A 57671-nucleotide genomic window follows, 5' to 3' on the forward strand; every position below is an offset into this window, starting at 1 on the left:
GGGGGTCCAGCACGATGCGAAGGAGGAAGGCGCCGCTGGCCCGCGGCCCCTCAAGCAACCCTGCGAGTGCGTCCACCCGCCCAAGAGCAGACGCGGATATGCAGTCCCAGTGATCTCCAACCCCGTCTCCAGTGCCGGTCCCTAGCCTCGTTCTTGGTCCCGGTGCCCGATACGACGGAGGTAAGGGGCACATATACGAGCGGCGACGAGGAGCGAGATTTTGACGGCGTCCAAAAACGGTCAGGCGATCGCCGAGGCGCGGATCGACGAGTGCCTGCGCGACACGTCGGGCACGATCAACCTGGTTGGGCTCGACCTGAACGGACTCGACCTGAAGACGGTGCCCGAGTCGCTGAACAACCTCACCAGCTTGACCAGGCTCTACCTGAGCCGCAACCGGCTGACCGCCCTGCCAGAGTGGTTGAGCGACCTTACCCGCCTGACCAGGCTCTACCTGGACGACAACCGATTGACCGCTGTGCCGGAGTCCTTGGGCAACCTCCCCGCCCTCGCCGAGCTCGGCCTGTACGGCAACCAACTGACCGCTGTGCCCGAGTCGCTGAAACACCTCGATATGGACGGTATGCAAAAACAGGTTGGGCGATCTTCTGAGTCCTGAGCGGCCGCGAGCCCTGGCGTGTCCACCGAACCGGGGCACTCCACATCACCGATCCGGCCGCGTCCCTCCGCCCGAGAACGACGACCCGATCAGGAGACCCATGTCCGAGATCCACTCCTGCGCCGCCGGCCGCCGCCTCGGCGTCTCCTCCCCGGACGGCCTGGCACCCCCTCCCGGTCAGATCACGGTGGAGAACCCACCCAGCCGGGACGTCGCCCCCTGGGATCCGGAGACCCTGCTTGGCGCGGACCCATGGTCCCTGCTCGCCCGGCTGGACCTGACGGACCCGTCCGAGGCCGGGCCGCAGGCCAGGCTGGCGATGGCGGTATACCGCACCTCCTTCGATGCCCACGCCGCCCGTCCGCAGGAGCGTCGCTGGCTGCTCAGCCTGGACGCCGCCCGCTGGGGCGCGACGGACCTCCTCGGCGCCCTGGCGGATGTCCCGGCGGAGGAGTGTCCGGCGTGGCGTCCGCTCTGGGCGACCGGGGCCCAGACCGACGAGCGGCTGCGGCTTCCATGGCGGGAGGCCACCTTTAGAGGTGTGAACGTTCACGGAGTGATTCAGGTCGACGGCAGGCCAACCGCCGTGTTCACCAGCGAGAGCTGGGGAGGACTGCGCGACCTGGAGACCGGCGAGCAGACCAGCTCGCTGCTCATGCCGCGGGAGTCTTCGGTGCTGCTGAACTCGGCGGCGATCGCGGAGGTCGACGGCCGCCCGATGGTCGTCGCCGACGGCTACGACCCCGCCGGGAAGCTGCCCACGGTGGAGGTGTGGGACGCCATCACAGGAGAGCATCTCGGGACGATCCCAACAGGCCACGTCGGCATGGTGAAGGTGCTGGCCACCGCCGTCGTGAACGGGCGGGCGACGGTCGTCAGCGCCAACTGGGACGGCGACCTGGAGGTCCGCGACCTGCTCACCGGCGACGAGGTGTGCCCGCCGCTGCCCGGCGCGGACGTGAGGCTCCTCGAGACGGCCGTGCTCGACGGTCCTTCGGCCGTCTTCGATGAAATGATGGTCCCCACCGGTGATCGCCCCCTCGCGGGCGGAGAGGGGGCGACCACCGGTGGGGACGGCTTCGTCGTCGTCACCACCGGCAGGACCAAGACCCCCCGGCTCTGGCGGCTACGCGCGGGGCACCCGCCACAGCCCACGGACGGGCCACCCGTGACCGCCTGGACACGGGTGGCCGAGGAGACCCGGGAACATCTGGTGCGGCTGCGTGACCTGCGTACCGGCGCACCCGTCGGGCCGCCCCTGCCGTTCATCGGTGCGGGCTGGGGGCTGGTCGCCACCGTCCTGCGCGGCCGCACAGTGGCCGTATCCGGCGCCTACGACGGGCGGATCCGGGTGTGGGACCTTCAGACGTCCGGCGACTCCGAGCCGCTGGGACGGCCGCTGCCCGGCCACACAGCCAAGGTCTACGAGCTCACGATCGTGCCGGACGGCGACCGCACAACGGTGGTGAGCCGGGACGAGGACGGTGGGACCCTGGCCAGGAACACGTCGACGGGGCAGCCGGTCGGGCCGGTGGGTCCGGACGCACGGAACCGGGCCGTCCGGGTCGAAAAGGTCGAAAACGGCTGGTTCAGCCTGCACGACCCCCGCACCGGTCAGGCGCTCGGGCCGCCCCTCGGCCCTTTCGTCGGGACTCCCGCCGCGGCGGTCACCGAGTTGGACGGCGTGCCTGTCGTGTTCACCGGTGACTGGGCCGGATCGGTGGACCTGTGGGCGGTGCGCACCGGTGAGCGGCTGCCACGGATGAATAAGCCGACCAGTACGGTCAACGTGGTCGTCACCTGGCAGCTCGACGGGCGGCCCATCGCCGTGACCGGCAGTGAGGGCGGTCCCTGCCGCATGTGGGACCTGCGTGAGAGCCGTCGGCTGGACCCGCCCCTGGAAGCCCGCGACGTGGGAGCCCTGGCCGTGACCGAACTGGACGGCCGGACCCTGCTCGCCACCGGCAGCTACACGCCGTATGGCATGGTGCGCCTCTTCGACCTGCGCACCGGCGAACCCGTCGGCCTTCCGGCGCGTTTCCCGGAGCCCGTCCATGCCCTCGCCTGGACCCCGGAGGGTCTCCTCATGGTCGCCTTCGGCCCCGAGGTGGCGGCCATCCGCCCTCCTCCCGCGGGAACCGGCCCGCGAACCGGCCGGCGAACGCCGCGAGCCCCGCCGACCATTCAGCCGCCACCTCCGCCAGCATGACCAGATCGTCTACCACACGACCTCAGATCACAACCTGTCGTTGTCGCAGTAAGCCGGAAAGCCATCCCAGGAGTTTTGGTGTCAAGCAGCAGAGCCTGCTTGACGAGCTCACCGCCGCCTGCCCCGAGATGATCGACTTGGCCGGGCTCGTCCGCGTCTTCGCCGACCTGCTCCGGCCGCGCGAGGGCAACGCCGACCGTCTCGACACGTGGATCACCACCGCCCGCGCCGCCGACCTACCTCATCTGCACGCCTTCACCCGCGGCCTTGACCAGGACCGCGATGCCGTCCGCGCGGCCGTCACCTCGCCCCACCACAACGGCGGCACCGAAGGCGTGAACACCAAGACCAAGCGCGTCATGCGCCAGATGCACGGCCGCGCCGGCTTCACACTGCTCCGTCACCGAATCCTCCTGGGCTGACGTTCCGTAACCACCGAAAGAGAGACAGCGCCTTAACTGGACACACCCTCGGGACGAAGGGCCGGAACCGCCCGCCGGTAGCGGTCGGCCAGCGCGCGGATCTCCGCGACGAGTTCGGGCGGCTCGGTGACCTGGAAGTCGGCATCGAGCATGCCGAGGTATCCGGCCAGCATCTGCGGCGTGTCCGAGCCGACCTCGGCCACGCAGGCGTTGTCGCCCAGAGGTTCCACCGGAATGCCGGGCGGCAGCCGGTTGCGCACGTGCTCGGCCGGTGCGCGCACCGTCACCCGCGCCCGGCACTGCCAGGTCGCGGTGGCCAGGCCGGCGGCGACGTGGCCGACGAGGTCACCGCCGGGATCCTCGCGCGGGGTGAACCGCGGGCCGTTCGGTGTCCGCAACCGCATCCGGTCCACCCGGAACGTGCGCCAGTCGGACCTCGCGACGTCCCACCCGACCAGGTACCAGCGGCCCCGGCCGTGCGCGAGCCGGTGCGGCTCGACCTCGCGGCGGCCGGCCGACCCGTCGTGGCCGGTGTAGTCGAACCTGAGCCGCTCGTGGTCGCGGGAGGCCGCCGCGATCGCGGTGAGCGTGGCGGCGTCCACGCTGGGGCCGGCGTGCGGAAGCGGGACGAGGTACGCGCGCAAGCCGTTGACACGACGGCGAAGCCGCGACGGCAGCACCTGTTCGAGCTTGGTCAGGGCGCGCAGCGCCGCCTCCTCGATGCCGGTGACCGCGCCCTGTGTGGCGCCCACTCGCAGCCCGACAGCGACGGCGACCGCTTCGTCGTCGTCGAGCAGCAGCGGCGGCAACTTCGCGCCGGCCCCGAGCCGGTAGCCGCCGGTGACGCCCCTGATCCCGTGCACCGGATAGCCGAGGTCGCGCAGGCGCTCCACGTCGTTGCGCACGGTGCGTGTGGTGACGTCGAGGCGCTCGGCCAGCTCCGGCCCGGTCCAGTCGCGCGGCGCCTGCAACAAGGAGAGCAGCCGCAGTAGTCGTTGTGCCGTGTCCAACATGTTTCAAGTCTGCCCTGATACAGGAACGGAACTTTCCTGTATCGCTCCTACATTTCTCGCCATGGACAACAACACCGACATCCGCCCGTTCCGCGTCGACATCCCGCAGGCCGAGCTGGACGATCTGCGCGATCGCCTCACCCGCGCCCGCTGGCCCCGTCAGATCTCCGGAACCGGTTGGGAGCGCGGCATTCCTGTCGGCTACCTCAAGGAATTGACCGACTACTGGACGAACGGCTTCGACTGGCGCGCGCAGGAGAAGACGCTGAACGAGCACCCGCAGTTCGTGACGACGATCGACGGCCAGGACATCCACTTCCTGCATGTCCGCTCACCCGAGCCGGACGCGCTACCGCTGATCCTGTGCCACGGCTGGCCGGGCTCGTTCGTGGACTTCCTGGACGTGATCGGACCGCTGACCGATCCCCGCGCGCACGGCGGTGACCCGGCGGACGCCTTCCACGTCGTGATCCCGTCGCTGCCCGGCTTCGGGTTCTCCAACCCGGTGCGGGAACCGGGCTGGGGCAACCTGTTCCGGGTGGCCGCCGCGTTCGGGGAACTGATGAGCCGGCTCGGCTACCAGCGGTTCGCCGCGCAGGGCGGGGACGTCGGCGGCGGCGTGACCATGTTGCTGCCCATGGCCGCCCCCGGCCGCGTGGTCGCCACCCACCTCAACGGTCCCTCGCCGTACCCGTTCGGCCCGCCCATCGAGCTGGACGGCCTGTCCGACGCGGACAGAGCGCGCGCCGAGCGATTCAACGCCGCCCGCCAGGATGGCCTTGGCTATCTGCACCTGCAGTCCACCCGGCCGCAGACCCTCGCCTACTCGCTGACCGACTCGCCGATCGGACAGTTGGCATGGATCGCGGAGAAGTTCAAGGAGTGGACCGATCCTGCCGCCGAACTGCCCGAGCACGCGGTGGACCGCGACCAGCTGCTCACCAACGTGAGCCTGTACTGGTTCACCGGCTCCGGCGCGTCCTCGGCCAACATCGTCTACGAAGGTATGCTCGCCTACCGCGAGATCGCCGCCGGGCAGTCCGGCGACGATCAGGCCGGGTGGCCGTCCGCGCCGGCGCCACCGCAGGGGATCGCGGTGTTCGCGGCGGATATGACGATCCGCGCACTCGCCGACCCGGCGAACACCGTCGACCACTGGTCGGAGTTCGACCGAGGTGGCCACTTCCCGGCGATGGAGACACCCGACCTGCTCGTCGGCGACCTGCGCGAGTTCTTCCGCGTCGCGCGGTGATCCTGGCGGCGGCCGGCCGGAAACGGTCACGGGTTGGGCGGTCAGGCCGCGGCTGAAAGAGGCCTGCCGCCCCAGCGGACTCCGTTTTCACTGTGGACGCGGACGCGTTCGCGGCGTCGGGCGGCCAAGAGGCCGGGGTGACGGGCGCCTGCGTCGCGCCCCGGCGATCCTCGGCGGTCCTCGGCGGAGAACCGCTGTGCCAGCCAGCGGTTCCTCGGCGCAGAACCGCTGCGCCGGCGGTTCCTCGGCGGCGGAACCGGCCCCCGCGCTCCGGTGAGAACCCGGCCGGTCATGGTCGCCGCCCGGCGGCGACCATGACCTCGACCTTCACCACACCGCGTTCGCGGCCCCGTGGACCGTCAGACGGGCAGTACCCGCAGAGCGGGATAGCGGACCGAGTTCAGGTACAGCTTGTCGGTGCCGTGTTCCTTCTCCAGCTCCAGGACCAACCGGTAGCGGTAGAGCCCCGGCCGGGCCTCGCTCATCACTGCCCCGGCCCAGTAGTAGTAGACGGCGGTGTACTGGTCGCGCATCCGGTCGGGAGCGCCGTAGACCTTGAGCTCGGTCATGATCCGGCGTTCGGCGACGTCGTCCTCGTCGCCCTTCTCGATGTCGAGGAAGACGATGTTGTTGATCTTCGGCATCGGGGGCCAGGTGCCGTCCGCGCCGCGGTGCATGTCGATCGGGCGGATGATCCAGTTGACCACCTGCCCCTGCTTGCAGATGGTCTCCAGATGGTCGCTGCCCTGCCCGACCCCGCCGACGCTGTTGTCCATCATGTAGAGGCAGCCTTCGAGGGACTTCGTCGCGGCGGCCCTCTCCATGTCGACGAGGGTCACCACGTTCAGCTGGACGGAGTTGAGCTGGCCGCGATCGGTGAAGTCCGTGGCCGCGTACGCCTGGGTCATCGGCCTTCCTTTCCCTCGTTGGCGGGACCGGCCAGGACCGGCCGGGCGGTGGGGGTGAACGGCGTGGTGACGGTGCCGAGCAGGAACGAGAGCCGGTACGGGACCGGTTCGGTGAGGTCCTGCTTGATTTCGGCGGTCCAGAACACGATGTCGGTGCCGGGATACACCTTCTGCGTGGGCTCGGCGATCCGCGGGTCGATCTCGATGTCGCTGAGGGACACGTAGGTCTCGCACTCCAGCGGGATCACGTTCCACAGCAGGGTGTCGCCCTTGCGCACCCGGCTGTGCAGCGCGGGGGTACCGAAACCGGTGGACCCCGCGGCCTTGTTGGTGTCGTAGAAATAGAGGTTGTCGTCCAGGTTCTCCGACGCCAGCGCGGCCACGGGGTCGACCACCGCGGTGATCGTCACGGGCCGGGTGGGCTGGGCGGGCTGGCGTTCTGGCTGCTTGTTCCTGGGGGGCATGCGGCTCCTCCGCTCGAAAATGCTCCGGATCGGTTCAGCGGGCGGCCGGGACGGCCGGGAGGGGGAGCACGCCCACTCCGGCACCGGTGAACCCGTTTCGCTTCGGGTCGTTGATGATCTTGAGACTGGACTTGCAGGTCATCTCCACGGACTCCCAGAACATCTCGTCGTTCCGCTCGACCAGCTCGTGCAGCTGGACGTGCACCGTGTACGAATAGACGCCGGGCCGGCTCGTGTCCACGGTCGCGGCCCAGTACCAGCCGTCGTAGATCATGTCGGGTGACCCGTACTGGGCCGGGTACATGATCTTCTCGGTGACGGCCTCGCCGGTGATGTCGGTGATCACCGGGGCCGGGTAGTTGTACGCGCCGGGGCCGCTCGTGGTCTTGCCGGTGACGTCCAGCAGCTTGGCCGCGGTGAGGCCGCGCCCGCCGCTCGGCTTACTGGCGCGCTTGCCGACCCGCCGCTGCAGCCGCTTGAGATCGGCGCCGCTCACGCCGTCCTCGGCGCTGAGCGAGGCCAGCTCGTTCAGCGTGCGCCGGTCGTCGGCGCGCTCCTGCTCGGCCAGGTAGTTACGCGGCACCGTCGGGGGGATCGACCCCAGCGCCGCGGGCAGCCAGTTCAGGACCTGCTCGGTCGCCTGCGACCCGTCGAGGAAGTGGGTGCCGGGCACGATCGTCACCAGCTGCTCGGTGCCCACCCCGGCCGAGCCGAACAACTTCATGTTGTCGAACCAGTACGCGTTGCCGTCGAGCGATCGCGTCCGGAGCGCGTTCTCGACGTCGAAGAGCACGATGATCCCGTGTTGCTGGGCCATGAAACCGCCTTTCGCAGAACGTGTCTCACACGCGCAGCAGCGCGGGCGAGTCGATGTGCAGCACGCTGTTGGGTCCTTCGTGGAGCCTGAGGGAGAGCCGGTACCGGTACGGGACACCGGGCGTCATGTCGTAGGGCACGATGCCCTCCCACACCAGCAGGTCGTAGTTCTCGAAACCGTTGGAACCCGTGGCGTCGACCCGCGCCCCGGGCACGACACCGGGGGCCGGGGCGGCGGGGGACTCCGCCGGGTGCGGAGACCCGGCCTGGCCGGCCGGGGACGAGACGGCCGCACCGGACAGGAACTCGATGGCCTGGATCTCGACCGGGGTCTGCACGTCCACGTGGATGGGCGTCCACTGGACGACCTGTCCCGGGAACACCGCCGTGACGAGGTCGGGGGTCCCCTGGTGCCTGCTCCCCGCCGAGCTGTCGTCGACCAGCGAGAGATTGCCGTTGTGCAGCGTCCGGTCGGACAACGCCCCCACGGCGTCGACCATCACGACGATGCTGATCCTCTGTTTCATCGATCCTCCCTTGTCGGATGTCATTCGGGCGTACGGGCCACCGCGTGCTCAGCCCCGGTCCCTGACCAGCGGCGTCTTCCCGACGGTGGTCCGCTCGATCTGCGGCGAGGATCGCGGCACGAACAGCAGCCGGAAGGTGTAGCCGGTCTGCTCGATGGCCGCCGCGTTGGCCTCCCGGTCGTTGAAGAGCGACAGGGAGCTCGGCAGCGCCTGGGTGAACAGCTGCCGCGTCCCGCTCGGGCCGAGGGCGTGCTCGACGACCGCGGCCGTGCCCTCGGCGTCGTCCACCTCCGCCAGCAGGGTGAGGGTCCTGTCCTCACGGTGGTTGTGGAACTGGACCTCGTGCGCGACCAGATCCAGGTCGACGCCGGTCGTCGAGCGCAGCCGCCCGCGCAGGGCCGCGTAGGCCATCGTCGCCGAGTACTGGCTGTCGTTGAGGTGCAGCACGTCGGCGGTGCGCCCGGCGAACTCGAACCGCTCGGTGCGCAGGCCGGGCCCGTTCAGGGCGGGGCGGCGGATCATCCGATCGCCGAGCTTGAGCCGGAGCAACGGCGTCTCGTCGGCGTGCAGCCGGGTGACGACCAGCTCGCCCTCCTCGCCTTCGGCGACGGCACGACCGTGCTCGTCCACGATCTCCACCAGGTGCAGCCCCGGCACGGCGGAGAGCGCCGGTGAGGTGTGGTCGAGCTGGAGCCCGACGCACTCGGCCTGGGTCGCGGCGAAGTAGCTGAGGATCGACACGTTGGGGAAGAACGCCTGCAGCTCGTCGCGTTTGCGCTGCGGCAGGGAGCCGCTGCCGTACATGGCGATCCGGAAGCTCGCCCTGGCCTGCGGGGACAGGCCCGCGCCCAGCTCGGGCAGGAGCGCGATGCCGGCGGTGATGCCCATCAGCGCCTTGTGGCCCGGGTAGGAGAACATGTGCTCCAGCACCGGCGCGCTCACCGGCCCCGCGCCGATGTAGTTGACCCCCGGGACGTGGGACAGGACGCCGCCGACCATGGTCCCGCTGCTCCACATCTGGTAGTCGGCCAGGGTGGTGAACAGCCAGCGCGGCGCGGGGCCGCGCAGGTAGCGGCCGAGCTGGTAGGCGCCCATGAACGCCCCGGCGACGCGGTAGGTGTCGCGCAGCTCCCGCAGGGAGTACACGATCTCCAGGGGCATGCCGTCACCGGTACCGCCGCTGGCCACCACCTCGAACCCGCCGCGGTCGAGCGGCACGACCATCCCGGCCCGCGCGCCCATGAACATGTCCCGCTGCACGGTCTTGTCCGAGAGGGGGATCCGCTCCCACTCGGACATGTCGGCGGGGGCGTCGCGGATCCCGAAGTAGTGCAGCCGCTCGCGCCACAGCGGGTTGAGCAGGGCGATGCCGACGAGCTGCTGAAGCCGGCGGAACACCAGCCCGTCCTGATGGTCGAGCGGGGACTCGCAGTACGGGACCCCGGTGAGCCGCCCGTACTCCTCCAGCTTCCCCGCGAACGACGGCAACCGGGCGACGTCGTCCACCGAGCGGGGCCGCAGCTCCTCCTCGGGGATCAGCCGTGCCGCCAGCTCCGCCGAGGTGGCGATGTCCAAATCCGTCATGGTCATGAATGACTCCCATTCCGCTGGTCGTGCCGGGCCGTGGCGCTCGCGCGCAGTACCCGTTGCCCGATGTCCCTGATCTCGGCGATGAGCATGGCCAGGTGGTCGGCGTCGATCAGGTGGTTCATCACCACCACGCGCAGCGCCGCCACCCCGTCGATGTCGACCTTGGAGACGAAGAAGCGCCCGCCGCCCCGGATCCGGTTGCGGATCTCCAGCTGCAGCCGGTGCACGATCGCCGGTTCCAGGCCGTCCGGCCGGTACCGGAAGCACAGGATGTTGGACTCCGGCTCGTGCGCCACGGCGAAGTCCGGCTCGGCGGCGAGCATCCGGTACGCCTGCCGGGTCGTCGCGCACAGCCGGTCGACCTTCTGTGCGAACAGCGCCGGGCCGTAGACCGACCAGACCGTCCAGAGCGGCATGATCATCGGGCGTTTCGTGCACTCGAGGTTCTTGTCCGCGCTGTCGTAGGCGCTGTAGACGTCCGGTTCCTCGTCGAAGACGTAGCTGGCGCGCTGCCGGAACGCGCCGCGCGCCGCCGTGCCGTCTCGGTAGAAGAGCAGCGTGCACGGCGCCGGCATGAACAGCATCTTGTGGGCGTCCCAGGTCAGCGAGTCGGCCTGCTCGATGCCGCGCAGCCTGTCTCGGTGCCGCTCCGACAGCAGCAGGCTCGCCCCGTGCGCCCCGTCCACGTGGAGCCAGAGCCCATGGCGGCGCGCCACGGCGGCGAGCTCCTCCAGCGGGTCGAAGGCGCCCATCGACGTGGTCCCGGCCGAGGCCACCAGGCAGAACGGCCGCAGGCCGCGCCGGCGCGCCTCGTCCAGCGCCGGGCCGGCCAGGTCGGGGCGGATCCGCCCGGCCCGGTCGACCGGGAGCCGGATGAGCTGCCGTTCTCCGATGCCGAGCACCCCGGCCGCCCGGGTCACGCTGTAGTGGGCCTCCTCGCTGACCGCGATGGCCGGGGGACCCGACATGCCGCCGGCGCCGCGTGTCCAGATCTGCGGGAAGGCGCGGTTGCGGGCGGCCAGCAGCGCGGTCAGGTTGGCCAGGGAGCCCCCCGAGGTCGTCACCATGGCGAACCGGTCGCGGTCCCAGCCGATGAACCGGTTGAGCTCCTCGGCCATGAGCCGCTCGGCGACGTTGGGGAGCTGCCCGGCCTCGTAGAAGGAGGAGGGCTGGTTGACCACCGAGCCGACCAGGTCGATAAGGCTGGCCAGCGGCACCACGCCGGAGAACTGCCGTCCCATGTAGCCGGGCGAGTAGACCGGGATGCCGGTCCCGGTGTAGAGGTCGACGATCTGGTTCACCCGGTCGGCGTCGAAGTCGGCGACGCGCTGTCGTTCCGGGGTCATCAGCCCCCGCGCGGCCTTCAGCAGCACCGCCGGATCGAGAAGGTCGAGCCCCCGGACCGACCGGTCTCCCAGATACGTCGTCAGGCGGCCGACGATGTCCACGGCGCCGTCGCGGAAACGTTCGGGGTCGAAGGCCGCGGTGAGGCCCGGCGTGGGTGACCGGGAGCCCTCGCCGGTCGTCGGCTCTGGAAAGGAACTCTGGACATCGGAAAGCGAACTCGTCACGGGGGGACTCCAAATGATCCGGCGTCGAGAACGCCCCTACCGGTCGCGCCTGGATGAGAATTCGAACCTGGTGAATTGAACTCTCGGGCGATCACATAAGGGTTCTCGCGAACAAATGCGTGGTCTGCGGTGATGCGTCAAGCGAGAAAGAGGCCCCCGATATCCGGGGACACGAGGCGGCATTCGTGCCGCCACTGGGCCGCCCTGGCGGGTTGGAACGGTCCAACATCGGAAGGGAATGTCGATCGGTGATGGTGGGAGGTGGCACGAGATGGCCTCGCCGCCTCTACTTACACCCTGTTCAAACAGCTCGAATCAGCCCGGCGACGATGTCGCCGACGATCGGGATCTGGAGGAGAAGCGTCGTGGACGAATCGCGGTCGATTCGACCTGAATTTCACCCGCCGTGTACGTTGGCACGCCCGTCATGTAAGCGACCTAATCATTGATTACAGGAGGGGCGCAAGACCTCGGATGCAGGTGGAGTGGCAGATTCCGGCCACAGTTACTTACGCGCGGTGATTGAGGCCGAGGGATGTTCGGCGGCTCTCAGTTGTTTTGGATCTTATGATTTTTTATCACGAACCTGGATTAAGATCGGCATTCTAGGCCGCCACCTCGGCGGGCGACCCTATTAAAGGACATTGTTATTTCATGTGGCGTACTCGACGAAATATGACAGAAGACTAGATGGGACGATATTTCCCGGCACATCACCACTAAAGCCTGGACACCAAAGGGAGACATCCCTAACGTTTTCCGGCGACGCCCCGTGATCACCGAGAGCGCGGCCTCGCTTTCAGTGCACCGCCGTGTTGGCGTCCCGGCTCACCACGGCGAGCACCCCGTCGATCTCGGAGAGCGCCGCGGCCAGCTCCGATATCGAGCCAGCGCCGTGCACGGTGAACCAGAGCGAGACCGTCTCCGAGGTCTGCCCCTCGGGGCGCTGGTCGACGGACAGCTCGTCCACCCCGAATCCCCGGCGCGTGCATTCGGCCAGCGCCGACCGCAGCACGCCCCGGCCGTCGAGGTAGGACAGATGGAGCCGCGAGGGGGCGTATTTGGATCGGGGGAGCCGGTCGACCAGCGGGGTGAGGACGAAAACCGTTACGAAGTACCCCACGGTCACGATGATCGCCAGCAGCCACAGCCCGGCCCCCGCCGCCATGCCCACCCCGGCGGTGAGCCAGACCGCCGCGGCGGTGGTGAGGCCGCGGACCGCGTCACCACGGACGAATATCAGGCCCGCGCCGATGAAGCCGATGCCGGACACGATCTGGGCGGCCACCCGGGACGGATCGAGCGTGACGTTCTCCCCCAGGACATCGGCGAAGCCGTGTTTCGACACCAGCATGATCAGGGCGGCGGCGAAGCCGACCAGGGTATGGGTGCGCAGGCCCGCGCTCTTCTGGCGGACCTCCCGCTCAAGGCCGATCACGGCCGAGAGCACGAAGGCCAGGGACAGTGCCCCCACCTGTGCCCAGCCCTGTCCGGCCAACTCACCGAGAGGTGCCATCACATCACCCCCGGTCCCGGTCTTTCATCCCGGTGAAGAACGTCCCGGTGAAGGCGTGCCCGGTCCCGGCTACGCCGCCTCGGCGGCCAGCCCGGCCTGCCGCAGGGCGGGGAACCGCCGCTGTTCCGACAGGTAGTGGCCCAATCCGACGACGAGCGCGACGGGCCATTCGATGACTCCCAGCGCTCCCAGCGCGCCCAGCACCCCGTAGAAGACCAGCCGATCCGGCGGCGGCAGGGTCAACGTGCCGATCACCGGCACGGTGATGTGCGGCGGCGGCCGTTCCCCGTTCGCCTGGTCACGCGTCCTGCCATTCGAAGCGGTGGTGGTTGTCCTGGCCATGGCAGCCTCCGTGAATCACGACACATCCCGCCAATCCCCGGCCTCACACGACCCGTAACGTCGTTTGACCAGGACTTTGCCCGTCCGTCCGGCCCTCGGACCGCGGCCCCCGGTGGCCCCCGGTGGCCCCCGGTGGCCCGCGGACTACCGGGCCGGCGGAGGCCGCGGTGGTCCGCGGACCCACCGGGAGACGAGCACGGCCCGTCCCGCGGGGAAGGCGGGACGGGCCGTCGGGCCGTCGGCGGGGTTCAGGCCGCTACGGGGCGGCCTTGTCGGGGCGCTCGGAGACGCGGATGCTGTTGAGCACGGTGTCGCCGGTCCGCTTGGCGAACCGCACGTTGAGCTGGCCGTCGGTGACCTTCACCGTGTACTGCCGGGTGGTGGCGATGTACGCGCCGGTCTCCAGGGCGAGGTCCAGCGCGGGGATCGCCAGCTGGCCCTCGACGATGACGTCGAAGACGCGCTGGCCCTCACGCTTGCCCCGGGTCTCGGCGAAGCCCAGCTCGACGGCGTAGGTGCCGTTGGGCACCTGGTCGAACCGGTACTCCAGCATCCCCTCGCGGACGCTCCTGAACAGCGCCTGCTCGGTGGTGCCGGTGATCGTCCTGCTCGTCGTGTTCGTCTTGGTGCTGGTGCCGACGTAGCCGTGACCGCCGGTGGCGTGCTTGCGGTCCGCGGTCCAGCGGTCGCCCGCGGTGTCGACGACGTCCTTGGTCCCGCCCACCTCGACGGCGACCTGGTGCTTGGGCACCACGACCGTCACGGCGATCTCGATCTGCGGATCGCGGCCGCTCGCCGAGCGGACCAGCAGCTTGCCGGTGCGTACGGTGCCCGGCGGGACACCCGCGCTGGAGGCGGTCACCTTCAGCGTCACCGACTTGCCCTTGGCGAGCTCGCCGGTGGCGGGGGTCACGCTCAGCCAGCCCTGGGCGGGGTCGGTCACCACGGTGTAGGCCGTGGTGACACCCAGGTTGGACAGCTCGACCGTGCCGGTCCTGGTGGTCTCCGCCGGTTGCACCAGGGTCAGCTCGGCGACCGAGGCCGTCACCCGGCCGGTGGCCAGCGCGGTGTCGGCCCGGGTCACGGCCCCGGCGGTGATGGTGACCTCCTGGGTGAAGGTCCCGTAGTTCTCCTTGGAGACCTCGACCTGGTAGTCGCCCAGCAGGATCTGCCCGAGGAACCTGCCGTCCGCCCCGGTGGTGAAGGTCGCCACGTCGCCGACCTTGACCGTCGCGCCCGCCAGCGGGTCGCCGTCGTTGGCGTCGGTGACGGTGCCGGTCAGCAGCCCGTGCCTGCTCGCGGTGAAGGTCAGGCTCTGGCCGTCGCCGATCGCGGCGCTGTTGAAGGAGTACTGCAGCGCGTCGGTGCCGTCGGCGTTCTCGATGCCCACGGTGGCACCGATCCCGGCGTCGCGCTCGCTGTCGATGCTGTCGTAGCGGTATCCGACCGACCCGTTCTCGCCGAGCAGCGCCGAGAACGAGACGCGCTGGGTGGCGTCGGCGTAGAAGCGGGCGTTGCGCCACTCGACGACGAAGGTCCGGTTCGGCGCGGTGCCGACGGTGGCGGTGTAGATCCCGGACTGGTCGTCCAGCACGAGGTCGTCCCAGAAGGCGTAGAGCGCCGCGTTGGGCGCGGCGGAGGCGGGCAGGGTCACGTTGCCCGCCAGGGCGGCGCTGTCCTTGAAGGCGAGGAACCCGTTGGTGCTCACCCAGGCGCCGGTGTAGCCGGTGCCGTAGAACGGGAAGGTGAACGGCAGCGCGATCTGCTGGACCGCGTCGTCGCCGGTGAGCGTGCTCTTGGCGGTGCCCGCGACGTACGCCTCGGCGGCGCTGCCGCAGGTGTAGCCGAAGGAGTCGGTGCGGCGCGGCAGGTCGACGTCCTTGGTCAGGTCGCCGGCCACCGTGAGCGGCACGGTCAGTTCTCCCGCGCACCGGGAGCCCGGGGTGACCTTCAGCTGGTAGTCGCCGTCGGGCAGCGTGAGCCGGTACCGGCCCGCCGCGTCGGCGACCGCGCTGACCGGGGTGCCCACCGCGGTCAGCGTGGCCCCCGGCTCGGGGGCGCCCGCGGCGGTGACCGTGCCGGAGACCGTGCCCGAGGACAGCTGGGTCAGCGACACGTCCTGGGTGACCGTCTGGTCGGACACGACGGTGACGGTCGCGGTGGTGGCGTCGGCGTACCCGAACTTCTTCACGGTGAGCCGGTAGTCACCCGCGAGCAGGCGGGGCAGCTCGTACGTCCCGTCCTGGGCGGTGGTGGTCGTGCGGTTCAGCGGCCCGGTGACGGTGACGGTCGCCGCGGCGAGCGGCGTGCCGCCCGAGGTGACGGTGCCGGCCAGCCCGCCGAGCTCACCGGCGGGGGTGGCCTGGACCGCCGCGAACGTGTCGAGCCTGCCCTCTCCCCAGATGTTGTTGTCCGCGGCGGTGCCGCCGCAGCGCGTGTCGTCGACGTCGATCGCGGTCCGGTCGAGCAGTTCCCGCGTGGTGGCGATGTCGCCCAGCAGGGCGGGAGAGGCCGACCACATCAGCGCGACGGTGGCCGCCAGGTGCGGCGCGGCCATCGACGTGCCGGAGTTGGACCCGTAGCCGCCGTTGGTCACGGCCGAGCGCACGTTCACGCCGGGGGCCGCGAGGTTGGGCTTGATCTCGCCGTTCTCGCCGGTACCCCGGGTGGAGAAGGTCGCGATCGTGTTGTTGACGTCGAACGCGCCGGCGCTGTAGCTGGCGACGTATTGGCCGGGCGAGCCGCTGGAGTTGCAGCCCGCGTTCGTGACGTTGCCGTTGGAGAAGACGGGGAAGATGCCCGCCGCGACCCACGCGTCGACGGTCTCCTTGTACCAGGGGTTGAAGCCGCCGCCGCCCCAGGAGTTGTTGACGATGTGCGGCGCCAAGTCGGGACGCGGGTCGTCGCCGTTCAGGTCGGTGGGCGCGAGCACCCACTGACCGGCGGCGAGCAGCGAGGCGTCCGAGCAGGTGTTGGACTCGCAGCCCTTGACGGCGATCCACTTCGCGGCGGGGGCGACGCCGATCGTGTTGGCGCCGCCGTCGTCGCCCACCATGGTGCCCATGGTGTGGGTGCCGTGACCGTTGTTGTCGCACGGCGCGGTGCCGGAGCAGACACCGGCCGGGTCGAACCAGTTGTAGTCGTGGTCGACGCCGCCGTCGGCGCTCTTTCCTCGGTACTTGGCGGCCAGCGCCGGGTGGTCGAACTGCACGCCGGTGTCGATGTTGGCCACGACGATGCCCTCACCGCGGACGCCGAGCTCACCCCAGACGCGGGGGGCGTTGACGCGGTCGATGTTCCACTCGATCGCGTCGACCTTCGCCACCTCCTTGCCGGGCAGCGGCTCGGGCACCTTGGTGACCTGGCTGGGCTCGATCCGCTCCACCTCGGGCCGCTGGGCGATCTCCTCGGCCAGCTTGGCGTTGCCGGTCACCTGGATGGCGTTCGCGATCCAGAAGGGGGTGAAGTCGACGCTCTCGGCGGTGAGGAACCTGCGCAGGCCCGCCTGCGAGGAGGCGGCGAGCTCGGTCTTGGCCCGGAAGACCTGCGCGGCCTTCTCGGTCTTGGTCTTCGCCCTGCGGGCCGCGCCGAGGTCGGCGTCGCTGTTCAGGCGTACCCAGAAAGTGGCCTTGTCATCCGTGGCCAGATCCGCCAGAACGGCCTTGTCGATCTTGTCGGGGGCGGGTGCGGCCTGAGCCACACCCTGAGGGAGCACGAGTACGAGGGCGGCGGTGAGCCCGGTCAGGGCCGATCGCCAGCGTCGAGGGGTGTTTGGCACGCATTCTCCTTCACTCCGGGCGAGAGTCTCCCGCCGGGCAGAGCGACGCGGGGTGCACACGATCTTTACAACCCACGTGGAGAATCTTGAATAGATCTTGTGTAGTTTTCAAGCTTTCAGGTTACCGAAACGGTATATGTCACCAGAATTAACATCTATGGACCGCCTGAGCAGGGAGCGATATCCGCCCTGAGCTCCCGCGTTCCGGCCGGACGCGCCGCCTCACCACCCCCTCCGCGGGGCCGGTACGGCATGCGGGCTTCACGCGATCAGCGGGACACGAAAGGATTGGCGGCGTGAACCGCACCGCTGTACGTCTGGGAGTGCTCCTGCTGGCCGCCGTCGCGGTCGTGGCGGTGCTGCTCGCCCTGCTGCCACCGTCGTCGACCGGCACGTACGGCAAGGAGGACGTGCGGGCCTCCGGCGTCGCGGTGAAGAAGCTGGGCGAGCGCGACCACGAACTCACCGTCACCTCCGCCGCGCTCGGCCGCGAGGGCAGGGTCAGGGTCCTGCTGCCCGAGGGGTGGACGCCGGACTCGGGTCCGTGGCCGGTGCTGTACCTGCTGAACGGCTGCTGCCAGTCCGATTACGACACCTGGGTCACCAAGGGCGGCGCCGCGGAGCTCACCGCGGGCTACCGCGCGCTGGTGGTCATCCCCGAGGGCGGCCCCGTCGGCTTCTACTCCGACTGGCGTCAGGGGCCCGGCTGGGAGACCTTCCATCTCACCGAGGTCAGGACCGTCCTGGAGCGCGACTACGGCGCCGGAGACCGACGGGCGGTGGCGGGGCTGTCCATGGGCGGTTTCGGGGCGATGTCGTACGCGGGCCGCCACCCCGGCATGTTCCAGGCGGCGGCCTCCTTCTCCGGGGTGCTGCACACCCGCGACGGCAACGGCGGCGTCGACTGGCTGCTCGGGCAGTACAACGAGGAGTCCGTGAAGCTCTGGGGCCCTCCGGCCGATCCGGCGTGGGCCGCCCACAATCCGGCCGACCTCACCGGCGCGCTGCGCGGGGTGCGGCTCTTCGTCTCCAGCGGCGACGGCTCCCCCGGCCCGCTGGACGACGCCTCCGAGGCGCGGGACGAGGGCGAGGCCTCGCTGCTCCTGCAGGCCGTGACCTTCGTCGAGCGGGCCAAGCAGAACGGTGCCGACGTGGCGGTCGACTTCTACGGCCCCGGCACCCACTCCTGGCCCTACTGGCGCCGCGGTCTCGAACGCTCGCTCCCCATGCTCATGGGTTCCATCGGCGCGGCCGTCTGAGGATCGGCGGGTCACCGGCGACCGGTCCGCCGACAGCTTGCCGGTGACGGCCTCCCGGTGACGGTCCGCCGATGACGGTCCGCCGGTGACCGGAACGGCCCGGTCCCGGCCACCGCCCGGTCCCTGTCACCCGCTCCGCGCGACCCCTGCGCGACCTCTGCGCGCCCTGTACGGAGGGTGGTCGCGCGCGCCGTCCGATGCCGTCCGCGACGCGTCCCGGCTGGGGCTCCCGGTGGAGCGGAAAGTTAAGACGGACGACTCTGGACGTTCAGCTCAGACACCCCTTTCCGGTCACCCCCGTGGCTAGGTTCCTATGACACCCCAGCTCAGGGGCGTTCGCCGTATGTCATGAGGAGCCACCTTGCGAGTCCTGGCCGTTGTCCCCGCCCGTGGAGGTTCGGTGGGGGTTCCCCTGAAGAACCTGGCCTCGGTGGGCGGCAGTCCCCTGGTCGCCCGTGCGGTACGGGCCTGCGTGCGCGCCGAGCTGGTCGACGAGGTCGTGGTCAGCACCGACCACGAGGGAATCGCCGAGGTGGCCCGCGCCGCGGGCGCGACCGTGATCGACCGGCCGGGAGAGCTGAGCGGCGCGACCGCCTCCAGCGAGTCCGCCGTGCTGCACGCGCTCGACCATGTGTCCGAGGTCCCCGACGTGGTCGTCCTGGTGCAGTGCACCAGCGCGTTCATCGACCCCGCCGACCTGGACAGCGCGATCTCCAAGGTCCTGGACGGCAGCGCCGACGTGGTGTTCTCCGGGCTGGAGACGCACGAGTTCCTGTGGAGCGCCAACGGCGCGGGCGTCAACCACGACCCGTCCCACCGCCCCCGCCGCCAGGACCGCGAGCCGCACTTCCGCGAGACCGGCGCGTTCTACGTGATGCGCACCGAGGGCCTGCGCGAGCACGGCCACCGCTTCTTCGGCGCCGTCGCCGTGCAGCAGGTGCCCTCGCGCCACGCCATCGAGGTCGACACCCCTGAGGACCTGGAGATCGTGCGGGCGCTGGCGCCCTTCGTCGACGAGCCCGAGCCGATCGACGTGGACGCGGTGATCACCGACTTCGACGGCGTGCACACCGACGACCGCGCCTACGTCGACCAGGACGGCCGCGAGATGGTCGCGGTCAGCCGCTCCGACGGCATGGGCATCTCGCTGCTGCGCCGCTCCGGCGTCAAGCTGATGATCATGTCCACCGAGCACAACCCGGTGGTCGCGGCCCGCGCCCGCAAGCTCGGCGTGCCCGTCCTGCAGGGACTGACCGACAAGCGGACCGTGCTGCGCGACTGGCTCGCCATCGAGGGGATCGACCCGGCCCGCGTCGCGTACGTCGGCAACGACGTCAACGACCTGGGCCCGATGAGCGACGTCGGCTGGCCCGTCACGGTCCCCGACGCCCACCCCAGGGTCCGCGCCGCCGCCAGGACCGTGCTGACCAGGGCCGGAGGGGCCGGGGCCGTACGGGAACTGTGTGACCGGGTCCTCGCGGCCCGCCCGCTGGAGGAGGTCGCCACCGCTCCCGCGCCCCGCGCCGAGCTGCGGCTCACCCCCGTCGCCAAGCCCGTCCAGATCGGTGACGCGCTGGTCGGCGCCGGCCAGCCGGTCTACATGATCGCCGAGATCGGCATCAACCACAACGGCGACCTGGACATCGCGCGCAAGCTGATCGACGTGGCCGCCGAGGCGGGCTGCCAGGCGGTCAAGTTCCAGAAGCGCACGCCGGAGATCTGCGTGCCGATGGAGCAGCGCAGCCAGATCCGGCAGACGCCGTGGGGCGAGATGACCTACATGGAGTACAAGATCAGGACCGAGTTCGGCCTGAAGGAGTACACCGAGATCGCCAAGCACTGCCAGGAGCGCGGCCTGGACTGGTTCGCCTCCCCGTGGGACGTGCCGTCGGTGGAGTTCCTCGAGTCGATGAACGTGGTCACCCACAAGATCGCCTCGGCCAGCGTGACCGACCTGGAGCTGCTCCGCGCGCTCGCCTCGACCGGCAAGCCGCTCATCCTGTCCACCGGCATGTCCACGCTGGAGGAGATCGACCAGGCGGTGGAGATCCTCGGCACCTCCAAGCTGGTGATGATGCACGCCACCTCCACCTACCCGCTTCCTCCCGAGGAGGCCAACCTCCGCGCGATCGTCACCCTCCAGGAGCGGTACGGCGTGCCGGTCGGCTACTCCGGCCACGAGCGCGGCCTGCAGATCTCGCTCGCGGCGGTTACCCTGGGCGCGGTGACCGTGGAGCGGCACATCACGCTCGACCGCACCATGTGGGGCTCCGACCACGCCGCCTCGCTGGAGCCGGCCGGTCTGGAGCACCTGGTCCGCGACATCCGGATCATCGAGACCGCCCTGGGCGACGGCGTCAAGCGAGTCTTCCCCGGCGAGGAGGCTCCCAAGTCGCGCCTGCGCCGCGTCACCGTGTGAACCTCTGATCGGAGATGGGAAGAACAACTTGATCAAGCTGTCCGTCGTCGTCCCGGTGCGGGACGCGGAGGCCTACATCGGTGACGCGTTGACCTCGCTTGTCAGGAACGCGCGCCGGGACTTCGAGTTCATCGTGGTGGACGACGGATCGACAGACGCGACCGGGCAGATCGTCGAGGACTTCCGCGACGACCTGCCCGGTCTGGTCGTGCTGCACAACGACGCGCCGGTCGGGCTGGCCGACGCGCGCAATCTCGGGGTGTCCCTGGCCTCCGGCCGCTACCTGACCTTCATGGACGGCGACGACTGGCTCGCGCCCGGATACCTGGAGGACCTGGTCGGGGCGATCGAGCGGCTCGGCTGCGACTTCGTCCGGGTCGACCACGTCCAGGTGGAGGGCAGGAAGCGGGTGATCCACCGGGCGCCGCTCGCCACCCGGGAGGTGGTGCTGAAGCCGCGCGACCACATCCTGCCCGCCCGGTCGAAGACCATGGTCGACTATCCGTACGCCTGGGCGGGGATCTACCGCCGCGACCTCGGCGACCTGCTGACCTTCCCCGGGCACCTGCACACCGCCGAGGACAGGCCGTGGATCTGGCGGCTGCACCGCGGCGCGGGTTCGTTCGCGGTGGTGTCGCTGGCCGGATTGTTCTACCGGCGGATGGTGGCGGGCTCGCTGACGCAGATCGGCGACGCCAGGCAGCTGCACTTCTTCGACGCCTTCGACATGGTCTTCGAGGGTCTGGAGGAGGAGCTCATGCCCAAGGCGGTGCGCATGTTCCGCGCGCTCCTGGCCCACCACCTGGAGATGGGCGAGCGGTTCTCCCCCGAGCTCCGAGCCCGCTTCGAGGAGCGCGGCGCCGCGACCCTGAGGCGGCTGCCCGCGGACCTGCTCGCCGAGACCCGTCTGGATCCGGAACGCGACCAGATCCTGCAGAGACTCCTGGAGGGCTGATGACGCAGCTGTTCTACGCCTCGACCCTGTTCGGCGCGATGACGCTGGCGGCGGCGATCGACGACGGCCGCTTCGGTCCCCGCGAGGGGCGCCGGATCCTGCTGGTGTCCAACAACGCGGCCATCCCGGAGATCACCCCGTCCCTGGACGAGACCCCGGGTTTCGCCGCGCTGCGATCGCGTTTCGACGAGCTCTACTCGTGGAACGAGATCGTGGCCCCGCTGCACCCCTCGGACTGGAAGGCGCGCGTCATCGAGGTGCCGATGCTGAGCCGCCTGGTCGGCTCGCACCTGTCCCTCGGCGACGGGCCCGCCGAGCTGATTCTGGAGTCCATCGCGGTCCCCCCGGGCAGGACCCTGGGAGGACTGGTCAAGGACTGCCCGATCTCGGTCTACTCCGACGGCCTGATGAGTTACGGCCCGACCCGCGACCCGCTGCCGCTGGAGATCTCGGGCCGGATCACCCGCCTGCTCCACCTCGACCTGGTCCCCGGCCTGACGCCGCTGCTGCTGTCGGAGTACGGGGTTCCCGCCGAGACCCTTCCCGACCGGGCCTTCCTCGACGTGATCGGGGGGGTCGGCGGGGAGGCCGGCGCCTCTCCCGGCGGCCCGGCGATGATCCTCGGGCAGTATCTGTCCGCCCTCGACATCGTCACCCCCGAGGAGGAGGCGCGGCTGCACGCCGACATGCTGCGCGGCCTCGTCGCCAGGGGGTTTCGCGGCGTGCTGTTCAAGCCGCACCCGGCCGCCGGGCGCAGGCACGCCCAGCAGCTGCGCGAGACGGCCGCCGAGCTGGGCGTCGAGCTGGAGGTGGTGGCCGAGACCGTACCCGCCGAGTCGTGTTTCGCGGCGCTGAGGCCCGAGCTCGTGGTCGGCTGCTTCTCCACCGCCCTGATCACCGCGAGCCGGTACTTCGGGCTGCCGGTGGCGACGGTGGGCGGCGAGATGGTCCTGGAGCGGCTCACCCCGTACGAGAACAGCAACCGGATCCCGGCCACCGTCACCGACGCCCTGCTGCCGCGGCTGTCGGCGGACGGCTCGCTGGAGGAACCGCCGCCGGTGGATCTTCCCGCCCTGGTGAGCGCGGTCGGCTACTGCATGCAGGCCGAGGTGTATCCGGGGCTGCGCGAGAGCGCCGCCGCCTATCTGGAGACGCACGGCCCCGCCCGCTACTTCAAGCGCCAGCGCCTCGGCGCCCTGGACCTGATCGCCTCCCAGGCCGCCGCCAGGGAACGGAGTCCCCTGGGCAGGCTCCGCAACCGCCTGTCGAAGGCGTTCCCCTAGGTCCGGCCCCGCCACGGCGGCGGCCGGTGGGCGTTCGCGGTCACCGCGCCGGGCGGGACCCGGCTCTCGCGGAGCCGTTCACATCAGGTTTGCAGGGGGGAGCCTAGTTTCGCCCTCATGCGAAAATCTTTTCCAGCGATCACCGCCGTCGTGCTGACGACGGCGACCTTGGCGGCGTGTGGCGCCGGCCCGGACGGCCCGCGTCCGCGACAGGCCGCGGGCACCGCCGCGACGCGGTGCGATCACCGGCTGGACACGGCGTTCGGCGCCTGGGCCAGGGCCGGGTTCAGCGGATCGATCGCGATCCTGAAAGGCGGCAGGGTCGAGTGCCTCGCCGCCTACGGCACGGCGGACGACGCCACGGGAAGGCCGAACACGCCGGAGACGGTCTTCAGCATCGGATCGGTCACCAAGGCGTTCACCGCGGCGGCCGTGTTCGCCCTGGTGGAGGAGGGGAGGCTGTCGCTCGACGACCGGGTGGGGCGGATCCTGCCCGAGCTGGACGGTGCCGTGGCCAAGGCGACGGTCAGGCAGTTGCTGCTGCACACCAGCGGGCTCAACGGCTCGCACGGCGACGGCGACTACGAGCCGCTCGACCGGGACGCCGCGCTGGCGGCGATCGGCGCGCTGGAGCCGGCTTTCAAGCCGGGCGGCGGCTATCTGTACTCCAACGCCGGCTACACGTTACTGGCGCTCATCGTCGAGAAGGCGTCCGGCAGGAGTTTCCGCGCCTACCTGGCCGCGAGACTCCTGCGGCTGCCCGGCGGCCGGGTCGCGGGGGGATTCTGGGAGGGTGAGCCGGCCGTGGCCGGCCCCCGGGCCATCGGCCGGCTCGACAACGGCACGACCGGCCGTTCGGGCGGTTTCGGCGGACCGTACTGGGCGACGGAGGGCAACGGCGGCCTCGCCATGACCATGCGGGATCTGGCGACCTGGACGCACGCCCTGTTCACCGGGCGGCTGCTCTCCCGCGGATCGGCCGAGGCCATCGGCAGGCCGGGGCGCGATCTGGGCGGCGGCAGATCCGAGACCCCGGGATGGGTGGCGTTCGAGAAGTCACTGTTCGGCGAACCGTTCCTGGCCGCGGCGGGGGGCGGCGGCGACGTCGGCCACAACACCACCGTCGCGTGGATCCCCGGGCAGGAGCGGGTGGTCGCGATATCGGCCAACGCGCCGAAGGTGAGCGCTGAGGATCTGCTGCGGGCGGTGGGCCCGGCCCTGCTCACCGGCGGCCCGCTGCCCACCCCCACCGGCGCGGCCCGCGGCGGCGGCGATCTCGCCGCTATCGTCGGATCGTACGAGCTGGAGACGGGAGGTTCCTTCGACGTGAGCACGGCCGCCGGCAAGGTGACGGTCTCCGCCACCGGCCCTGACGCCGTCACGGCGCTGTTCCCGCCCAGCGGGTCCACCGCCGGCGACCCGCGCGGGCACGACGAGCGCGTGCTGGCGCTGCTGGCCGGGCGGACGCGGGAGGGCCGCAAGGAGCGGGCGTCCCTGGCCGCCGCCCTCGGGCCCCTGGGCGGCGTCACCCTGGCCGGCACCGTGACCGGCGGCAGTGAGGTGCGCACCTACGTCACCATCACCGCGGGAACACGGCCGGTCCTCGGCTGGTACGCCGTCAACGAGCGAGGGGGCGTCGAGGCGGCCGAGGTTCCCGCGAAACCCCCGGAGCTGACCTTCGTCGCCTCCGGAGACGGCCGTTATCGCCCCGACGACCCGGCCGGCACCGGACCGCGGGTGAGCCTCTCCTTCCGGGACCGGAACCTGGTCGTCTCCCGGGCGGACGGGGAATCGACCGCACGACGGACCGGCTGACGTGCCGTGCGCATCCTGATCGTCGAGGACGACCCCGATCTGGCCGAGCTGGTCGCCCTCGGCCTGCGCAACGAGTCGTACGCGGTCGACCTGGCGGCGACCTGCCTCGAGGCGGAGGAGGCGCTGCGGACCACGGCCTACGACGTGGCCTGCCTCGACCTTTCCCTGCCCGACGGTGACGGGCTCGACCTCGTGCGCCGGCTCGCCCTCGATCCCGATCTGCACCGGCCCCGGCGCACGCTCGTGCTGACCGCCCGCGACGCCGTCGCCGACCGGGTGGCCGGGCTGGACGCCGGTGCCGACGACTATCTCGTCAAGCCGTTCCACTTCACCGAGCTCGTCGCCCGCCTGCGGGCACTGGGCCGCCGCGGCGACGAGCACGGATCGGTCCTGCGGGTGGGCGAGCTGACGCTCGACCTGACCGCTCACCGGGTCTGGCGATCCGGCGTCGAGCTCGATCTCACCTCGCGCGAGTACGCGCTGCTGCGCTGTTTCATGCACCATCCCGGTGCGACGCTCTCGGCCGAGGACCTGCTGGAGCACGTGTGGGACGCCCACGCCAACCCCTTCACCGCCTCGGTACGGGTCATCCTCAGCCGGTTGCGCAGGAAGCTCGGCGACCCTCCCCTGATCTTCACGATCACCAACGTCGGCTACCGGCTGAAGAGGCCTCCACCATGACCCGTCCCTGGCGGTCGCTGCGCGCGCGCCTGGCCGTGCTCGGATTCCTCGCGATCTACCTTCCGGCTCTCCTGCTGTTCGGCGTGATCCTCGTGACCGACACCGAGACGACCCTCCAGGTGCTCGACGGCGTGGAGAACGTGGAGAGCGTGTCCACGCACAGGTCGGCGTGGGTCACCTGGACCATCCTCGCCCTCGCTCCGGCCGCCGCCGCGCTGGCCTGGTGGTGGGCGGGCCGGGCGACGGCCCCGATCGAGCGGATCCGTGCGGCGGCCGACGACATCGGCGGAACCGACCTGAGCCGGCGTATCGCCCTCGACCGCGGGCCGGCCGAGGTGATGTCGCTGGCCGCCGCCTTCGACGCCATGCTCGACCGTCTGGAACAGGCCTCCGCGACGCAGTGGCGGCTGATCGACGAGACCAGCCACGAGCTGCGCGTACCGCTGTCGGTACTGATGACCAACGCCGAGGTGCTCCTCGATCACCCCGCGCCCACCGTCGAGATCTACCGGCGAGGGCTGCAACGCTCGCGAGAGGCGTCCGAACGGCTCCAGACGACGATCGACCACCTGCTGGTCGACGCCCGCGCACGGGCCCGCGCCGTCGACCGGCGACCGGCCGACCTGATGACGCTGGTACGCGGCGTCGTCGAGCACGCCGGCGTGCTGGCGGCCAAGAAGGAGATCGGCCTGTCGGTCACCGGCCCGCCCGCCGCCGTGTGCTCCGTCGACGAGCCCACCGTGAGCCGCGCGATCTCCAACCTCGTCGACAACGCGATCAGGTACGCCCCGGCCGGATCGAGGGTGGAGATCGACGTCGAGGTCACCGGCACCGCGGCGGCGGTGGCCGTGACCGACCACGGCCCCGGCATCCCCGCCGACGAACGGGAACACGTCTTCGAGCGCTTCTGGCGTGGCCGGCGCGACGTCCCCGGCACCGGGCTCGGCCTGCCGATCGCCAAGCAGATCGCGCTGGCCCACGGCGGCGACCTCACGCTGGATCCTCCCCGGCCGGCCGGCGACGGCTGCACCTTCCGGCTCACCCTGCGCCGCTGACCGGTGACGGTTCCTAGCCGAACGCCTTGAGGTAGCGGCGCATCCGGCGCTTGGCGCGGTAGCCGACGCGCAGCACGTTCGGCGGCACCTCCACGCGCATGCGGGCGCGGCGGCGGGCGGCGGCGTACTCGGCGCCTTCGAGCAGGGACTTCGCCGGGACGAGGCGCCCGGAGCGGGCCTGCCCGACCAGGGAGACCATCCGCGACACCCAGTCGCTCTCGCCGCCGGGGTGGAAGTAGTTGACCTTGCACCAGGCGTCGTCCGGGTCCAGGAAACGCCCGGCCGAGAGGTCGTCGAGGGTGCCGAGCAGGCCACTGTCCTCGAAGACCAGGTTGATCATCTCGGCGCCCACCCCGAAGTCCGACAGCACCAGGAGCGGCACCTCCTGGGCGATCGCCTCCAGCGCGGCGGTCGAGCTGACGGTGACGAACCCGGCCGCGTGGGCCAGGTGCTCGTGCATGGGCCCCACCGCGAAGCGCACGGCCTCGGCGCGCACCCGGCCCTCCTCGGCGAGCGACTGCCACAGGCGCTGGTAGTGGTAACGCTCGTTGTGGGTCTGGCGCTCGGTGTCCAGGGCGCGGAGCTTGACGACGACGTCCAGGTCCGGCCGCCGCCGGGCCAGCTCGGCCAGGGCGAGCAGGACGCGCTCGCGCTCCTCCCTGCGCTTGGGCACCTTGGCCTGGGTGGCGAACACCACCCGGTCGCGCGGCCCGGTGGCCGGGATCTCCGCGCCACCGCGCAGGAACGGCAGCCGGGCCAGCCCGACCTCGCCGCCCCCACCCAGCCTGCGGCCGATCTCCGAGAACTCCTCGACCTCCCGGCCGCTGTGCAGCACGAACAGGTCGCATCCGCTGCGGAACAGCCACGCCTTCTCGGTGGCCGGGACGGAGATGCCCGGCAGCCCCGAGACGAACACCGGCCGGGGCCGCAACCCGGCCAGCACGTCTCCGGCCAGTACGTCCACCACGGGCCCCGTGCAGGCGACGAGCACCACGTCGGGCCTGAAACGCTCCGCGGCCCGGCGCAGCGCGCGGGCCGACAGCACGGGCGGATCGGCCGCCGAACCCGCGACGGCGGCGTGGATCTGCGCCGGCGACGGGGTGATGGGGGTGCGGATGACCGCCAGCTCCGTCTCGCAGCCCGAAGGCAGGTCCCTCAGCAGGCAGGCCGCCCACTTCAGGTAGGAGTCAGAGTCGGCCACGGCCAGGACCTTCAAAGAGAACCTCCGACGGGGAATCCCCCGGTTTCGTGTGTGGAGAGGATTCGTTTGTGGGGAGGCGGCACGGCGCGCGTCCCGCGAGCGGCGAGCCCACCGGGCCTCGGCCCTGGGGTCATGACCCGGTGACTCCCGTGTCATGGTGGGCGAACCTCGACAGGTGGGAGCGGAGTGACGGCGCCGCCTCGGCCGTCCACCACTCGTCGGGGACGTCCACCGTCTCCACGGCGACGCCCCGGGCCGAGAGCAGGACCCGCAGGGAGGTGACCGCGGTGGACGGCAGGCTCAGCACCCGCTGCTCGGCGGCCAGCCCGCGCAGGGTCATCTCGGCGGGGATACCGCCGTCATAGACGGTGATCCCCGGCTGCTCCCCGACCCGGGCGAGGTCGTTGGGGTCCTCCCGGCGGTGCGGGAAGTAGGCCACCGGCTCGGTCGAGCCGAGCCCGGCCAGCCAGGTGAAGTAGCGGTCGCGATGGATCAGGCCGTTGCGCACCAGCGAGGTGCCGAGGACGACGGTGCGCTCCTCGGGACGGGGCCGGCGCAGCGGCTGCGACCGCAGCCAGGCGAAGTCGTGGGTGACCAGCTCGGCTCCCCTGGCGCGTACGGCCTTCGCCAGGTCGGGGGGGACGGGCAGCGCGGTGAAGATCGACAGCCGCCCCGCGCGGGCGGCGGCGCGCAGCCTGAGCCCGGCCGCCACACCGAGGGCGGTCCTGAGCCTTCCGGCCTTCCCCCTGGCCCTCAGCAGGGGCGTTCCCACCCTGCCGGTGAGCAGTTCCAGGAGCCTGATGGTGGCGAGCCCGTCGTCGACGATCACGATCCGGCCGGGGAGCGCGGTGAGCCAGCGGAACTGGACCTTGCCGGAGAAGGCGTCACCCACCGCCCACGTCTCGCCCCGGCGGGGCCGGGGCATGTCCGGCTGGGCCGCGGTGAGCTCCAGCCCTCTCGGCAGGGTGAGACGTCCGAGCTCGCCGCCCGTCACGGCCAGCGGGCGGAGTTTCGCCCTGGGCACGAGGTGACTGCGGGCACCGAGCAGCCCGGCATGGTGGGCCTCCACCGCACAGAGCATCTGCAACGGGGATTCCACCCAGGCAATGGCCGAACCCTGCTCCCGCGCGTGGTCTCGACCGTCCTCCACGCCGGGCGATGACCCGTTCACGACTGCCACAACCTAACCCGGCGGCCTTAAGCGCTTGGGAACTGCGGGTGAACAGCCGACCACGCGCGCTTGCAGGTGATCTTTCCGGCCTTTACCGTGGTGTACGGAACCGTTTCGTACACCACGTGATCCATCCCCGATTCGTCCGTCAATCCGCCACGAGGAGCGAGCGATGTGGACAACCGACGAGATCCCCGACCTGACCGGCTCCGTCGCGGTGGTCACCGGGGCGAGCGGCGGCATCGGCGTGCCGACGGCGCTCGAGCTGGCCAGGCACGGCGCCCGGGTCATCCTGACCGCGCGCGACGCGGACCGGGGCCGGGCCGCGCTCGACACGATCAGGGCGGCGGCGCCGGGGGCGGCGGCCGAGGTGAGGGCGCTCGACCTGGCCGACCTCGGCTCGGTGCGCGCGTTCGCCGAGACGGTCGACGGGCCGCTCGACCTGCTGGTCAACAACGCCGGGGTGGGCCCGATGCCCCGGCGGACCACCGTCGACGGTTTCGAGACCCAGTTCGGCGTCAACCACCTGGGGCACTTCGCCCTGACCGGGCTGCTCATGCCGCGCCTGCTGGCCGCCCCCGCCGCCCGGGTGGTCACGGTCTCCAGCGACGCCCACTCCGTCGGTGCGATCGACTTCGACGACCTGGCTCTCGACCGCCGGTACGGCAGGTTCTCCGCCTACGGCCGTTCCAAGCTGGCCAACCTGCTGTTCGCCCTGGAGCTGCAGCGCCGCGCCGACGCCTCCGGAGCGCCCCTGCTGAGCCTGGCGACCCACCCGGGCATGACGGCCACCGGCATCATGAAGGTGGGCGTCCTCACCCGCCCCCTCAACGCCCTGCTGCGCCTGGCGGTGCAGCCGCCCGCCAAGGGCGCCCTGCCGTCCCTGTACGCCGCGACCTCCCCCGAGGCGAGGGGCGGGCAGTACGTCGGGCCGGGGCCGAAGGTGCTGCGCCCCTCGCCGAAGGCGCTGGACGCGGCCGTGGCCGCGAGGCTCTGGGAGAGGTCGCAGGAGCTGACCGGCGTACGATTCTGGGACATCAGGCAGCACTCGTGAACCATCGGAGGCACCTTGCGTCTCGATCCCGCGCGGGAACGGGCGATCCTCGACGCGACTCTGGAGCTGCTGTCCGAGGTCGGATACGACCGGATGTCCGTCGACCAGATCGCCAGGCGGGCCAGCGCCAGCAAGGCCACGATCTACCGTCGCTGGCCGGGCAAGGAGGCGCTGGTCGTGGACCTGATCTGCAACCACCTCAAGATCGAGGTCGCGCCGCCGCCCGACACCGGGTCGATGCGCGGGGACCTGGTCGAGGTCGTGGACGGGTTCTGCCGGATCCTGGAGCGGAAACACACGATGATCTTCGGCCTGTTCCCCGCGATCCTCACCTCCCCCGACCTGGCCGCCGCCCTGCGCGACAACGTGCCCCGCGCCGACATCACGGGCACCACCCCGCTACTCGACCGCGCCAGGGAGCGCGGCGAGTTGCCGGGACCGGTTGACCCGGCGGAGCTCAGGAAGATCACCGAGGCGCTGGTGTGGTACCGGCTGTTCTTCACCGGGAAGCCGCTGGACCGGGAGTTCGCCGAGGAGACGGTCGACCGGTTCCTGCTCCCGCTGTTTCGCGCGTGGTCCGGCTCGGAGACCTGAGACCTGAGGCCGTGAGCCCGTGAGCCCGTGAGGCCGTGAGCCCGTGAGCCCGAGGGCCTGAAACCCGGAGAGCCTGGCGCCCGCTCTGGCGCGAAGGCCCGCAAGCCCGAAGGCCCGAGAGCGCGAAGGCCCGCAAGCCCGAAGGCCCGAAGGCCCGAGAGCGCGAAGGCGCGAAAACCCGCAGGCGCGAAGGCGCGAAGGCGTGTTCCCTCGCTCCCGGCGGGCGGCGAACACCTCCCGGAGACGCGTTCCCTCACCCCGCGCGCCTTTACCGTTCGCGGGCGGCGAGGCCTCCTGGAAAGCGTGTTCCTTTACCTCGCGCCTTTACCTTCGCGGGCGTCGAGCCCTTCCGGGGGCGCACTTCTTTACCCTTCGGGCGGCGAGACCCGCCGGCGGCCCGGTCGCGATCCACCCTCACCCTCTTGAGCTGCGAAAACGCCTTCCGGGCACGGTCGCGAGCCGCCGGATCCCGCGTACGATCTCCGGCCCTTCCATGGGGGAACCCCTACCATCCGTATACTTTTTACTATCGAATATTTGTTCGACAATCTGAGGGCACCCCGCCTCTCATCAAGGACCTCGCCCCCGCGTGATACCACTCGCCCGCCGACGTCTCGCGGGCGGGTCCCGAAAACCTGGATCGCCGTGGGCGCAGGGGATTCCGGGCGCTCTCCCGCCCGGCGGGGAGAGGCGCGGCCGCCGCGGAACGGGCGCGATCCACCCCTCCCCTCACCTCGGGAGACACCCCGCCGCTCCCCCTCCATTCAGACGTATTACCAAGTCAGAGCAATGTGTCCTACTTGTACTCGTCTGTCCTCTTGGCGTACGTTCGTCCCTATTGATGGCAATTGCCTAGGTCTGTATAGGTCTGCGCATTGCCGTCACATTGCCCGACTGTGCTTCGCCCGGCGGAATCCTCCGCCACGGTGAGCACGGCCGCCGAATCCGCGAGGTTTGCGGAACCGGGGAACCACGTTCCTGGGGTGAATCAGCGCACCTGTGCGCCGTAGGGCACTTCCCAGCCCGAACCCGTCAGCTAACCCGGTAGGCGGAATGGAAGCGAAGCAAGGAGTCGAACCCCCGCATGACCAAGCATCGCCTCATCTCCACCCCCCGTGCGGCCTGCGCCGTCCTGGGCGCCTGTATCGCCCTGGCGGGTACCGGCGGCACCGCCGCCCTGGCCGCCGCCCACACCCCCATGAAGGCACCGCCCGCCGACGCCAACGCCAAGGCCGCGAAGACCCCGCTCCAGGCCGTGGCCGAGGGTCTCCCCAAGGTCTCCGCCCAGAAGGTCCTGGACATCGCCTCCCGGCAGATCGGCGTCCGCGAGAACGCCGAGGGCGGCGGAACCAAGTTCCACTCCTGGTACATGTCCTCCCCTCGCGCCAAGGAGACCCTCGCCCGCGACGGCGGCAACACGGTGTACGACTACGCCAACGCCCCCTGGTGCGCGATGTTCGTCTCCTGGGTCGGCGAGATGGCCGGCATCCGCCCCACGATGGGCTGGGACGCCTACACCGTCGCCCACGCCAAGTGGTTCAAGGACAACCAGCACTGGGGCACCGTCCCCACCCCCGGCGCCGTCGTCTACTTCGACTGGGCCGGCGGCAAGAGCATCGACGGCATCGACCACGTCGGCTTCGTGAAGAAGGACAACGGCGACGGCACGATCACCACGATCGAGGGCAACACCGGCAACGGCGACGTCGAGCAGCGCGTCAGGCCGGTCTCCCAGGTCGTCGGCTACGGCTACCCCGTCTACTCCAACTGACCCGCCCCCGCGACCCGCGTCACCTCCATGGCGCGGGCCCCCGGCTCCCCCGCCGGTGAACGCGGGCCGGTCCGCACGCTCCCAGGGGCGCCGCTCGTTCGAGCGGCGCCCCTGACCGCGTCTCCACACCCTCCCGGGCGTCCTCCCCGGCCGGCGTTCCCTCTCGCGACCTGCCCTCCTCGGAGTCCGCCCTCCCGGCCCTCCCCCGGCGCCTCTTTGACAGCCCTCCTGACACCCCTCCCGCGGCCTCTCACCGGCGCCCCCTCCGGGGGTGGCCTCGGTGGCGACTCCCCCGGCGAATCCCTCACGGACACGAAATGCCCCGACTGTATGTCCATGAGATGGGAGCGCTCCCAATCACCTCAATAAGAGGTTTGCCCTGGTTTCATGCCATTAGTCCCACCCAAAACGCCCGGATGTAACGGTTGAGTTTCGGCATATTGACGTCCTGGTTGCCCATCGTCCACTCTTCGTGGGAGCGCTCCCAAAGCACATTGAGGAACGACCTCGTCGCGAGGCCCGCGTTTGTCGGGGACCGGCCCGCGATGTCGCCTCCCAATGATTCGGGCGACCACCTGAGAGGGGTCCGGAATGTTGAACAACAAGCGGCACGGCAAGCTCGCCGCCGTCGCGGTCATGGCGGCCACCGCCCTGGCCATCACGTCGTGCAGTTCCAGCGAGCCCGCCAAGCCCGCCGCGGGCGGCGGCTCCGCCGCCGCGGCCGAGCCGGTGACCATCACCGTGCACACCTTCGGCGGCGGTGAGAACTTCGGCTACGACAAGGCCGTGGAGACGTGGAACGCGGCCCACCCGAACATCCAGGTCAAGTACCAGAACCTGACCGACCGTTTCGAGGACGTCTACCTCCCGCAGCTGCTCCAGCGCCTGCAGGCCGGCAGCGGCGCGGCCGACATCATCGCCCTGGACGAGGGTGCGATGGGCCTCATGAAGGCCCGTCCGCAGTTCTTCACCGACCTGGCCGAGCACGGTCTGGACAGCCGCAAGGCCGACTTCCCCGCGGCGAAGTGGGACAACGGCATCAACGCCGACAACAAGCTCTTCGCCCTGGGCACCGACATCGGCGGCATGACCATGTGCTACCGCAAGGACCTGTTCGAGAAGGCGGGCCTGCCCACCGAGCGCGAGGAGGTCGGCAAGCTCTGGCCGGACTGGAACGCCTTCATGGAGGTGGGGAAGAAGTTCCAGGCCGCCAACCCCGGCAAGACCGACCCCAAGTTCATCGACGGCCCGAACACCCTCTACAACGTGATCCTGTCGCAGGAGGCGCCGAAGAACGGCAACGTCTCCTACTTCGACAAGAACAACCAGCTCGTCATCGAGACCAACCCGGCCATCAAGACCTCCTTCGACACGGTGAAGAGCTTCAGCCAGGCGGGCCTGACCGCCAAGCTCGCCTCGTTCTCCCCGCCGTGGAACGCCGCGATCAAGAAGGGCGCCTTCGCGACCATGGGCTGCCCGGCCTGGATGCTCGGTGTGGTCTCCGGCGCGGCCGGTGACGACAACAAGGGCAAGTGGGACGTCGCGTCCGTACCCGGCGGCGCGGGCAACTGGGGCGGCTCCTACCTGGCCATTCCCAAGCAGAGCAAGCACCCCAAGGAGGCCGCCGAGGTCCTGAACTACCTCACCGGCAAGGAGGGCCACGTCATGGCCTTCCAGGAGGCCGCGGCCTTCCCGAGCTCCCTCACCGCGCAGCAGGACCCGGCGGTCGCCGACCTGAAGAACCCGTTCTTCAACGACGCGCCGACCGGCCAGATCTTCGGCGCCTCGGTCAAGGACCTGCTGCCCGTCTTCCTCGGCGAGAAGCACGCCCAGGTCAAGTCCTCGGTGGAGAAGGTCCTCGAGGGCATGGACCAGGGCTCGGTCCCCTACGACCAGGCCTGGACCAAGTTCCTTGAGGCCGGCGTCAAGGCAGCGGGCTGATCCCCGTACCGACCCGCATCGGCCCGGCGGCGGTGATCCCGCTGCCGGGCCGGTCGCCTGCCCCCGCTGAAAGGCTCTGACCGATGACACTGCACGTCGACTCCCCGGCCGCCCCACCTCGGCCCGGCCCCCGCCGGTCGGCGGGGCGCCGCGGACCGGAGCGGGGCAGTGGGTGGGCCCGGTTCGACCTCCGGGCGACCCCCTACTTCCTCATCTCCCCGTACTTCCTGCTTTTCGCGATCTTCGGCGTCTTCCCGCTCGGCTACACCCTCTGGGTCTCGCTGCACGAGTGGGAGCTCGCCGGGGACAAGACCCTCGTCGGCCTCGACAACTACATCGAGCTGATCACCGACGAGGCCTTCTGGAACGCGGTGGTCAACACCCTCGGCATGTTCGTCATGTCGACGATCCCGCAGCTCGTCCTGGCCCTTCTGCTGGCCAACGCGCTCAACAAGCGCATCCGGGGACGGCTCTTCTTCCGCCTCGGCGTGCTGCTGCCGCTGATCACCTCCGTCGTCGCCGTCGCGGTGGTCTTCACCCAGCTGTACGGGCGCGACTACGGCATGATCAACTGGTTCCTGAGCTTCTTCGGGGTCGACGCGATCAACTGGCAGAACGAGAAGTGGTCCTCGTGGATCGCGATCTCCACGATGATCGACTGGCGCTGGACCGGCTACAACGCGATCATCCTGCTGGCCGCCATGCAGACCATCCCCAAGGACCTCTACGAGGCCGCCGCCATCGACGGCGCCACGCCCAGGCGGCAGTTCTGGCAGATCACCATCCCGATGCTGCGCCCCACGATCATCTTCACCGTGTTCATCTCCACCATCGGCGGCCTGACGCTGTTCACCGAGCCGGTCATGTTCGACGGCAACCCGACGATGAGCGGCGGCGCCACCGGCCAGTACCAGACAGTGGCGATGTTCATCGTCAAGGAGGCGTTCCGTGACTTCGACTTCGGCTACGCCGCGGCCGCGGCCTGGCTGCTGTTCGCGCTGATCCTCATCGGGACGCTCATCAACTACTCCTTCACCCGCCGTATCGGGGGTTCCAAGTGACGGTCACCCAGCTTCGGCGGCCTCCCGCGCACTCCAGACGGCCCTCGGGCCCGTCGGCCGCGCGGAACCGCATCTGGGACGCCGGCCCGATGACGAAGGTCGTCCTGGCCTTCGCCCTCCTGCTGTCGGCGTTCCCCATCTACTACATGTTCATCATGGCCACCCGGACCAACGAGGAGGCCATCGACGTACCCCCGCCGCTGCTCCCCGGCGGCCACCTCGGCGAGAACATCGCGCGGCTGCTGTCCACCGAGGACGCCTACTTCATGACCGGCCTGGTGAACTCGGCCATCGTCTCGATCACCGTGACCGTCTCGGTCGTGCTGATCTCCACCCTGGCCGGCTTCGCCTTCTCCAAGCTGCGCTTCCGGGGCAGCAAGATCCTGCTGGGCCTGATCCTGCTGACGATGATGGTCCCGCTCCAGCAGATGGGCGTCGTGCCGCTGTACGAGCTCATGGTCACCCTCGGCTGGACCGGCCAACTGAAGGCCGTGATCCTGCCCTTCCTGGTCAACGGCTTCGGGGTCTTCATGATGACCCAGTACGCCACCCAGGCGGTGCCGGACGAGCTGGTCGAGGCGGCCCGCGTCGACGGCGCCTCCACCATGCGCATCTACACGAGCGTCATCCTCCCGGCGCTCCGGCCGGGAATGGCGGTGCTCGCCCTCCTGGTCTTCATGCAGACCTGGAACGAGTTCATGTGGCCGCTGATCGTGCTGAACCCGGACAACCCGGTGGTCCAGACCTCGATCGCGGCGCTCAACCAGGCCCACGGAACCGACTACGTGATGCTGTTCACCGGCACCGCGGCGTCGGTCCTGCCCCTGTTCATCGTTTTCATCGCGTTCGGCCGCCAGATCGTCGGCGGACTCATGGAAGGTGCGGTCAAGGCGTGACCACGCAAGAGACGCGGATTCAGACCTCGGATCTGATGTTTCCGACGAGCTTCGTCTGGGGCGCGGCCACCTCCGCATACCAGATCGAGGGCGCGGTGTCGGAGGACGGCCGAGGCCACTCCATCTGGGACACCTTCGTCAAGCAGCCGGGACGGGTGGTGAACGGCGAGCACGCCGACGTCGCCATCGACCACTACAACCGCTATCGGGACGACGTGCGGATGATGGCCGAACTCGGCCTCGGCGCGTACCGGTTCTCCATCTCCTGGCCCCGGATCCAGCCCGAGGGGCGCGGAGCCGTCAACCCCGGGGGCATCGACTTCTACAGCCGCCTGGTCGACGAGCTCCTCTCGCGGGGCGTCGACCCGTGGGTGACGCTCTACCACTGGGACCTGCCCCAGCCCCTGGAAGACGCGGGCGGCTGGCCGTCACGGGACACGTCGAAGCGCTTCGCCGACTACGCGGCGGCCGTGCACGACGCGCTGGGCGACCGGGTGAGCAACTGGAGCACGGTCAACGAGCCCTGGTGCTCGGCGTTCCTCGGATACGCCTCGGGCGAGCACGCCCCCGGGCGGCGCGAGCCCGACAAGGCCGTACACGCCGCCCACCACCTCCTGCTCGCGCACGGCCTGGCCGCGCAGGCGATCCGGGCCCAGCGTCCGGAGACCGTCATCGGCGGCTGCGTCAACCTGTACGCGATCTCGCCCCAGACCTCCTCGGAGGCCGACCAGGACGCCGCCCGCCGCATCGACGGGCTGCAGAACCGCTTCTTCCTGGACGCCCTGCTCAAGGGCGAGTACCCGGACGACGTCATGGAGGACCTCGGCCGGCCCGCGGGGCTCGTCCACGACGGGGACATGGAGCTCATCTCAACGCCGCTGGACAAGCTGCTGATCAACTACTACAGCCGGTTCACCGTCTCGGGTACCCCCGGCGGCGCCGCGTCGGCCGCGGCGGCGCCCACCGACACCGGGTCGCCCTGGGTCGGCAGCGAGCACGTGTCGTTCGTCGAGGGCGGACGGCCCGTGACGGCCATGGGCTGGGAGATCGACCACTCGGGCCTGCTGGAGGTCCTGCACCGGCTGGCCACCGAGTACCCGCGCGTCCCGCTGGTCATCTCCGAGAACGGCGCGGCCTTCGACGACGTCGTGGGCCCCGACGGCGTCGTCCACGACCGTGACCGGGTGGACTACCTCGACGCCCACCTGCGCACCTGCCACGCCGCCATCGAGGCCGGGATCCCCCTGGAGGGGTACTTCGCCTGGTCCCTGATGGACAACTTCGAGTGGGCGTGGGGGTACGGCAAGCGGTTCGGGCTGGTTCACGTCGACTACGAGACCCAGGTCAGAGTTCCCAAAGAGAGCGCTCTCTGGTATGCCGGGACCATCAGGCGTGGAGGCCTGAACGGTCCGGCAGAATAGGGGCCGGGAAATTCACCACTGGGGGCGCAAACACATGAACGGCGACCGTCGTCCGACGCTTGAGGCGGTCGCGGCCCTGGCCGGTGTCGGCCGTGGCACGGTGTCGCGAGTCATCAACGGCTCGCCCAAGGTCAGCGAGAAGGCTCGCGACTCCGTGCTGCGGGCGATCCAGGAGCTGGGCTACGTGCCCAACCGGGCGGCCCGCGCGCTGGTCACCCGGCGCACCGACACCGTGGCGCTGGTCGTCTCGGAGTCGGAGCTGCGGGTCTTCGACGAGCCCTACTTCGCCGGGACCATCCGCGGCATCGGCTCGGCGCTGTCCGAGACCGGCCTGCAGCTGATCCTCGCGATGGCCCAGTCGGCGCAGGACCACGAGCGGCTGGAGCACTACCTGACCGGGCAGCACGTCGACGGGGTGCTGCTGATCTCCCTGCACGGCGCCGACCCGCTGCCGGGGCGGCTGGAGGCGATGGGCGTGCCGACCGTCATCGGCGGGCGCCCGGTCGGCCTCACCCCCTACAGCTACGTCGACGTCGACAACCGGGCCGGGGCCAGGCAGGCGGTCAAATACCTGCTGGGCAGGGGCCGCCGCCGGATCGCCACCATCGCGGGCCCCCAGGACATGGGCGTGGGCGTCGACCGGCTCGCGGGCTACCGCGACGCGCTGCTCGCGACCGGCGTGAGCGAGATCGTGACGTACGGCGACTTCAGCGAGGAGAGCGGCATGGCGGGGATGCGCAGGCTCCTCGCCGAGAACCACGACCTGGACGCCGTCTTCACCGCCTCCGACCCGATGGCGCTGGGCGCGATGCGGGTGCTGCGCGAGGAGGGCAAGTCGATCCCCGGCGACGTCGCGGTGATCGGCTTCGACGACTCCCCCGCCGGGGCGCACTCCTCCCCAGCCCTGACCACCGTGCACCAGCCCACCGAGTCGATGGGCCGCCAGATGGCCCACCTGCTCGTCGCCCGCATCAACGGCGAGCACCTGGAGCAGCCGGTCGTGATACTGGACACCCATCTGATCGAGCGCGCCTCCGCCTGACCCGCCCCCTCGCCCTCTCCACCAGGCTTACCCTTGCCCGGCGCACCCCGTCCCGGCCGCGCCGCCTTCCCCCCACGCAGCACCGAGGCAGGACAAGGTAGGAAATGGACAGCAGGACGAAACGCCCCCTCACCCCCGCCGAGCTCGACGCGCTGGCTCAGCGGGCCCTGGGCGTCGGCGTCTCCTCAGCCACCGAGCTGACCGACGGCTTCGCCAACGCCGTGTGGCGGCTGGCCCTGCTCGACGGGCGCGAGGCGGTCCTGAAGCTGTCGCCGCCGCCCGAGCTGGAGCAGCTGAGCTACGAGCGCGACCTGCTGCGCACCGAGGCCATGGTCTACGGCCTGGCGGGCCCGGCGGGGGTGCCGGTTCCCGAGCTGCTGCGCGCCGGGTTCGACGATCCGGTGCTGGGCGGCGACTATCTGATCCTGGCCGCCCTCGACGGGGTGTCCTGGAACCAGGCGAATCCGGCGGAGGCGGACCAGCGGGCCCTGCGCCGGGAGCTCGGCGGCCACCTGGCCCGGCTGAACGCGATCACCGGCGACGTCTACGGCTACCCGTACGCGGGCCTGACCGGCGGCACCTGGCGGGAGGCGTTCCTGACGATGACCGGCGCGCTCCTGGCCGACGCGGGCCGCTACGCCACCCCGCTGCCGAGGCCGGTGCCCGAGATCGCGGCGGCGATCGAGGCGGGCGCGGGCGCGCTGGACGAGGTCGCGACCCCCTGCCTGGTCCACTTCGACGTGTGGCCGGGCAACGTCTTCCTGACCCGCGACGAGACGCCGCGCATCCAAGCGATCATCGACCACGAGCGGGCCTTCTGGGGCGACCCGCTGGCCGACTTCGTCACCCCGACGATCTTCGGCGAGCTGGACGAATCAGACCCGATCGTCGCCGGATACCGCGACGCGGGCGGCGTCGTGGAGTTCACCGGCCCCGCCCGCACCCGGATGGCCCTCTACCGCCTCTACCTCGCCCTGATCCTCCTGGTCGAGAACGGCCCCCGCCAGTATCCGGAGAAGGAGTACGCCTCCCTTCGCGACCGCTCCTCCGCCGCCGTGCTCAGGGCCCTCGACGTACTCTCGGCGGCACGGTGACCGGAGCGGTCGTCACCGCGTGCCGGCGCCGGGAGGCGCGGCTCCCGGCTAACGGGGTCCTCCGACGAGGCGCCGGACGACGGCCAGCCCCTCCGGCGTGCCGGGCCAGTGCCCGGCCAGCGCGTCGGGACCGGCGCGCCTGATGACCGAGCGCAGGACGAAGGCGACGATGATCGCGTCGTCGGCGTAGCCGAGCACCGGGACGAAGTCGGGGATCAGGTCGATGGGCATCGCCAGATAGCCCAGCAGCAGCCACAGCCGGACCCGTACCCCGCGCGGCAGGCTGTCGTCGCGCGCGAGCCCGGCGACCAGGCGGAGCAGGTCGGGCAGCAGGCGCAACGCCTCGCCCAGCGCGCCGCCCCTGGGGCGCGCCGTCACCAGGAAGACGGCCAGGGCCAGCCAGAGCAGCAGCAGGCCGCCCGCGATCCCGGCCGCCACCTTCCAGACCTCGGACACCTTCCCGGCCCTCCTCGTTCTCGTCGCCCGGCGTCAGGCCGCCGAGGCCCGCAACGCCGTGAGGGCCGCGTCCAGCGCCACGCGCAGCGGCTTGATCGACCGCGCCGTCTGGGTCAGCAGCAGGCCTCCCTGGAGCGCCGCGAAGACCGCCAGGGCCAGCTCCTCGGGGTCGGCGTCGGTGCGCAGCAGGCCGGTGGCGCGCATGCGGGTGAGCCCCGCCCGCAGGTATCCGCACCAGCGGTCCATGTGCGCGGCCAGCTCGGCCGCGCGCTCGGGATCACTGCCCATGAGCTCGCTCGCCATCGTCCCGATCGGACAGCCCCAGTGCGGCTGCGAGTCGTAGTGCGCGATGACGGCGTCGCGCCAGCCCTCCCACGCCTCCCAGGTGTCGAGCGTGTCCAGGAACGGTCTCTGCGCCTGGAGCACGCGCTCGGCCTGGAACGACGCGATCGCCGCGACCAGATCACGCTTGCCGTCCGGAAAGTAGTGGAACAGCTGGCTCTTGCTGGTCGCCGTCCCGGCGCGGATGTCGTCCAGGGTCGTGCCGCCGACCCCGCGGGCCAGGACCAGGTCGGCGGCGGCCTCGACGATGCGGGCGCGCGTGAGTGCCCCCTTGGCGGTGAACTTCGCCGTGGTCGACATGCCCACAGCATAACCCCCTGGACCGTACGGTCCAATCTGCCGATTCGGCGCCCCCGGCGCCGTCCCGGGCTCGCCGGACCGGGGGCGGCGCCCGGAACCGCGACCGGCCGGGCCGGTCAGGTCGCGGGAAGGTCGGCGATCATGATGGGGGTCGTGGTGGGCCGGTCGGAGCCTCCCGCGGGTTCGACGGTCAGGCCGACCCGCTCGTCACCGCGCAGGGGGGTGGCCAGGACCGGGACGACGGTGCCGTCGGCGGCCCGTTCCAGCAGTCCCGCCGGGCGGACGCCGTCACCGCCCATCATCCACAGCTCGTAGACCTGGGAGCCGGGCAGCGGCGGCAGGCCGCTGGCGGTGAAGAGCATCTTGCCCTGGGAGGGCGCCACCACGATGACGCCGGTGCCGCCGGAGGAGACGGGTCGCCTGACGGTCTCGGCGTCGGGGGCCGCCACCACGGCGACGACCTGCCGGAGCCGGTCGCGCTCCCTGTTCGCGTCGACGACGGCGACGCCGAGGACCGCCGCCGCCGCGACCGACACCGCGGCCAGGCCCGCCAGGACCCGCCCGCGCCACCGGGAGCCCGAGCGCAGCGGCACCACGTTGTCCGGCTCGGGCCGGGCGGCCCCGCGCTCCAGGACCGGCGGCTCCTGCCGCACCTCGGCGATCTGCGCCATGACCCGGGTCTTCAGGGCCGGGGGCGGGAGTTCGGCCGCGCCCATGGCGAGCCGGGCGGCGGTCTCGGAGAGACCGCGCACCTCGACGGCGCAGGCCTCGCACCGGGACATGTGCGCCTCGAAGAGCGCCACGTCCTGGTCGGGCAGCGCGTGCAGCGCGTACGCGCCGGAGAGGGTGTGGAGGTCGTCGTTCACTTTTCCACCCCCATGCAGTCGCGGAGCCTGACCAGGCCGTCGCGCATCCTCGTCTTGATCGTACCCAGCGGCACCTTAAGCAGCCCGGCCACCTCCGGGTAGCTGTAGCCGCCGTAGTAGGCCAGGGTGACGGCCTGTCTCTGCAAGTCCGTCAGGCCGCCGAGACAGCGGCGCACCCGCTCTCCCTCCAGCCGGGTGGTCACCGTCTCGGAGACCTGGTCGTAGGGGACATCCCCGGACATCCGGGAGACCCGTTCCTCCCTGTTCGCGGAGGCCTGGGCGGAACGGACCCGGTCGACGGAGCGGCGGTGTGCCATCGTCATCACCCACGCCAGGGCACTGCCGCGGGTCCGGTCGTACCGGGAGGCGCTGCGCCAGACCTCGACCAGCACCTCCTGCGCCACCTCCTCGGCCTGCGCGCGGTCGCGCACGACACGCCGGGCGAGGCCGAAGATCGGGCCGGCCAGCAGGTCGTAGAGCCGCTCGAAGGCCCGCTCCCGCCCGAGGGCGACCTGGGCCAGCAGGTCCTCCAGGCCGGGGGGATCGCCTGGATCCGGTGCCCCCGCGGGGTCGCGTTCTGTCCTCACCTTCGCAATTCGACACCGGATGAGGGGGGGATTGCCAGCGAACCTGTTTTCTTCCGCCGAATCCTGTGCCAGTATTTCACTGGGTGATGAATTATGAGACGAAACACATGCGTGATCGCCGGGGGCGGCCCGGCGGGGGCGATGCTGGCACTGCTGCTGGCCAGGGCCGGCGTCGAGGTGACGCTCCTGGAGAAGCACGACGACTTCCTGCGTGACTTCAGGGGTGACACCATCCATCCCTCGACCCTCCAGATCCTCGACGAGCTGGGCCTGGCCGAGGATTTCCACCGGCTCCCGCACCGCAAGACGTACGAGATGGAGATCCAGACCGACGACGCCACGGTGCCGGTCGCCAATCTGAGGGGACTTAAAGGCAAATATCAGTACATCGCCTTCGTTCCGCAGTGGGAGTTCCTCGACCTGCTGACCACCGCCGCCAAGCGGTATCCGAACTTCCGCCTCATCATGGAGGCCGAGGTGCACGGGGTGATCCGCGAGGACGACGCGGTGCGCGGGGTGCGCTACCGGGACACCTCGGGCGAGCACGAGCTGCGCGCGACGCTCACCGTGGCCGCCGACGGCCGCCACTCCGACGTACGCCGGGCCGCCGGGCTCGTCCCCGTGGAGCACAGCGCCCCCATGGACGTGGTCTGGTTCCGGCTGCCCCGCGAGGCCTCCGATCCTCGAACGACGTTCCTGCGGGTGTCCAACGGCCACATGATGGTGTCGATCAACCGCGAGACCTACTGGCAACTCGCCTACCTGATCCCCAAGGGCGGCTTCGAGGCCCTGCGCTCCCGGGGGATCGAGGGGGTCCGCGAGCCGGTCGCCAAGATCCTGCCCTTCCTCGAAGACCGGGTCGGGCGGCTGCGGGGATTCGAGGACGTCAGCGTGCTGTCGGTCGCGCTCAACCGGCTGCGCCGCTGGCATCGCCCCGGCCTGCTGGTCATCGGCGACGCCGCGCACGCCATGTCGCCGGTCTTCGGCGTCGGCATCAACCTGGCCGTACAGGACGCGGTCGCCGCCGCGAACCTGCTGGCCGGACCGCTCGCCGCCGGGACCCCGATCCCCGAATCACTGCTCGCGAGGGTCCAGCGGCGGCGCACCCCGCCCACCGTGATCACCCAGTTCGCCCAGCGTCTTGTCCAGAACCGGCTGATCCGGCCGGCGCTGACCGAGCACCCCCGGCCGGTGCGGCTGCCGCGCGACGTCTCCCGCCTTCCCCTGATCGGCCGCCTGGCCAGGCGTTTCATCGGCCTGGGCGTCCTGCCGGAACATATTTCCAGCCCGGTGGAATCTCACCAGGTATAAAGACCTTCTCACTACGTGGACAATCGGGTCTGTTCGAACGGCCAGTTGCAATAGCCTGGTACGTCGTGAGCATCAACCTCGATTCCTGGCGGCAGCTGCCTGCGGCGCAGCAACCCGAGTGGCCCGACCGCGGCGAGCTGGACAAGGTCGTCGCCGAGCTGAAAGGGCTCCCGCCCCTCGTCTTCGCGGGCGAGTGCGACAACCTCAAAGCCGATCTCGCGGCGGTGACGCGGGGCGAGGCCTTCGTCCTTCAGGGTGGGGACTGCGCCGAGACCTTCGGCGGCGCCACCGCCGACGACGTGCGCAACAAGCTCAAGACGCTGCTCCAGATGGCCATCGTGCTGACCTACGCGGCGAAGGTCCCCGTGGTGAAGATCGGCCGGATGGCCGGGCAGTTCGCCAAGCCGCGCTCGAAGAACTCCGAGATCCGCGACGGCGTCGAGCTGCCCGCCTACCGGGGCGACATGGTCAACGGCTTCGACTTCACCCCCGAGTCCCGCATTCCCGACCCGGGGCGGCTGCTGCGGGCGTACCACTCCTCGGCGGTGACACTCAACCTGGTCCGCGCCTTCACCAAGGGCGGCTACGCCGACCTGCGCCAGGTGCACGCCTGGAACCAGGACTTCGTGATCGAGTCCCCGGCAGGCAAGCGCTACGAGCAGCTCGCCCGCGAGATCGACCAGGCGCTGGCCTTCATGCGCGCCTGCGGGGCGGAGCCCGAGGAGTTCCACACCGTCGAGTTCTACTCCTCGCACGAGGCGCTGATCCTCGACTACGACCGGGCGCTCACCCGGATCGACTCGCGGACCGGCCGCCCGTACGACGTCTCGGCGCACATGGTCTGGATCGGCGAGCGCACCCGCCAGCTCGACGGTGCCCACGTGGAGTTCTTCGCCAGCATCCGCAACCCGATCGGCGTCAAGCTCGGCCCGACGACCAGCACCGAGGACGCCCTCGCGCTGATCGAGAAGCTCAACCCGGACAACGAGGCCGGGCGCCTGACCTTCATCACCCGGATGGGCGCGTCGAAGATCCGCGAGCACCTCCCCGAGCTGGTGGAGAAGGTGACCGCGAGCGGCGCCCAGGTGGCGTGGATCTGCGACCCCATGCACGGCAACACCTTCGAGGCGCCCAGCGGCCACAAGACCCGCCGCCTGGACGACGTCCTGAACGAGGTGGCGGGCTTCTTCGAGGTGCACCGCGCGCTCGGCACCCACCCGGGCGGCGTCCACATCGAGTTCACCGGCGACGACGTCACCGAGTGCGTGGGCGGCGGCGCCGAGATCGTCGAGGACGACCTGGCCAGGCGTTACGAGACGGCCTGCGACCCGCGCCTCAACCGCGGACAGTCGCTTGACCTGGCCTTCCGGGTGGCCGAGCTCTACCGCTCGGTCTGATCCTCCGGGCCGGGCCCGGCGCCTCCGGGCTCCCGGCCCGGCCCCGGGCCCGCTCCTTCCACAGCGCCTCCGGAGCTCCTTGGGACCTTCGGGATCTTCGGGGCCTCGGATCACGCGGCCATGGGGTCACGGGTCACGGGTCATGCGAAAGCCCCGCGCCATCGGATTCTTCCCTCCGGCGGCGCGGGGCTTTCGCGATCCGGGCATCAGCCCTTCTGGGCGCCCAGCTCGTTGGCGAGCTCGGCGCGGATCGCCTCCATGTCAAGCGCGCGGACCTGGCCGATGAGGTCCTCAAGGGCGGGCGCGGGCAGTGCGCCCGGCTGGGCGAAGACGACGATGCCATCGCGGATGGCCATGATCGTCGGGATCGACGTGATCTCGAATCCCTGTGCGAGCGCCTGCTCCGCCTCGGTGTCGATCTTGCCGAACTTGATGTCGGTGTGCTTCGCCGACGACTTCTCGAAAATCGGTCCGAAGGTGCGGCACGGTCCGCACCAGGCCGCCCAGAAGTCCAGCAGGACGATCCCCTCGTCGGCGATGTCGTTGAAGTTCTTCTCGGTTACCTCGATGGTGGCCACCGGTGGCTCCTCCTGTCGTTCACGTCTGTATGGCTGGCATAACCACTTCCCCTCCCCGCGCATTCCATCCCGCCGTCCCGCCGGGCACGGGAGCTCGCCGGGCCGCCGTGGCGCGGCCGAAACCGCGAGGTCACCCGCCGGATCCGCGAAAACGCCGGTCTCCGCGGTCAGGGTCCTCCCCACGATTCGCCCACCTCGCCCGGGGTCTGTTCTCCGCCGTGGGCCACGTCGTGGCGCTCGCCGGCGGGATGACCGTCCCCGCGGGTCCGGTCCGTCCGCGAGCCGCCGTTCGATGATCGCGGCCCCCGGTCGCCCGTACGCGGCGGACAGCGCGTTCCCGCTCCACGGGTGCGTCCGCGTGCCGGCGTGAGGCGCGCGGGCCCGGCCGGGTGAGGTGTTCGGGGATCGCCGGAAGAATCCACAGAACCGACAGGGGCGGGCACAGAAAGCGGCCGAACGACTGGCGCCCATCCTCGCACTTCTGGTTTACAAGAAAACACACGTAGCATCCGAAGTAACGTAAAACGCCCCCGTTTATAACCGGGGGCGTTTCGCATTGCGGGGACGGCCCGTCCCGGCGGATGGTCCGGCACCGAGCGGTGCCGGACCGACGCCGAGCGTGCGGGGCGGCACCGAGCGGTGCGGAGCGGTGCCGGACCGACGCCGAGCGGTGCCGAGCGGTGCGGGGGTGCCGAACCGGCCGGCGAGACCTCTGCCGGGCCCCCGCCGCGGGACCTCCTCGGGACCGTCAGCCCCGCGGAGGTCCCGCGTCACTCCTCGCGGTCCGGATCAGCGCCTTCCGCCGGACAGCGTCAGCCCGATGACCACGGGGTCGTGGTCGGAGGAGCGGAACGCGTCGGGCTCGTAGAGGCCCGGCGGGTTGAATTCGGTGTTGTAGTCGAGGATCCGGCTCTCGTCGGCGTTGATGTGCCAGATCGTCGTGCTGGTCACGCGCTTGAGCAGGTCCTTGCCGACCAGCGCGTGGTCAAGCTCGCCGACCAGGCCGTCGAAGAGGTAGCTGTAGCGCAGCGGCGCCGGGACGAACTTCTTGGTCACGCTGGTCAGGCCGGCGGCCTCCAGGGTGTCGATCGGGTCCTCCTCGCCGTAGGCGTTGAGGTCGCCGAGGACCAGCGGGTTGGTCAGGTTCAGGCTGTCGATCAGGCCCAGCGTCGCCTGCGCCTGGCGCACGCGCTCGCCGTTGTAGCAGCTCTGCCCGTCACCCTGGTCGGCGTCCGGGCCCACGGCCTGCTCGTCGCAGCCCTTGGACTTGAAGTGGTTGACCAGCACGGTGAAGGACTGGCCGCCCTGGACCCGGCGGAAGGTCTGGATCAGCGGGGGCCTGCGGAAGACCGGGTCGGTGGAGGACCGCGCGGCCCCCACCGGCTCGACCCTGCCCGGCTTGTAGATCGCCGTCACGTGGATCAGGTCGGTGCCCGGGTAGGGGTGGGTGATCGCCGCGTAGGTGCCCGCGCCGACCTGGGCGTTGAGCGCGTCGACCAGGGCCTGCACCGCGGTCTGGCCGTTGTTCTGGACCTCCATGAGGCCGACGACGTCGGCGTTCATGCCCTTCAGCGCGGCGACCAGCTTGGCCAGCTGACGCTGCTGCTCGGGGGCGTTGCTCGCGCCACGCGAGCCGAGGGTGGTGAACCAGTTGAGCGTGTTGAAGCTGGCCACCTTGACGTTGCCGATGACCGGGAACGGTACGGGCAGGCGCGGGTTGAGCCGCAGGAAGTTGATCTGTTTGGTCGGCTGGAGACGATACTTGCCGAAGCCGTACCCCATCACGCCGGTGACGCCGATCGCGGTGTCGCCCAGGCGGACGGTGCGCGGCTCGGTGTAGGGGATCGTCGCCGGGTTCTCCGCCGAGGAGCCGTCGTCCACCAGCAGGGTGCGCCGCGCGTTCTTGGCGGCGTCCACGCCCGGCCGGTCGGTCGGCTGGAACACGCGTCCCTCGGAGGCGACGGTGACCTCACCGTAGCGGCCCAGGTTGTAGTGGTCGTTGAGGGTGAGCGGCTCGGGGAAGGTGACGAGCATGTTCTCGACGGGCTCGAAGGTCACGCCCTCGGGACGCGGCAGGCTCTGCCTGGCGGGCGCGACGGTGCCCTTTCCGCAGACGTCCACGGCGGTGACCGGCGACAGCTCGGTCCAGCCGTTGAACTCCACGGCCCTGCCGGTGACCAGGACGCGGTCGCCGACCTTGACGTCCTTGAAGGAGCTGCGGGCGAAGACGAACAGGCCCTCGGAGGTGGCCGGGTCGGCGTCCGGGGTCGGGTCCTGCAGGAAGAAGCCGCTGAGCTGCGTGGTCTCCTGGAAGTCGGCGGTCACGACGCCCTCGACGCGGACGTTCTGGCCCGCCAGCGGGCTGACGTCACCGCTCCCCTGCACCTGGGCGATCTGGTGGGTGGCCGGGGTCTCGCACGGCTCTCCCGGCGGCGTGGGCGTCGGGGTCGGCGTGGGGGTGGGCGTCGGCGTCGGCTCGACGGCGCCGCAGGGCGCGGCGGCGGTGGCCCGGTTGCGCGGCGCCGGGGCCACGGCCTCCACGTCGGTGCCGTTGACGTCGGTGTCGGCGCAGCCGTGCTCCTTGCGCAGGCCCGCCAGCGTGGCCGAGAGCGCGGGAGCCGCGGTGCCCTCGAAGTAGTTGGCGCCGCCGTACCCGACCAGGTCGGCGATCAGTGCCGTCTGCTCCGGCGCGCAGGGAGCGGAACCGCCGTTGCATGCCAGGCCCTCGGCCGAGCGGACCAGGACCGCCTTGCCCGCGGAGCCGCTCAGGTTGATCGTCCCGGTGGTGTCCGCCGCGGGCAGCGGGGAGCCGTTGGCGCCTCCGGCGAGCTGGACCAGGTGGTACTGGCCGGGCGCCAGGGTGCCCGCCAGGGGGACGACCGGGTTGGCGCCGAAGTTTCCCGTACCGGTGGCGCTCGCGTACTGGACGGACCAGCCGTCCAGGGCGACGGGCGCGGCGCTGCGGTTGAACAGCTCGACGTAGTCGTTGGCGAGCGGCGCTCCGGTGTTGCCGCCACCGCCGTAGACCTGGCTGATGACGACGGTGCCCGGTTCCGCCAGGGCCGGGGCTGAGGCGAGGGCCGCGACGCCGGTGGTGGCGAGGCCGACGGCCACGAGGGCGGCGAACGCCCGGGATAAAGCACGCATGAACCGGAGCGTAAGGCCCAGTGCATTGCGGAACACTCACATATAAGTGGATAGACGGTGAAATCGAGAATCTTGACACTTCATGTCTATCCGGCCCGGCCAGTTATGGCTTTCCTTGACCTAGAAGTCGCTTGCCCAGCCGTCTGCGGGTATCACTTGAACATGAGAACTCTGGACGTGGGTTGGGTCACCTGCGCCGCCTCCCCGGAGTGCGCGGGATCCGCGCGGCAGCCGTACGGGCGGTGTCTGGCCCATCTGGACTCCGCCGAGCTCGACGAGGTCGTCCGCGGCCTCTCCCCCGGCTCCGCCGTGGACCTGCGGGCCACCTTCGTCGGCAGGGATCTGCTGGAACGGATCCTCACCGCCACCCGGGGGCGCCTGGGCCGGGCCAGGTTCGACTGGGCGACCTTCCCCGAGAGCGTGCGGTTCGGCGACATGGCGTTCGGCGGGGACGTCTCGTTCGACCACGCGCACTTCCAGCGCCTCGCCTCGTTCTTCAACGCCCGTTTCGCACGCAACGTCTCTTTCAGGGAGGCCAGGTTCGACCAGGGGCTGTCTCTGCACGGTGTCGCCATCACCGGGCACGCGGCCTTCGACCAGGTCTCCATCGACGGTGACGCCCTGTTCGGAGGGGCCCTCTTCAACCGGACCGCGTCCTTCGAGAGCGCCGACTTCCACGGCTTCGTGACCTTCGACGGCACCGGCTTCGTGGGCGACGCGACCCTGAGAGGGTGCAGGTTCCGCCGTACGGTGTCCTTCCGCAAGACGAGCTTCGGCGGGCTGGCCGGGTTCGAGGGGGCGCGTTTCTCCTCGGGCGGTTACCTGGCCCCGATCTCGGTCGGCCGCCACCTGACCCTCGCCGGGGCGTGGGCGGGCAAGGGCCTCGACGTGACCACGGGCGGGTGCTCGGTGGACCTGCGGCGCCTGGAGGTGGGCGGGCGGCTGAACGTCCGGCTCGACGACGCCGAGGCCGATCTGGAGGGGGCGACCCTGCACGGCCCCGCCACGGTACGGGGCCGGGACGGCGCCCGGCTGACCTCGCTGCACGAGGTGGACGCCGCAGAGCTGGAACTCGCCGACCTGGACCTCAGCACCTGCCTCTTCACCGGCATCCGCCATCCCGAAGGGCTCCGGATGAGCGGCTGCGCGCTCGCCGTCGTCCCGCGCGGGGCGCGCCTGGGGTTGCGCTGGTTGTCCCTGTGGCGCACCCCCGACCACGGGTGAGACCTCTCGCGAAACCGCCCGGCTCCTCGGAAGTACGGCCGGGGCGCGGCCGGAGCGCGGGGAGGTACGAGGGCCGAGGAGGTACCGGAAGGCGCGGGACGCCACGCGGGACCGGGGTGACACGCGGGACCGGGGTGATACGGGGGACCGGGGTGATACGGGGGACCGGGGTGACACGGGGGGCGGTCAGAACGTCCGGGGCCGTTCGACGAGGTCAGCCGGCCCGCCGTTCACCGACGATGATCGTGTCGAGGTTGGCGCGAGTGGCCTCCAGCTCGTCGATGGCCTCGTCGATCCGGGCACGATGCCGCACCAGCCCGTCGACCAGCTCCGGGCAGCCGGGCGTCAGCAGGCCCTCGTCATCGACGATGCACGGCAACACCTCCAGAATCTGAGCGGTGCTCAGACCGGCCGCGAGCAGAATCCTGATCCGCCGTACCGTCGACACATCCTCGTCGCCGTACACGCGATAACCGCTCGGCCGCCGCTCCGGATTCAGCAGACCTTGTTCCTCGTAGTACCGCAGCGCACGCTCGCTGACACCCGTCCGCCGCGCCAGCTCCCCGATTCGCACACTCACTCCAGAGTTGACTCTGACGTCGACGTCAAGGTTTAGCTTAACCGGCATGACCTCCGTGACCGTCCTCGGGCTCGGCCCCATGGGACACGCCCTGGCCACCGCGTTCACCGCCGCGGGCCACCCCACCACCGTGTGGAACCGCACCCCGGAAAAGGGAGACGACCTCAATGCCATCGTCGCCGACACCGCCACCGAGGCGATCACGGCCAGCCCGCTCGTCGTCGTGTGCGTGCTGAACCACCAGGTGGCGCGGTCGCTCCTCGACACCGACGCCCTGAAGGGCCGCACCCTGGTGAACTTCACCGGCGGCTCACCGCGGCAGGCCCGCGCGATGGCCACCTGGGCGGCAGAGCACGACATCGGCTACATCGACGGCGTGATCATGGCCACGCCCGCGGCCATCGGAGGGCCGGAGGCGGCCCTGTTCTACAGCGGGTCCGGCGACGCCTACGAGACGCACCGGCCCGCACTGGCCGCGCTCGGCGAGAACGCGAACTACCTCGGCGAGGACCCCGGCCGGGCCGCCGCGTTCGACGCGTCCCTGCAGGACCTGTTCTGGACGGCGATGAGCGGCGTGGTGCACACGTTCGCGCTCGCCGCCGCGGAGAACATCGGCCCGTCCGACATCGCCGGGCACGCGAAGGCGATGCTCGGCTTCTTCTCGGACATGATCGACCAGGTCGCTCGGCAGGTCGCCGCGGGTCACTTCCCCGGTGACGACTCCACGATCACCTCCGCCGCGGCGGCCATGGACCACATCCTCGGTACCATCCGCGCGAACGACCTCGACAACGGTGTGCTCAGCGCCGCGCGAGCCGAGATGCAGCGAGCGATCGACGCCGGGTACGGATCAGAGGGAGTCGGCCGGCTCGCCGCGCTCTAGGGGGTGCGGCCGGAGTACGGCCGGCGCGGAGCCGGGTGGCGATCCGTCCCCACGAGGACGCCGCCGCCCAGCACCCCCACCCGCCCGGACTCCGCCGCCGCGCCCACCTCGCACCCCAGCACCCCCACCCGCCCGGACTCCACTGCCGCGCCCACCTCGCACCCCATCGCCCGCGGCACGCCCGGCGCGATCGCCGCGGAGCCGTTCCGACCCGCGGCGCCGGTCTTCGTTCGACGGCTCCGGCGTTCGTGATCGTTTCCTGGGAGACAACCCCGCCAAGCACGTACACGCCTCGACACGACGAAGCGTCCCAGCTTGTGGATCATCCCGGAAACCGGCGTTTCCGGGACGGGCGCCGGCTCGGCCGACAGGCTCTCGCGCGGATCGCGCGGATCGCGCGGATCGCGCGGATCGCGCGGATCGCGCAGGTCACGCAGGTCACGCAGGTCACGCGGAAGCCCTCATGGCCGCGACGGCCGCATTTCCAAGGACTCTCGCTCTACAAATGTCGAAGGCCGGATGCCTATCGTCATCGTCCATGAGAACCTTTGTCATCGGTCTGCTGGTCGCTGCGCTCAGCGCGTGCGGCGCGAACGGTGTCGCGGGCGCCGGTGGAGAGGAACGTCGGAGCGTCTCTTCCACCCCCTCGTCGCCGATCGCCTCTCCCTCGGTCCCCTCATCCTCTGCTCCCGGTACCCCCGGTGAGCCCTCCCGCGGAGAGACCACCTCGGGGCCCGAGCCGACGAGTTGTCCCGATGGGACGCTCATCCCCGCCGTCGAGATCCCGGCCGTGCACTCCGACGCGGTGCGGATCCCCGAAGCGAAGGTCGGCGGTGTGACGATTCCCGCGACCACCATCCCCGGCGTCGACATCCCCGCCCAGCGGGTTCCCGCCCAGTGCACCGAGATCAAACCGGCGCCCGGCGGCTGCCTCGGCGCGGCGAGCATTCCCGAGACGGGCATTCCCGCCGTGGAGATCCCGGCTGTCGAGATCCCCGGAGTGAACGCGGGCGATCTCAAGGTCGACCCCGTCCGCGCCGACGCGGTCAGGGCCGACGCCGTGCGAGCCAGGGCCGTCTCCACCCCCGAGGTATGCCGGCGCAAGGCACGGGGCGGCGGGCTGGTGCCGTTCGTGATCCGGCCCTTCATCATCAGGCCGTTCATCATCAGGCCCTTCGTCATCAGGCCGTTCGTCGTCCGGCCGGAAAAGTGCAACGACAAGGGCGAATGCGTCCCCGCCGTGGAGGTGCCCGCCGTCGAGGCACCCGCCGTGAACGTGCCGTCGGTGGAGATCCCCGCAGCTGAGCTGAAGTCCTACGAGGTCGGCGGGAGCGAGGTCTTGGAGGGTGAGGACTCGATCGCCTACAACCTCAACGCCGACGTGCTCTTCGACTTCGACAGCGCGGACATCAAGCCGGGCGCGGCGGCCGAGCTCAAGCGCATCGCCCAGCAGATCAGCCGGAAGTCCGCAGGCGACTCGGCCATCCAGGTCGACGGCCATACCGACGACAAGGGCGAGGACGCCTACAACGTGAGACTCTCGCAGCGACGCGCGCAGGCCGTGCTCGGCTGGCTGGCCGGCGAGGGCGGCCTCGACCGGGCCCGCCTCAAGGCGACAGGGTACGGCGAGACCAAACCCGTCCGCCCGAACATCACCGACACCGGGCGCGCCAAGAACCGCCGCGTGGTCATCTCCACCGAAACCTCTTGACCGGAGCTCGCACCGAGCGGGGGTCCCGCGACTCATCGGGAACCAGCCGCCGCGTGAATGTCTCCACGCCTCACTCAACGAGCGATCACCGAGTGAGGCGTGGTTTCACGCGTTGAGCATGCGTGCCAGCCGTGCCGCGTACGCTCTCCAGTCCAGTCCCCTGCCCTGCGCCCAGGCGTCGTCGTGGCAGGTCCGTAGGTGACGCTCGCCGGCGTCACCGATCACGGTGACCATCTCGCCGCGGACACCCCGGTCCCGCATGCGGACGGCGAGCTCCAGCGCACCCCACAGGTTCGTCCCGGTGGCGGCACCGACCGCCAGCCCGGTCACTTCCCGCACGCGGCGGGCAGCGGCCACGCTGGCGGCGTCGGGCACCGGAACGACCAGATCGACGAGAGAGGCGACGAAACCCGGCTCCATGCGCGGCCGGCCGATCCCCTCGATCCGGGACGGCATGCCGGTGGCGTAGTCGTCGGCGCCACTCGCCCAGCCGGGAAAGTAGGCGGAGTTCTCCGGATCGACCACGGCCAGCTTGCCTGGCAGACGGTGATCGCGTAGATGGCGGCCGACAGCGGCGGAGGTGGCACCGGTGCCCGCGCCGACCACGATCCACGCCGGACACCGGTCCGCCTGGCCGAAAAGCTCCTCCGCCAGGCTTCCGCCGCGCCAGTCGACGGTCGCGGCCGAGGTGTAGTAGTCCAGGTAGCAGCCGCCCAGCCGCTCGGCCAATCCTGCGGCCTCGTCGTAGATGGCCGGCGGTGGGTGGACGGGCCGGCAGGTCCCGCCCAGCCGCTCGACGCCCTCCCCCCGGGAGCCCTCCGGCATGACAGCGGTGTACGGCAGATCGAGCAGCCGGGCGAAGTATGCCTGGGCGGCCGCCATCGCGCCCCCTGCGGCCTCCACCACAGGGGTGCCCTCCACGATCCGGCCGGTGGCGATCGCGGTCGTGAACAGGGCCCGTGCCAGCCGGTGCTTCAGGCCGCCCGTCGGCTGGACCGACTCGTCCTTCAACCAGAGCCGTACTCCCCAGTCGCCGGGCAGCGGGAACGGCCGCAACGGGGTGGGCCCGACCTGCGCCATCTCCTCATCCAGCCGCTCGATCGCCCCTGTCGCCCATGCGCTGATCATGAGGAGAAATCTATCTGCCAGGAGGTGCCGAAGATCGGTGGGAGCCACCTCGCCGGCCTTCGTCTCCGCGGAGCCGTCTCGTGGATCCGAAGCCTTCGGCCCATCTGAAGATCCGAAGTCCGTCCAGGCCCTAGGAGGTCGAGCGGGTGGTCTCCTCCGGGCCGATTCCGGCCAGGAAGGCCGTGACGTCCTGGGCGAACCGCCTGCTGCGGAAGGCTCCCAGGTGGCCCAGGCCGGGATAGGTGATCAGGCGGCCGTCGCGGACCCCCTCGGCGGTCTCCCGGAAGAGCTCTACCGGATAGTCCAGGTCCCTCTCACCGCCGAGGACCAGGGTGGGGGCGACGACGTCGTCGAGGCGGCCGGTCAGGTCGAATCCGTCCTCCGCGCGAGCGAAGGCGAGCATGTCACGGGGGTCGTCGGGGCGCGCCAGCGGATCCAGCAGCCACAGCAGCGCCCCCGCCAGGGCCCGCCCGGCGGGCGAGGCCGCGGCCGTGACCGCCTGGTGCTGCAGGCCGCGCCGCCCGGCGGCGACCGCCTCGGTGTAGCGGCGCTGGAGCCCCCTGACGCCCGGCGTGAGCCGGTGTGCCGCCCCGGCCACGACCAGCGCGCGGACCACGTCCGGGTGGTCGGCCGCCATCTGCAGCGCCACCGAGCCTCCCGACGACAGACCCATCGCGTCGACGGGTCCGCCGAACTCCGCGCGGAGGGCCTCGGCGTGCCGGGCGGCGATGTCGGCCATGGTCGTTCCGGGGGCCATGCCGGGAGGGCGGCCGACGGCGTACAACCGGAAGTGGCGGGCCAGCGGGGCCAGCACCCGCAGTTCCACGCCGCGCGCCAGTCCGGCCGGGTTGGCGTGGGCGGGGGTGAACCAGCGCAGCACGACGAGCGGCGAGCCGCCGCCGAAGGTGAAGTACGGCAGGTCGTGGGCCAGCGTGCCCTCCCACACCTCGATGTCCCTGATCCTCACGACGAAGCCCCCTCCCGCCGGACGTCGCTGGATTCGAGCGTATTCGCAGGTGGAGGCAGGTCGACTCCGGGTCTTCTCAGGGTGGTCCCCGATGCGCGGGTTCCGGGCGGGGGACCAGGATGGGAAAGTCATACCCTGGATGGGAATCGGGCGACTGGAGCGTATATGGCAGGCACCGGGGTCATCGAGGATTACGTGACCGGGCTCAGCCACGCTCTCAGAGGTCCTCGGAGACCGAAACTCGACATGATCACCGAGGCGCGCGACAGCCTGCTCGACACCGCCGAGGCGCTGGAGAGCGACGGTCTGGGGCGCGACGAGGCCGAGCGGGCCGCGGTCGAGGAGTTCGGGCCGATCGGCGAGATCGCGCCCGGTTACCAGGAGGAGCTGTCCAACGTGGCGGGCCGGAGGCTGGCCACGCTGCTGTTCGTCACCGTGCCGCTCACCGCGATCATGTGGAGCGTGATCTGGAGGATCTTTCCCACCACCCCGACGGCGTACGAGGAGATGCCGGACTGGTTCATCATGGTCGCCCGCGGCGTGGACATGCTCCAGATGTTCATCGGCCTGATCGGCGGGCTCGCGCTGTTCGCGCTGCGCCGGGGCCTGCGCAGGATCAGGCGGCCCCGGCTCGTCACCCGGGCCCTGGGCCTGTTCGTCTGGGCCATGCTGCCGGTCATGCTCGTGTCGTGCGGGGCACTGATGTTCGGCTCGCGGAATTCGGCCGGGTTCGACGACTACCCGCCGGGGATCGGCGCGTCGCTGGTGAGCTACGCGCTCTGGCTCCTCCAGCTGTACGGGGCCTTCCACTGCCTGAGCCTCACCCGGCGCGCACCCGCCCCCGTGACCGTCTGACCCCTGCCCCGCGCGACCCGGTGACCGCACGACGCCGGTGACCGTACAGCCACTGGTGATCGGCGGGTCGCCGGGTGCGGCCGGGCGGCGCTCCGGGAGGCTTCAGCGGGTGGTGCGCGGTTCCAGGACGCTGCCGATGGCCCCGGTGAACTCCCGCCAGGCGGAGCGCTCTCCGGCGAGGGCCGTGCGCCCCGAGGAGGTCAGCCGGTAGGTGCGCCGCCTGCGCCCGCTCACCGTGGCCCACTCGCTGGCCAGGTATCCCGCCTGCTCCAGCCGTCGCAGCGCCGGGTAGACCGTGCCCGTCGGCACGTTCAGCGCGCCGCCGCTGCGCGCCTGGAGCGCCTCGATGATCGCGTAGCCGTGCAGCGGCTCGTGCTCCAGCACGGAGAGCAGCAGGGCGTCCATGTGGCCGCGGAGCGCGTCGGTGTTCACGCGGCCACCTCCGCCCGCCAGACGAATCCCGTGTCACCGCACCCGGCGGTTCGTTCACTTCGCTCGCTCACGTCGTCACCCTACCTCCCGTATAGACATGCTACATGTAGGCGTTCTACATGTAGAGTGCCTATAGATAGACAGACATAACAACGGAGGTGAGACCGTGAACGTGCTCGACCTGGCCCGGACACAGTTCGCCGTAACAGGGAGCCTCCACTTCCTGTTCGTCGTGCTGACCCTGGGCCTGGCCCCCCTGATCGCGATCATGCACACCCGCTACGCCGTCACCGGCAAGCCGGTCCACGAACGGGTGACCCGCTTCTGGGGCCAGATCTACGTGATCAACTACGCGCTCGGCATCCTCACCGGGCTGGTGATGGAGTTCCAGTTCGGCATGAACTGGAGCGGCCTCTCGCACTACGCCGGGGACATCTTCGGCGCGCCGCTCGCGATCGAGACGCTCGGCGCGTTCTTCCTGGAGTCCACCTTCCTGGGCCTGTGGATCTTCGGCTGGCACCGGCTGCCGAAATGGCTCCACGTGGCGTGCATCTGGGTGGTGACGCTGACCGCCTACGCCTCCGCCTTCTGGATCATGGTGGCCAACTCGTTCCTGCAGAACCCGGCCGGAGCCGTGGAGCGCGACGGCCACCTGGTCCTGACCGACTTCGGCGCGCTGCTCACCAACCCGGCACTGACCATGGCGCTGCCGCACGTGCTCGGCGCGGGCCTGTGGACCGGCGGTTTCGTGATGATGGGGGCCAGCGCGTACCAGCTGTTCCGGCGCACCGCCGAGCGGGAGTTCTTCACGAGCTCGCTCCGCACGGGAGTGATCACCTCGCTGGTCGGCTCGCTGATCACGGTCGGCTTCGGCTACGCCCAGTTCTTCGCGGTCGAGACGGTCCAGCCGGGCAAGTTCGACGACGGGGGCCTGGCCGGGCTGGGGCTCGGCTTCATGATCCTGATCGGCGAGCTGCTCAACCTCCTCATCGTGCTCGTGCTGGCGCCGACCGTGTACTGGCTGCCGCGCTGGCGCTGGACGCACCCCGTGATGATGGCGATCACCCCGCTGCCGTTCGTGGCGGCGATCCTCGGCTGGCTGGCCAGGGAGTCCGGCCGGCAGCCCTGGCTGATCAACGGGAAGCTGACCGTCGCCGACGCCATGTC

At 70.7% G+C, this 57671-nt stretch carries 49 protein-coding genes, 1 pseudogene and 1 riboswitch (1 of these 51 running past the window's edge); of the genes and pseudogenes, 27 read left to right on the forward strand and 23 right to left on the reverse strand.

Features of this window, described 5'->3' with window-relative positions; genetic code table 11:
* The first annotated feature begins 220 nt into the window (after positions 1-220).
* From ACSDR0_RS08205 to ACSDR0_RS08215, 3 genes and pseudogenes are all read left to right on the forward strand, one after another.
* Positions 221-619, forward strand: a complete 399-nt coding sequence (locus ACSDR0_RS08205; RefSeq protein WP_435288143.1) for a leucine-rich repeat domain-containing protein — start codon at positions 221-223, stop codon at positions 617-619.
* A 100-nt stretch (positions 620-719) separates the two neighbouring features.
* Positions 720-2828: a WD40 repeat domain-containing protein gene (locus ACSDR0_RS08210; RefSeq protein WP_435288144.1), complete on the forward strand. Its 2109-nt coding sequence runs from the start codon at positions 720-722 to the stop codon at positions 2826-2828.
* A 92-nt stretch (positions 2829-2920) separates the two neighbouring features.
* Positions 2921-3250 (forward strand): annotated as a pseudogene (locus ACSDR0_RS08215) (transposase); the annotation flags it as partial.
* Positions 3251-3282: 32 nt separating this feature from the next.
* On the opposite strand, the gene ACSDR0_RS08220 reads toward ACSDR0_RS08215, so the two are convergent.
* Positions 3283-4263, reverse strand: a complete 981-nt coding sequence (locus tag ACSDR0_RS08220) for a helix-turn-helix transcriptional regulator (RefSeq protein ID WP_435288145.1) — start codon at positions 4261-4263, stop codon at positions 3283-3285.
* Between the two features lie 61 nt (positions 4264-4324).
* Between ACSDR0_RS08220 and ACSDR0_RS08225 the strand changes: the two genes are divergently transcribed.
* Entirely contained in the window at positions 4325-5515 is a 1191-nt protein-coding gene (locus ACSDR0_RS08225) for an epoxide hydrolase family protein (protein ID WP_435288146.1), read from the forward strand.
* A 359-nt stretch (positions 5516-5874) separates the two neighbouring features.
* Here ACSDR0_RS08225 and ACSDR0_RS08230 read toward each other — a convergent pair whose 3' ends face one another.
* The 9 genes from ACSDR0_RS08230 to ACSDR0_RS08270 all read right to left on the reverse strand — a co-directional run bounded on the left by ACSDR0_RS08230 (position 5875) and on the right by ACSDR0_RS08270 (position 17027).
* The gene (locus tag ACSDR0_RS08230) at positions 5875-6423 is read right to left on the reverse strand and encodes a hypothetical protein (RefSeq protein WP_435288147.1); all 549 of its coding nucleotides are present in this window, start codon (positions 6421-6423) and stop codon (positions 5875-5877) included.
* The gene (locus ACSDR0_RS08235) at positions 6420-6887 is read right to left on the reverse strand and encodes a hypothetical protein (RefSeq protein WP_435288148.1); all 468 of its coding nucleotides are present in this window, start codon (positions 6885-6887) and stop codon (positions 6420-6422) included. Before ACSDR0_RS08235 ends, ACSDR0_RS08230 begins: the two co-directional genes overlap by 4 nt.
* 34 nt (positions 6888-6921) lie before the next feature.
* Positions 6922-7704 (reverse strand): hypothetical protein, encoded by a 783-nt coding sequence (locus ACSDR0_RS08240; protein WP_435288149.1) that lies wholly within the window; start codon positions 7702-7704, stop codon positions 6922-6924.
* A 25-nt stretch (positions 7705-7729) separates the two neighbouring features.
* Positions 7730-8230, reverse strand: coding sequence for a hypothetical protein (locus tag ACSDR0_RS08245; RefSeq protein WP_435288150.1), 501 nt, complete (start codon positions 8228-8230; stop codon positions 7730-7732).
* A gap of 48 nt (positions 8231-8278) precedes the next feature.
* Positions 8279-9820, reverse strand: coding sequence for a hypothetical protein (locus tag ACSDR0_RS08250; protein ID WP_435288151.1), 1542 nt, complete (start codon positions 9818-9820; stop codon positions 8279-8281).
* The gene (locus tag ACSDR0_RS08255; RefSeq protein ID WP_435288152.1) at positions 9817-11391 is read right to left on the reverse strand and encodes a pyridoxal phosphate-dependent decarboxylase family protein; all 1575 of its coding nucleotides are present in this window, start codon (positions 11389-11391) and stop codon (positions 9817-9819) included. The genes ACSDR0_RS08250 and ACSDR0_RS08255 overlap by 4 nt, the downstream gene beginning before the upstream one ends.
* A gap of 799 nt (positions 11392-12190) precedes the next feature.
* Complete coding sequence (locus tag ACSDR0_RS08260) at positions 12191-12907, reverse strand: MgtC/SapB family protein (protein WP_435288153.1); 717 nt, start codon at positions 12905-12907, stop codon at positions 12191-12193.
* A gap of 69 nt (positions 12908-12976) precedes the next feature.
* Positions 12977-13249, reverse strand: coding sequence for a hypothetical protein (locus tag ACSDR0_RS08265; RefSeq protein WP_435288154.1), 273 nt, complete (start codon positions 13247-13249; stop codon positions 12977-12979).
* A gap of 256 nt (positions 13250-13505) precedes the next feature.
* On the reverse strand, positions 13506-17027 hold the full coding sequence (locus tag ACSDR0_RS08270; protein WP_435288155.1) for a S8 family serine peptidase: 3522 nt from the start codon (positions 17025-17027) through the stop codon (positions 13506-13508).
* A 296-nt stretch (positions 17028-17323) separates the two neighbouring features.
* On the opposite strand from ACSDR0_RS08270, the gene ACSDR0_RS08275 reads away from it, so the two are divergent.
* The 7 genes from ACSDR0_RS08275 to ACSDR0_RS08305 all read left to right on the forward strand — a co-directional run bounded on the left by ACSDR0_RS08275 (position 17324) and on the right by ACSDR0_RS08305 (position 26494).
* Positions 17324-18286: an alpha/beta hydrolase gene (locus ACSDR0_RS08275; RefSeq protein ID WP_435288156.1), complete on the forward strand. Its 963-nt coding sequence runs from the start codon at positions 17324-17326 to the stop codon at positions 18284-18286.
* Positions 18287-18647: 361 nt separating this feature from the next.
* Entirely contained in the window at positions 18648-20705 is a 2058-nt protein-coding gene (locus tag ACSDR0_RS08280; RefSeq protein WP_435288157.1) for an N-acetylneuraminate synthase family protein, read from the forward strand.
* A 28-nt stretch (positions 20706-20733) separates the two neighbouring features.
* Positions 20734-21660, forward strand: coding sequence for a glycosyltransferase family 2 protein (locus tag ACSDR0_RS08285; protein ID WP_435288158.1), 927 nt, complete (start codon positions 20734-20736; stop codon positions 21658-21660).
* Positions 21660-22943 (forward strand): polysialyltransferase family glycosyltransferase, encoded by a 1284-nt coding sequence (locus tag ACSDR0_RS08290; protein WP_435288159.1) that lies wholly within the window; start codon positions 21660-21662, stop codon positions 22941-22943. Before ACSDR0_RS08285 ends, ACSDR0_RS08290 begins: the two co-directional genes overlap by 1 nt.
* 117 nt (positions 22944-23060) lie before the next feature.
* The gene (locus ACSDR0_RS08295; RefSeq protein ID WP_435288160.1) at positions 23061-24758 is read left to right on the forward strand and encodes a serine hydrolase domain-containing protein; all 1698 of its coding nucleotides are present in this window, start codon (positions 23061-23063) and stop codon (positions 24756-24758) included.
* Positions 24759-24764: 6 nt separating this feature from the next.
* Positions 24765-25439, forward strand: coding sequence for a response regulator transcription factor (locus ACSDR0_RS08300; protein ID WP_435288161.1), 675 nt, complete (start codon positions 24765-24767; stop codon positions 25437-25439).
* Positions 25436-26494 carry a HAMP domain-containing sensor histidine kinase gene (locus ACSDR0_RS08305; RefSeq protein ID WP_435288162.1) on the forward strand — a complete coding sequence of 353 codons (1059 nt, stop codon included), beginning with the start codon at positions 25436-25438 and terminating at the stop codon, positions 26492-26494. The genes ACSDR0_RS08300 and ACSDR0_RS08305 overlap by 4 nt, the downstream gene beginning before the upstream one ends.
* A 13-nt stretch (positions 26495-26507) precedes the next feature.
* Here the strand turns inward: ACSDR0_RS08305 and ACSDR0_RS08310 are convergent, their stop codons facing one another.
* On the reverse strand, positions 26508-27695 hold the full coding sequence (locus ACSDR0_RS08310; RefSeq protein WP_435288163.1) for a DUF6716 putative glycosyltransferase: 1188 nt from the start codon (positions 27693-27695) through the stop codon (positions 26508-26510).
* 130 nt (positions 27696-27825) lie between these two features.
* On the reverse strand, positions 27826-28764 hold the full coding sequence (locus ACSDR0_RS08315; RefSeq protein ID WP_435288164.1) for a hypothetical protein: 939 nt from the start codon (positions 28762-28764) through the stop codon (positions 27826-27828).
* A gap of 274 nt (positions 28765-29038) precedes the next feature.
* Here ACSDR0_RS08315 and ACSDR0_RS08320 point away from each other — a divergent pair, with 274 nt between their 5' ends.
* The 9 genes from ACSDR0_RS08320 to ACSDR0_RS08360 all read left to right on the forward strand — a co-directional run bounded on the left by ACSDR0_RS08320 (position 29039) and on the right by ACSDR0_RS08360 (position 39740).
* A complete protein-coding gene (locus tag ACSDR0_RS08320; protein WP_435288165.1) occupies positions 29039-29920 on the forward strand; it encodes an oxidoreductase in 882 nt (293 codons plus the stop codon).
* A gap of 15 nt (positions 29921-29935) precedes the next feature.
* Positions 29936-30514, forward strand: a complete 579-nt coding sequence (locus tag ACSDR0_RS08325; protein ID WP_435288166.1) for a TetR/AcrR family transcriptional regulator — start codon at positions 29936-29938, stop codon at positions 30512-30514.
* Between the two features lie 927 nt (positions 30515-31441).
* A riboswitch (cyclic di-AMP (ydaO/yuaA leader) is annotated at positions 31442-31580 on the forward strand.
* Positions 31581-31598: 18 nt separating this feature from the next.
* The gene (locus ACSDR0_RS08330) at positions 31599-32285 is read left to right on the forward strand and encodes a CHAP domain-containing protein (protein WP_435288167.1); all 687 of its coding nucleotides are present in this window, start codon (positions 31599-31601) and stop codon (positions 32283-32285) included.
* Between the two features lie 591 nt (positions 32286-32876).
* Positions 32877-34226 carry an ABC transporter substrate-binding protein gene (locus tag ACSDR0_RS08335; protein ID WP_435288168.1) on the forward strand — a complete coding sequence of 450 codons (1350 nt, stop codon included), beginning with the start codon at positions 32877-32879 and terminating at the stop codon, positions 34224-34226.
* Positions 34227-34309: 83 nt separating this feature from the next.
* Positions 34310-35287, forward strand: coding sequence for a carbohydrate ABC transporter permease (locus ACSDR0_RS08340; protein WP_435288169.1), 978 nt, complete (start codon positions 34310-34312; stop codon positions 35285-35287).
* A gap of 89 nt (positions 35288-35376) precedes the next feature.
* Positions 35377-36183 (forward strand): carbohydrate ABC transporter permease, encoded by an 807-nt coding sequence (locus ACSDR0_RS08345; RefSeq protein ID WP_435288170.1) that lies wholly within the window; start codon positions 35377-35379, stop codon positions 36181-36183.
* A gap of 35 nt (positions 36184-36218) precedes the next feature.
* Positions 36219-37604 carry a GH1 family beta-glucosidase gene (locus ACSDR0_RS08350; RefSeq protein ID WP_435288377.1) on the forward strand — a complete coding sequence of 462 codons (1386 nt, stop codon included), beginning with the start codon at positions 36219-36221 and terminating at the stop codon, positions 37602-37604.
* A gap of 34 nt (positions 37605-37638) precedes the next feature.
* Complete coding sequence (locus ACSDR0_RS08355) at positions 37639-38646, forward strand: LacI family DNA-binding transcriptional regulator (protein WP_435288171.1); 1008 nt, start codon at positions 37639-37641, stop codon at positions 38644-38646.
* Between the two features lie 104 nt (positions 38647-38750).
* Positions 38751-39740 (forward strand): phosphotransferase family protein, encoded by a 990-nt coding sequence (locus tag ACSDR0_RS08360; RefSeq protein ID WP_435288172.1) that lies wholly within the window; start codon positions 38751-38753, stop codon positions 39738-39740.
* Positions 39741-39788: 48 nt separating this feature from the next.
* On the opposite strand, the gene ACSDR0_RS08365 is transcribed toward ACSDR0_RS08360, so the two are convergent.
* The 4 genes from ACSDR0_RS08365 to sigK form a co-directional block, all read right to left on the reverse strand.
* The gene (locus ACSDR0_RS08365) at positions 39789-40196 is read right to left on the reverse strand and encodes a YkvA family protein (RefSeq protein ID WP_435288173.1); all 408 of its coding nucleotides are present in this window, start codon (positions 40194-40196) and stop codon (positions 39789-39791) included.
* Between the two features lie 33 nt (positions 40197-40229).
* On the reverse strand, positions 40230-40838 hold the full coding sequence (locus tag ACSDR0_RS08370) for a TetR/AcrR family transcriptional regulator (RefSeq protein WP_435288174.1): 609 nt from the start codon (positions 40836-40838) through the stop codon (positions 40230-40232).
* 116 nt (positions 40839-40954) lie between these two features.
* Positions 40955-41704 carry an anti-sigma factor gene (locus tag ACSDR0_RS08375; RefSeq protein WP_435288175.1) on the reverse strand — a complete coding sequence of 250 codons (750 nt, stop codon included), beginning with the start codon at positions 41702-41704 and terminating at the stop codon, positions 40955-40957.
* Positions 41701-42291, reverse strand: coding sequence for an ECF RNA polymerase sigma factor SigK (sigK, locus tag ACSDR0_RS08380; RefSeq protein WP_435288176.1), 591 nt, complete (start codon positions 42289-42291; stop codon positions 41701-41703). The genes ACSDR0_RS08375 and sigK overlap by 4 nt, the downstream gene beginning before the upstream one ends.
* Before the next feature lie 93 nt (positions 42292-42384).
* Here sigK and ACSDR0_RS08385 point away from each other — a divergent pair, with 93 nt between their 5' ends.
* Together ACSDR0_RS08385 and ACSDR0_RS08390 are read left to right on the forward strand one after the other, a co-directional pair.
* The gene (locus ACSDR0_RS08385; RefSeq protein WP_435288177.1) at positions 42385-43602 is read left to right on the forward strand and encodes an FAD-dependent oxidoreductase; all 1218 of its coding nucleotides are present in this window, start codon (positions 42385-42387) and stop codon (positions 43600-43602) included.
* A gap of 65 nt (positions 43603-43667) precedes the next feature.
* Positions 43668-44999, forward strand: coding sequence for a class II 3-deoxy-7-phosphoheptulonate synthase (locus ACSDR0_RS08390; protein ID WP_435288178.1), 1332 nt, complete (start codon positions 43668-43670; stop codon positions 44997-44999).
* A 206-nt stretch (positions 45000-45205) separates the two neighbouring features.
* On the opposite strand, the gene ACSDR0_RS08395 is transcribed toward ACSDR0_RS08390, so the two are convergent.
* Together ACSDR0_RS08395 and ACSDR0_RS08400 are read right to left on the reverse strand one after the other, a co-directional pair.
* On the reverse strand, positions 45206-45577 hold the full coding sequence (locus ACSDR0_RS08395; RefSeq protein ID WP_435288179.1) for a thioredoxin family protein: 372 nt from the start codon (positions 45575-45577) through the stop codon (positions 45206-45208).
* A 789-nt stretch (positions 45578-46366) separates the two neighbouring features.
* The gene (locus ACSDR0_RS08400; protein WP_435288180.1) at positions 46367-48724 is read right to left on the reverse strand and encodes an ExeM/NucH family extracellular endonuclease; all 2358 of its coding nucleotides are present in this window, start codon (positions 48722-48724) and stop codon (positions 46367-46369) included.
* A gap of 162 nt (positions 48725-48886) precedes the next feature.
* On the opposite strand from ACSDR0_RS08400, the gene ACSDR0_RS08405 reads away from it, so the two are divergent.
* Positions 48887-49948: a pentapeptide repeat-containing protein gene (locus ACSDR0_RS08405; RefSeq protein WP_435288181.1), complete on the forward strand. Its 1062-nt coding sequence runs from the start codon at positions 48887-48889 to the stop codon at positions 49946-49948.
* A 214-nt stretch (positions 49949-50162) separates the two neighbouring features.
* On the opposite strand, the gene ACSDR0_RS08410 is transcribed toward ACSDR0_RS08405, so the two are convergent.
* Positions 50163-50522, reverse strand: coding sequence for a MerR family transcriptional regulator (locus tag ACSDR0_RS08410; protein WP_435288182.1), 360 nt, complete (start codon positions 50520-50522; stop codon positions 50163-50165).
* 52 nt (positions 50523-50574) lie between these two features.
* Here ACSDR0_RS08410 and ACSDR0_RS08415 point away from each other — a divergent pair, with 52 nt between their 5' ends.
* Positions 50575-51411, forward strand: a complete 837-nt coding sequence (locus ACSDR0_RS08415; RefSeq protein ID WP_435288183.1) for an NAD(P)-dependent oxidoreductase — start codon at positions 50575-50577, stop codon at positions 51409-51411.
* Here the strand turns inward: ACSDR0_RS08415 and ACSDR0_RS08420 are convergent.
* On the reverse strand, positions 51408-51566 hold the full coding sequence (locus tag ACSDR0_RS08420; RefSeq protein ID WP_435288184.1) for a hypothetical protein: 159 nt from the start codon (positions 51564-51566) through the stop codon (positions 51408-51410). The genes ACSDR0_RS08415 and ACSDR0_RS08420 overlap by 4 nt on opposite strands.
* A 383-nt stretch (positions 51567-51949) precedes the next feature.
* Here ACSDR0_RS08420 and ACSDR0_RS08425 point away from each other — a divergent pair, with 383 nt between their 5' ends.
* Entirely contained in the window at positions 51950-53122 is a 1173-nt protein-coding gene (locus ACSDR0_RS08425; RefSeq protein ID WP_435288185.1) for an OmpA family protein, read from the forward strand.
* 105 nt (positions 53123-53227) lie between these two features.
* On the opposite strand, the gene ACSDR0_RS08430 is transcribed toward ACSDR0_RS08425, so the two are convergent.
* Both ACSDR0_RS08430 and ACSDR0_RS08435 read right to left on the reverse strand, forming a co-directional pair.
* Positions 53228-54250 carry a pyridoxal-phosphate dependent enzyme gene (locus ACSDR0_RS08430; protein ID WP_435288186.1) on the reverse strand — a complete coding sequence of 341 codons (1023 nt, stop codon included), beginning with the start codon at positions 54248-54250 and terminating at the stop codon, positions 53228-53230.
* Positions 54251-54380: 130 nt separating this feature from the next.
* Positions 54381-55217, reverse strand: coding sequence for an alpha/beta fold hydrolase (locus ACSDR0_RS08435; protein WP_435288187.1), 837 nt, complete (start codon positions 55215-55217; stop codon positions 54381-54383).
* Between the two features lie 165 nt (positions 55218-55382).
* Between ACSDR0_RS08435 and ACSDR0_RS08440 the strand changes: the two genes are divergently transcribed.
* Complete coding sequence (locus ACSDR0_RS08440; protein ID WP_435288188.1) at positions 55383-56072, forward strand: permease prefix domain 1-containing protein; 690 nt, start codon at positions 55383-55385, stop codon at positions 56070-56072.
* Positions 56073-56174: 102 nt separating this feature from the next.
* Here the strand turns inward: ACSDR0_RS08440 and ACSDR0_RS08445 are convergent, their stop codons facing one another.
* Positions 56175-56504 carry a helix-turn-helix transcriptional regulator gene (locus ACSDR0_RS08445; RefSeq protein ID WP_435288189.1) on the reverse strand — a complete coding sequence of 110 codons (330 nt, stop codon included), beginning with the start codon at positions 56502-56504 and terminating at the stop codon, positions 56175-56177.
* A gap of 166 nt (positions 56505-56670) precedes the next feature.
* Between ACSDR0_RS08445 and ACSDR0_RS08450 the strand changes: the two genes are divergently transcribed.
* Positions 56671-57671 carry the 5' portion of a cytochrome ubiquinol oxidase subunit I gene (locus ACSDR0_RS08450; protein ID WP_435288190.1) on the forward strand. 184 nt of this gene lie beyond the right edge of the window, so only the first 1001 of its 1185 coding nucleotides appear in the window; it begins with the start codon at positions 56671-56673; the stop codon falls past the right edge of the window.

Origin of the sequence: Streptosporangium sp. G11 (assembly GCF_051192615.1) — a bacterium.
In the GTDB taxonomy this organism is placed as follows: Bacteria; Actinomycetota; Actinomycetes; order Streptosporangiales; family Streptosporangiaceae; genus Streptosporangium.

Coding starts and splice junctions, on each gene's coding strand:
- ACSDR0_RS08210 (WP_435288144.1), top strand. CDS start 720: ATGTCCGAGATCCACTCCTGCGCCGCCGGCCGCCGCCTCGGCGTCTCC.
- ACSDR0_RS08220 (WP_435288145.1), bottom strand. CDS start 4,263: ATGTTGGACACGGCACAACGACTACTGCGGCTGCTCTCCTTGTTGCAG.
- ACSDR0_RS08225 (WP_435288146.1), top strand. CDS start 4,325: ATGGACAACAACACCGACATCCGCCCGTTCCGCGTCGACATCCCGCAG.
- ACSDR0_RS08230 (WP_435288147.1), bottom strand. CDS start 6,423: ATGACCCAGGCGTACGCGGCCACGGACTTCACCGATCGCGGCCAGCTC.
- ACSDR0_RS08235 (WP_435288148.1), bottom strand. CDS start 6,887: ATGCCCCCCAGGAACAAGCAGCCAGAACGCCAGCCCGCCCAGCCCACC.
- ACSDR0_RS08240 (WP_435288149.1), bottom strand. CDS start 7,704: ATGGCCCAGCAACACGGGATCATCGTGCTCTTCGACGTCGAGAACGCG.
- ACSDR0_RS08245 (WP_435288150.1), bottom strand. CDS start 8,230: ATGAAACAGAGGATCAGCATCGTCGTGATGGTCGACGCCGTGGGGGCG.
- ACSDR0_RS08250 (WP_435288151.1), bottom strand. CDS start 9,820: ATGACCATGACGGATTTGGACATCGCCACCTCGGCGGAGCTGGCGGCA.
- ACSDR0_RS08260 (WP_435288153.1), bottom strand. CDS start 12,907: ATGGCACCTCTCGGTGAGTTGGCCGGACAGGGCTGGGCACAGGTGGGG.
- ACSDR0_RS08265 (WP_435288154.1), bottom strand. CDS start 13,249: ATGGCCAGGACAACCACCACCGCTTCGAATGGCAGGACGCGTGACCAG.
- ACSDR0_RS08290 (WP_435288159.1), top strand. CDS start 21,660: ATGACGCAGCTGTTCTACGCCTCGACCCTGTTCGGCGCGATGACGCTG.
- ACSDR0_RS08295 (WP_435288160.1), top strand. CDS start 23,061: ATGCGAAAATCTTTTCCAGCGATCACCGCCGTCGTGCTGACGACGGCG.
- ACSDR0_RS08305 (WP_435288162.1), top strand. CDS start 25,436: ATGACCCGTCCCTGGCGGTCGCTGCGCGCGCGCCTGGCCGTGCTCGGA.
- ACSDR0_RS08320 (WP_435288165.1), top strand. CDS start 29,039: ATGTGGACAACCGACGAGATCCCCGACCTGACCGGCTCCGTCGCGGTG.
- ACSDR0_RS08330 (WP_435288167.1), top strand. CDS start 31,599: ATGACCAAGCATCGCCTCATCTCCACCCCCCGTGCGGCCTGCGCCGTC.
- ACSDR0_RS08335 (WP_435288168.1), top strand. CDS start 32,877: ATGTTGAACAACAAGCGGCACGGCAAGCTCGCCGCCGTCGCGGTCATG.
- ACSDR0_RS08340 (WP_435288169.1), top strand. CDS start 34,310: ATGACACTGCACGTCGACTCCCCGGCCGCCCCACCTCGGCCCGGCCCC.
- ACSDR0_RS08345 (WP_435288170.1), top strand. CDS start 35,377: ATGACGAAGGTCGTCCTGGCCTTCGCCCTCCTGCTGTCGGCGTTCCCC.
- ACSDR0_RS08350 (WP_435288377.1), top strand. CDS start 36,219: ATGTTTCCGACGAGCTTCGTCTGGGGCGCGGCCACCTCCGCATACCAG.
- ACSDR0_RS08355 (WP_435288171.1), top strand. CDS start 37,639: ATGAACGGCGACCGTCGTCCGACGCTTGAGGCGGTCGCGGCCCTGGCC.
- ACSDR0_RS08360 (WP_435288172.1), top strand. CDS start 38,751: ATGGACAGCAGGACGAAACGCCCCCTCACCCCCGCCGAGCTCGACGCG.
- ACSDR0_RS08370 (WP_435288174.1), bottom strand. CDS start 40,838: ATGTCGACCACGGCGAAGTTCACCGCCAAGGGGGCACTCACGCGCGCC.
- ACSDR0_RS08385 (WP_435288177.1), top strand. CDS start 42,385: ATGAGACGAAACACATGCGTGATCGCCGGGGGCGGCCCGGCGGGGGCG.
- ACSDR0_RS08400 (WP_435288180.1), bottom strand. CDS start 48,724: ATGCGTGCTTTATCCCGGGCGTTCGCCGCCCTCGTGGCCGTCGGCCTC.
- ACSDR0_RS08405 (WP_435288181.1), top strand. CDS start 48,887: ATGAGAACTCTGGACGTGGGTTGGGTCACCTGCGCCGCCTCCCCGGAG.
- ACSDR0_RS08415 (WP_435288183.1), top strand. CDS start 50,575: ATGACCTCCGTGACCGTCCTCGGGCTCGGCCCCATGGGACACGCCCTG.
- ACSDR0_RS08425 (WP_435288185.1), top strand. CDS start 51,950: ATGAGAACCTTTGTCATCGGTCTGCTGGTCGCTGCGCTCAGCGCGTGC.
- ACSDR0_RS08430 (WP_435288186.1), bottom strand. CDS start 54,250: ATGATCAGCGCATGGGCGACAGGGGCGATCGAGCGGCTGGATGAGGAG.
- ACSDR0_RS08440 (WP_435288188.1), top strand. CDS start 55,383: ATGGCAGGCACCGGGGTCATCGAGGATTACGTGACCGGGCTCAGCCAC.